The sequence below is a fragment of the Streptomyces sp. NPDC037203 genome, from assembly GCF_055605065.1.
The window spans coordinates 766,509-814,604 of record NZ_JBVJUC010000001.1 but is presented as its reverse complement, the minus strand read 5'-3'; the positions used below and the strand labels follow the sequence as shown (position 1 = coordinate 814,604).

Annotated in this window: 34 protein-coding genes, 1 pseudogene and 1 riboswitch (1 of these 36 cut by a window edge); of the genes and pseudogenes, 16 read left to right on the top strand and 19 right to left on the bottom strand. The window is 73.8% G+C overall.

Going from position 1 to position 48,096, the window contains the following annotated elements; translation table 11 throughout:
• Positions 1–111: 111 nt before the first annotated feature.
• From ACZ7EC_RS03400 to ACZ7EC_RS03380, 5 genes are all read right to left on the bottom strand, one after another.
• Positions 112–2,331 (bottom strand): NADP-dependent isocitrate dehydrogenase, encoded by a 2,220-nt coding sequence (locus tag ACZ7EC_RS03400; RefSeq protein WP_471057169.1) that lies wholly within the window; start codon positions 2,329–2,331, stop codon positions 112–114.
• Positions 2,332–2,451: 120 nt separating this feature from the next.
• The gene (locus ACZ7EC_RS03395) at positions 2,452–2,853 is read right to left on the bottom strand and encodes a DUF4186 domain-containing protein (protein WP_471057168.1); all 402 of its coding nucleotides are present in this window, start codon (positions 2,851–2,853) and stop codon (positions 2,452–2,454) included.
• 19 nt (positions 2,854–2,872) lie between these two features.
• On the bottom strand, positions 2,873–3,958 hold the full coding sequence (locus tag ACZ7EC_RS03390) for a mechanosensitive ion channel family protein (RefSeq protein ID WP_471057165.1): 1,086 nt from the start codon (positions 3,956–3,958) through the stop codon (positions 2,873–2,875).
• Positions 3,959–4,147: 189 nt separating this feature from the next.
• The gene (locus tag ACZ7EC_RS03385; RefSeq protein WP_471057162.1) at positions 4,148–5,659 is read right to left on the bottom strand and encodes an amino acid permease; all 1,512 of its coding nucleotides are present in this window, start codon (positions 5,657–5,659) and stop codon (positions 4,148–4,150) included.
• Between the two features lie 48 nt (positions 5,660–5,707).
• Positions 5,708–6,772: a hypothetical protein gene (locus ACZ7EC_RS03380; RefSeq protein WP_471057159.1), complete on the bottom strand. Its 1,065-nt coding sequence runs from the start codon at positions 6,770–6,772 to the stop codon at positions 5,708–5,710.
• A gap of 365 nt (positions 6,773–7,137) precedes the next feature.
• Between ACZ7EC_RS03380 and ACZ7EC_RS03375 the strand changes: the two genes are divergently transcribed.
• From ACZ7EC_RS03375 to ACZ7EC_RS03360, 4 genes are all read left to right on the top strand, one after another.
• Positions 7,138–8,568, top strand: a complete 1,431-nt coding sequence (locus tag ACZ7EC_RS03375) for an FGGY family carbohydrate kinase (protein ID WP_471057846.1) — start codon at positions 7,138–7,140, stop codon at positions 8,566–8,568.
• A gap of 767 nt (positions 8,569–9,335) precedes the next feature.
• Complete coding sequence (locus ACZ7EC_RS03370) at positions 9,336–10,781, top strand: FAD-dependent oxidoreductase (RefSeq protein ID WP_471057843.1); 1,446 nt, start codon at positions 9,336–9,338, stop codon at positions 10,779–10,781.
• Entirely contained in the window at positions 10,778–12,031 is a 1,254-nt protein-coding gene (locus tag ACZ7EC_RS03365) for an NAD(P)/FAD-dependent oxidoreductase (protein ID WP_471057157.1), read from the top strand. Before ACZ7EC_RS03370 ends, ACZ7EC_RS03365 begins: the two co-directional genes overlap by 4 nt.
• 39 nt (positions 12,032–12,070) lie before the next feature.
• Entirely contained in the window at positions 12,071–13,339 is a 1,269-nt protein-coding gene (locus tag ACZ7EC_RS03360; protein WP_471057155.1) for a hypothetical protein, read from the top strand.
• Positions 13,340–13,432: 93 nt separating this feature from the next.
• Here the strand turns inward: ACZ7EC_RS03360 and ACZ7EC_RS03355 are convergent, their stop codons facing one another.
• A complete protein-coding gene (locus ACZ7EC_RS03355; protein ID WP_471057152.1) occupies positions 13,433–14,191 on the bottom strand; it encodes a crotonase/enoyl-CoA hydratase family protein in 759 nt (252 codons plus the stop codon).
• Between the two features lie 43 nt (positions 14,192–14,234).
• Complete coding sequence (locus ACZ7EC_RS03350) at positions 14,235–15,179, bottom strand: lysylphosphatidylglycerol synthase transmembrane domain-containing protein (protein WP_471057840.1); 945 nt, start codon at positions 15,177–15,179, stop codon at positions 14,235–14,237.
• Positions 15,180–15,463: 284 nt separating this feature from the next.
• Here ACZ7EC_RS03350 and ACZ7EC_RS03345 point away from each other — a divergent pair, with 284 nt between their 5' ends.
• The 5 genes from ACZ7EC_RS03345 to ACZ7EC_RS03325 all read left to right on the top strand — a co-directional run bounded on the left by ACZ7EC_RS03345 (position 15,464) and on the right by ACZ7EC_RS03325 (position 20,550).
• A complete protein-coding gene (locus ACZ7EC_RS03345; RefSeq protein WP_471057149.1) occupies positions 15,464–16,003 on the top strand; it encodes a (2Fe-2S)-binding protein in 540 nt (179 codons plus the stop codon).
• The gene (locus tag ACZ7EC_RS03340) at positions 16,000–16,995 is read left to right on the top strand and encodes an FAD binding domain-containing protein (protein ID WP_471057147.1); all 996 of its coding nucleotides are present in this window, start codon (positions 16,000–16,002) and stop codon (positions 16,993–16,995) included. Before ACZ7EC_RS03345 ends, ACZ7EC_RS03340 begins: the two co-directional genes overlap by 4 nt.
• A gap of 53 nt (positions 16,996–17,048) precedes the next feature.
• On the top strand, positions 17,049–19,154 hold the full coding sequence (locus ACZ7EC_RS03335) for a xanthine dehydrogenase family protein molybdopterin-binding subunit (RefSeq protein WP_471057144.1): 2,106 nt from the start codon (positions 17,049–17,051) through the stop codon (positions 19,152–19,154).
• A 109-nt stretch (positions 19,155–19,263) separates the two neighbouring features.
• Positions 19,264–19,689 (top strand): cold shock domain-containing protein, encoded by a 426-nt coding sequence (locus ACZ7EC_RS03330; protein WP_471057141.1) that lies wholly within the window; start codon positions 19,264–19,266, stop codon positions 19,687–19,689.
• A 99-nt stretch (positions 19,690–19,788) separates the two neighbouring features.
• Positions 19,789–20,550, top strand: a complete 762-nt coding sequence (locus tag ACZ7EC_RS03325; RefSeq protein WP_471057138.1) for a thioesterase II family protein — start codon at positions 19,789–19,791, stop codon at positions 20,548–20,550.
• 48 nt (positions 20,551–20,598) lie between these two features.
• On the opposite strand, the gene ACZ7EC_RS03320 is transcribed toward ACZ7EC_RS03325, so the two are convergent.
• The 3 genes from ACZ7EC_RS03320 to ACZ7EC_RS03310 are packed head-to-tail and all read right to left on the bottom strand — an operon-like array spanning position 20,599 to position 23,381.
• Positions 20,599–21,780: a cytochrome P450 gene (locus ACZ7EC_RS03320; protein WP_471057136.1), complete on the bottom strand. Its 1,182-nt coding sequence runs from the start codon at positions 21,778–21,780 to the stop codon at positions 20,599–20,601.
• A gap of 46 nt (positions 21,781–21,826) precedes the next feature.
• The gene (locus ACZ7EC_RS03315; protein WP_471057133.1) at positions 21,827–23,182 is read right to left on the bottom strand and encodes an NAD(P)/FAD-dependent oxidoreductase; all 1,356 of its coding nucleotides are present in this window, start codon (positions 23,180–23,182) and stop codon (positions 21,827–21,829) included.
• Positions 23,172–23,381, bottom strand: coding sequence for a ferredoxin (locus ACZ7EC_RS03310; RefSeq protein ID WP_046420515.1), 210 nt, complete (start codon positions 23,379–23,381; stop codon positions 23,172–23,174). The genes ACZ7EC_RS03315 and ACZ7EC_RS03310 overlap by 11 nt, the downstream gene beginning before the upstream one ends.
• A gap of 236 nt (positions 23,382–23,617) precedes the next feature.
• On the opposite strand from ACZ7EC_RS03310, the gene ACZ7EC_RS03305 reads away from it, so the two are divergent.
• From ACZ7EC_RS03305 to ACZ7EC_RS03285, 5 genes and pseudogenes are all read left to right on the top strand, one after another.
• On the top strand, positions 23,618–24,340 hold the full coding sequence (locus ACZ7EC_RS03305; RefSeq protein ID WP_471057132.1) for a FadR/GntR family transcriptional regulator: 723 nt from the start codon (positions 23,618–23,620) through the stop codon (positions 24,338–24,340).
• Positions 24,337–25,173 carry a sterol desaturase family protein gene (locus ACZ7EC_RS03300; RefSeq protein WP_471057131.1) on the top strand — a complete coding sequence of 279 codons (837 nt, stop codon included), beginning with the start codon at positions 24,337–24,339 and terminating at the stop codon, positions 25,171–25,173. The genes ACZ7EC_RS03305 and ACZ7EC_RS03300 overlap by 4 nt, the downstream gene beginning before the upstream one ends.
• Entirely contained in the window at positions 25,170–25,565 is a 396-nt protein-coding gene (locus tag ACZ7EC_RS03295) for a hypothetical protein (RefSeq protein WP_471057128.1), read from the top strand. Before ACZ7EC_RS03300 ends, ACZ7EC_RS03295 begins: the two co-directional genes overlap by 4 nt.
• 8 nt (positions 25,566–25,573) lie before the next feature.
• Positions 25,574–25,687, top strand: a pseudogene (locus ACZ7EC_RS03290) (acyl-CoA dehydrogenase family protein); the annotation flags it as partial.
• Positions 25,684–26,745 carry an enoyl-CoA hydratase/isomerase family protein gene (locus tag ACZ7EC_RS03285; RefSeq protein WP_471057126.1) on the top strand — a complete coding sequence of 354 codons (1,062 nt, stop codon included), beginning with the start codon at positions 25,684–25,686 and terminating at the stop codon, positions 26,743–26,745. The pseudogene ACZ7EC_RS03290 and the gene ACZ7EC_RS03285, both read left to right, overlap by 4 nt.
• 4 nt (positions 26,746–26,749) lie before the next feature.
• On the opposite strand, the gene ACZ7EC_RS03280 is transcribed toward ACZ7EC_RS03285, so the two are convergent.
• From ACZ7EC_RS03280 to ACZ7EC_RS03250, 7 genes are all read right to left on the bottom strand, one after another.
• Positions 26,750–27,715: an SDR family NAD(P)-dependent oxidoreductase gene (locus ACZ7EC_RS03280; protein WP_471057123.1), complete on the bottom strand. Its 966-nt coding sequence runs from the start codon at positions 27,713–27,715 to the stop codon at positions 26,750–26,752.
• 196 nt (positions 27,716–27,911) lie between these two features.
• Complete coding sequence (gene metE, locus ACZ7EC_RS03275; protein WP_471057120.1) at positions 27,912–30,230, bottom strand: 5-methyltetrahydropteroyltriglutamate--homocysteine S-methyltransferase; 2,319 nt, start codon at positions 30,228–30,230, stop codon at positions 27,912–27,914.
• 167 nt (positions 30,231–30,397) lie between these two features.
• Positions 30,398–30,595, bottom strand: a riboswitch (cobalamin riboswitch).
• A gap of 518 nt (positions 30,596–31,113) precedes the next feature.
• Positions 31,114–31,809: a formyltransferase family protein gene (locus ACZ7EC_RS03270; protein ID WP_471057117.1), complete on the bottom strand. Its 696-nt coding sequence runs from the start codon at positions 31,807–31,809 to the stop codon at positions 31,114–31,116.
• The gene (locus tag ACZ7EC_RS03265; RefSeq protein WP_471057114.1) at positions 31,806–33,092 is read right to left on the bottom strand and encodes a cytochrome P450; all 1,287 of its coding nucleotides are present in this window, start codon (positions 33,090–33,092) and stop codon (positions 31,806–31,808) included. The genes ACZ7EC_RS03270 and ACZ7EC_RS03265 overlap by 4 nt, the downstream gene beginning before the upstream one ends.
• 2 nt (positions 33,093–33,094) lie before the next feature.
• Entirely contained in the window at positions 33,095–34,882 is a 1,788-nt protein-coding gene (locus ACZ7EC_RS03260) for a beta-ketoacyl synthase N-terminal-like domain-containing protein (RefSeq protein ID WP_471057111.1), read from the bottom strand.
• A gap of 57 nt (positions 34,883–34,939) precedes the next feature.
• Complete coding sequence (locus tag ACZ7EC_RS03255; protein WP_471057108.1) at positions 34,940–36,757, bottom strand: non-ribosomal peptide synthetase; 1,818 nt, start codon at positions 36,755–36,757, stop codon at positions 34,940–34,942.
• Positions 36,754–42,915, bottom strand: coding sequence for an acyltransferase domain-containing protein (locus tag ACZ7EC_RS03250; RefSeq protein ID WP_471057105.1), 6,162 nt, complete (start codon positions 42,913–42,915; stop codon positions 36,754–36,756). The genes ACZ7EC_RS03255 and ACZ7EC_RS03250 overlap by 4 nt, the downstream gene beginning before the upstream one ends.
• A gap of 663 nt (positions 42,916–43,578) precedes the next feature.
• Here ACZ7EC_RS03250 and ACZ7EC_RS03245 point away from each other — a divergent pair.
• The gene (locus ACZ7EC_RS03245; RefSeq protein ID WP_471057102.1) at positions 43,579–44,958 is read left to right on the top strand and encodes an MFS transporter; all 1,380 of its coding nucleotides are present in this window, start codon (positions 43,579–43,581) and stop codon (positions 44,956–44,958) included.
• Between the two features lie 56 nt (positions 44,959–45,014).
• Positions 45,015–45,617, top strand: coding sequence for an ATP-binding protein (locus tag ACZ7EC_RS03240; RefSeq protein ID WP_471057100.1), 603 nt, complete (start codon positions 45,015–45,017; stop codon positions 45,615–45,617).
• Here ACZ7EC_RS03240 and ACZ7EC_RS03235 read toward each other — a convergent pair.
• Together ACZ7EC_RS03235 and ACZ7EC_RS03230 are read right to left on the bottom strand one after the other, a co-directional pair.
• Positions 45,550–46,329: a DUF1206 domain-containing protein gene (locus ACZ7EC_RS03235; RefSeq protein WP_471057837.1), complete on the bottom strand. Its 780-nt coding sequence runs from the start codon at positions 46,327–46,329 to the stop codon at positions 45,550–45,552. The two genes, ACZ7EC_RS03240 and ACZ7EC_RS03235, sit on opposite strands and share 68 nt — an antisense overlap.
• A gap of 447 nt (positions 46,330–46,776) precedes the next feature.
• Positions 46,777–48,096 carry the 3' portion of an ABC transporter ATP-binding protein gene (locus tag ACZ7EC_RS03230; protein WP_471057097.1) on the bottom strand. 651 nt of this gene lie beyond the right edge of the window, so the window shows 1,320 of its 1,971 coding nt (coding positions 652–1,971); its start codon lies beyond the right edge, outside the window; the stop codon is at positions 46,777–46,779.

Genomic DNA, 48,096 nt, shown 5'->3' with positions numbered 1-48,096 from the left:
CACGTCCTGTTAGGAGCCCCCCCCCCCGTCCCCCCCCTCCGTGGAAGGGAAACCCCCCCCCCCCCCCCCCCCGGGGGGGGGGGGTGGCCCCCGGTGCGATGCGGGCCCGGATCAGCTGAGCGAGGCCAGCGCCGCGTTCCAGGTGGCCGACGGGCGCATCACCGCGTCCGCCTTCTCCTGGTCGACGCGGTAGTAGCCGCCCAGGTCGACCGGCTTGCCCTGGACGCCGTTCAGCTCGGCCACGATCTTCTCCTCGTCGGCCGCGAGGGACTCGGCGAGCGGCGCGAACGCCTTGGCCAGGTCGGCGTCGTCGGTCTGCTTGGCCAGCTCCTGCGCCCAGTACAGGGACAGGTAGAAGTGGCTGCCGCGGTTGTCGATGCCGCCGAGGCGACGGGTCGGGGACTTGTCCTCGTCGAGGAAGGTCGCCGTGGCGCGGTCCAGGGCGTCCGCCAGGACCTTGGCGCGGGTGTTGCCGGTGGCCGCCGCGTACTGCTCGAGCGAGGGCACGAGCGCGAAGAACTCGCCGAGCGAGTCCCAGCGCAGGTAGTTCTCCTTGACCAGCTGCTGGACGTGCTTGGGCGCCGAGCCGCCGGCGCCGGTCTCGAACAGGCCGCCGCCCGCCATCAGCGGGACGATGGACAGCATCTTGGCGCTGGTGCCCAGCTCCAGGATCGGGAACAGGTCGGTCAGGTAGTCGCGCAGCACGTTGCCGGTGACCGAGATGGTGTTCTCGCCGCGGCGGATGCGCTCCACCGACAGCTTGGTGGCCTCGATCGGGGACAGGATCCGGATGTCCAGGCCCTCGGTGTCGTGCTCCGGCAGGTACTGCTCGACCTTGGCGATCAGCTGCGCGTCGTGGGCGCGGTTCTCGTCCAGCCAGAACACGGCCGGGTCGCCGGTGGCGCGGGCGCGGGTGACGGCCAGCTTGACCCAGTCGCGGATCGGGGCGTCCTTGGTCTGGCAGGCGCGGAAGATGTCGCCCTGCGCCACGGCCTGCTCCAGGACCACGTTGCCGGCCGGGTCGACCAGGCGGACCGTGCCGTCGGCCGGGATCTCGAAGGTCTTGTCGTGGGAGCCGTACTCCTCGGCCTTCTGCGCCATGAGGCCGACGTTCGGCACCGAGCCCATGGTGGCGGGGTCGAAGGCGCCGTTCGCGCGGCAGTCCTCGATCACGGCCTGGTAGACGCCGGAGTAGCTGTGGTCCGGCAGCACCGCGAGGGTGTCGTGCTCCTGGCCGTCCGGGCCCCACATGTGGCCGGAGGTGCGGATCATCGCCGGCATGGAGGCGTCCACGATGACGTCCGAGGGGACGTGCAGGTTGGTGATGCCCTTGTCGGAGTCGACCATGGCCAGCGCCGGGCCGTCGGCCAGCTCGGCGTCGAAGGACGCCTTGATCTCGGCGCCCTCGGGCAGGTTCTCCAGGCCCTTGTAGATGCCGCCGAGGCCGTCGTTCGGGGAGAGACCGGCCGTCTTGAGCGTCTCGCCGTACTTCGCGAACGTCTTCGGGAAGAAGGCGCGCACCACGTGACCGAAGATGATCGGGTCGGAGACCTTCATCATCGTGGCCTTCAGGTGCACCGAGAACAGCACGCCCTCCTGCTTGGCGCGGGCGACCTGCGCGGCGAGGAACTCGTTGAGGGCGGCGGCGCGCAGCACGGCGGCGTCCACGACCTCACCGGCGACGACCTTCAGCGGCGCGCGCAGCTCGGTGGTGGTGCCGTCGGCGCCGACCAGCTCGAAGCGCAGGGTGGTGTCCTCGGCGATCACCGTGGACTTCTCGGTGCTGGCGAAGTCGTCGTCGCTCATGGTCGCCACGTTGGTCTTGGACTCGGAGGTCCAGGCGCCCATGCGGTGCGGGTGGGTCTTGGCGTAGTTCTTCACCGAGGCCGGGGCACGGCGGTCGGAGTTGCCCTCGCGCAGGACCGGGTTGACCGCCGAGCCCTTGATCTTGTCGTAGCGGGCGCGGATCTCGCGCTCCTCGTCCGACTTCGGGTCGTCCGGGTAGTCCGGCAGCGCGTAGCCCTTGCCCTGCAGCTCGGCGATGGCGGCCTTGAGCTGCGGGATGGACGCCGAGATGTTCGGCAGCTTGATGATGTTGGCCGAGGGGGTCTTGGCAAGCTCGCCCAGCTCGGTCAGCGCGTCCGCGATGCGCTGGTCCTCGGTCAGGTACTCCGGGAAGACGGCGATGATGCGCCCGGCCAGCGAGATGTCGCGGGTCTGCACGGGCACACCGGCCTGCGAGGCGTACGCCTGGACCACTGGCAGGAACGAATGCGTCGCCAGGGCCGGGGCCTCGTCTGTGTACGTGTAGATGATGGTCGAGTCAGTCACCGGGTGCTCCGCTCCACGTCTGCAACATTGCTCGACATCAAGATATCTCGTGCCGGGGGCGGGCTCGACAGGGGTGGTGTTCCGGGGCCGCTGTTTTCCGCCGCCGGCCCGCCCGCCCGGTCAATCACTTCCGCCCGCCTCCCCGGCCCCGCGGGCGAGCTCGCGCTCGATCCAGCGGCAGATCACGTCCACCACGTACACGTGCTCGGCCCTGCTGAGCTGCCGTCCCGCGGGGATGCCGTGCCAGCGCAGCAGACAGCTCCGGCAGCAGGTCGCGGTCGCGTGCTGGGCCACGAAGACGGGATGCCCCCGGTACGGCGTCTGCTTTCCGTCCTTGTACGGCGCGGCCGGCGCGAGCCGTTTCGCGATCAGGTCGTACGCGTGCCACCTGAGGGTGGCCGGCCCCTTCTCCCCGGCGACGGCCCGCTCCCGCCCCCGCAGCCGGAACCGCGCCCGGAACGGCTGCCGGGCGAGGGCGTCGAGACGCTGGTCGAGGGCACGGGGGTCGGGCGAAACGGTCATCTCGTACGAGGATACGGCCCTACTCGGACGCCCGCCGTGCCGCGTCCCCCGCGTTCCGCTGCTGCGGGATCGTGAAGCCGCCCTGCTGGAGGGCGACGGTGCGGACCGGGGAGGGGATGTGGATGTTCTCCCGCTGGTAGCGGCGGTGCAGGCGTTTGATGAACTCGTGCTTGATCCGGTACTGGTCGCTGAACTCGCCGATACCGAGGATCACCGTGAAGCCGATGCGGGAGTCGCCGAAGGTGTGGAAGCGGATCGCGGGCTCGTGGTCCGGCAGCGCGCCCGGCACCTCCCGCATGACCTCCGTGACCACCTCGGCGGTCACCCGCTCCACGTGCTCCAGGTCGGCGTCGTAGCTCACCCCCACCTGCACCGGCACCGTGAGCCGCTGCTCGGGCCGCGTGTAGTTGGTCATGTTGGCCTTGGCGAGCTGGCCGTTGGGGATCACCACCAGGTTGTTGGACAGCTGGCGGACCGTCGTCTGGCGCCAGTTGATGTCGACGACGTAGCCCTCCTCGCTGCTGCTCAGCTGGATGTAGTCGCCCGGCTGGACGGTCTTGGAGGCCAGGATGTGGATGCCGGCGAAGAGGTTGGCGAGGGTGTCCTGGAGCGCGAGGGCCACCGCGAGACCGCCGACGCCCAGCGCGGTGAGCAGCGGCGCTATCGAGATCCCGAGGGTCTGGAGCACCACCAGGAAGCCGATGGCCAGCACCAGCACCCGCGTGATGTTGACGAAGATCGTCGCCGAGCCCGCCACGCCCGAGCGCGACTGCGTGACCGTGCGCACCAGCCCGGCGATCACCCGCGCCGCGGACAGCGTGGCCACGAGGATCAGCCACACCTCCAGCACTTGATCGGTGTGATGCCGCACGGCCTTGGTGAGGGGCAGTACGAGCGCCGCGGCGGCCACCCCGCTGGCGATCAGCGCCCACGGCACGATCGAGCGCAGCGCGTCCACGATGACGTCGTCGCCGCTCCAGCGGGTCCGCTTGGCGTGCTTGGCCAGCCAGCGCAGCAGCGAACGGGAGAGGAAGGCGGCCACCAGGCCCGCCGCGACCGCGATGCCGGCGATCACGGCGTCGTCCAGGGTCAGCGCGCGGTTCACCGGCCACCTCCGGCGGCGGGGGTTCGTACGGAGGGCCGTATACGGGGTCTCGTCACGTTGTCACCTGCTCGATGTGCGGGATGTGCGAACGTGCCGGCCCCGGAACTCCGGTGACCGGCACGAGCGTTCATCCTGCCGTATCCGGAACGCGCCCTACCACCGGGACCGCTGGAGCCCGCGGGCCCCCGATCAGATGATGCCCTCGGCGAGTTCGGCCTGGTCGCGGTCGCTGCCGTAGGCCGCCGTCGGGGTGCCGTACGAGCGGCGGGCCACGTACCACCAGACGCTGGCGAGGAGGAGGACGACGGCCAGGGCGACGGCCGCGTAGTTCATCGTGCCGACGGTGACCGGCGAGGATTGCGGCAGGCAGAACAGGACCGTGACACACGCCACCCACACCACCGCGACCCAGCCGACCGGCCTGCTCCACCGGCCCAGGTGCCAGGGCCCGCGGCGGAACCGGTCGCCCGCCCGCAGCCGCAGCAGCACCGGGATGGCGTACGCGGGGGTGATGCCGATGACGTTGATGGCGGTCACCGCGTTGTACGCCGTGGCCGAGTACAGCGACGGCAGCGCGAGCACCCCGGCGACCCCCACCGACAGCCATACGGCGGCCACCGGGGTCTGGGTGCGGGCGCTGACCGTGCGCCACAGCCGGGAGCCGGGCAGCGCGCCGTCCCGGCTGAACGCGAACACCATCCGGCTGGCGGCGGCGACCTCGGCGTTCCCGCAGAACAGCTGGGCCACGATCACCACCAGCAGCAGCGCCTTCGCGCCGCCGGTGCCGAGACCGTCGAGCAGGATCTGCGCGGGCGGCACCCCGGTGGCCGTGGTGCGCGTGGCGTCGTAGTCCTGGATGGCGAAGGTGAGACCGGCGAGCAGCGCGAAGCCGGCCAGCCAGGACACCCAGATGGCCCGCACGATGCCCTTGGCCGCGGACACCGAGGCGCGCGAGGTCTCCTCGGACAGATGGGCGGAGGCGTCGTAGCCGGAGAAGGTGTACTGGGCGAGCAGCAGGCCGATCGCGGCCACGTAGAGCGGGTTCGACCAGCCGGTCTCGTTGACGAACGTGGTGAACACGAAGGACGGCGACCGGTGGTGGTCGGGCACGATCGCGAGCGCGCCGACGATCAGCCCGACCCCCGCCAGGTGCCACCAGACGCTGACCGAGTTGAGCAGGCTGACGACGCGGACACCGAACAGGTTCAGCACCGCGTGCAGCAGCAGGATGGCGCAGAAGATCAGCATCGTCCTGCCCGGCGTCGGCGCGAACCCCCACTGGAGATTGGCGAACGCGCCGGTGAACAGGGCGGCGCCGTAGTCGATTCCGGCGATCGCGCCGAGCAGTCCCAGCAGGTTCAGCCAGCCCGTGTACCAGCCCCAGCGGCGGCCGCCGAGCCGGTCGGCCATGTAGTACAGGGCGCCCGAGGTCGGATAGGCGCTGGTGACCTCGGCGAGCGCGAGCCCTACGCACAGCACGAACAGGCCGACGCCCGCCCAGCCCCACAGCATCACGGCGGGCCCGCCGGTGTTCAGGCCGAATCCGTACAGGGTCATACAGCCGGACAGGATGGAGATCACCGAGAAACTGATCGCGAAATTGCCGAAACCGCCCATGCGGCGGGCGAGTACGGGACGGTAGCCGAGCTCGCGCAGGCGCCGTTCCTCGTCCTGCTGGGGCAGCTCTGGGGAGGGGGACATGGGGGACCTCCGGGGGTGGGGGGCCTGCGGGGGGCCTGCGGCGCGGTGTCAGGGGCAGGGGTGGCTTCCGGTGCGGGGTACGGCGCAGACGTCGGCGCAGGCCCCGGTCCGGGGGCCGGCGCTGTCGGCCAGGGCGCGGCAGTGGTCGCGGGCCCGTGTGAACACGTCCACCGCACGACCGCCGTCCTGGGCGCGGTACACCCAGGGCAGCGGGCTGAAGTACGGGCCGATCGCCTCGAACACCCGGTCCGCGCAGGCGAATCGGCGGGCTGCCCACAGGGCGTGCGCCAGGTGGTTGAGGTCCGGCTGCGCGCGCCGGACCGGTGGCGCGTGCTCGAACCAGGAGTGCAGCGCGCGGCTCGCCTCGCCAACGGCGGCGTCCGTGGCCCAGTGCGTGTCGGGGCGGCGCGCGCGGCGGTGGCGTTCGACGCGCACGTAGAGCGGGAGGAGGTGCAGGGCCGAGCCGCGCGGGGCCCGCGCCGCGGCCCAGCGGGCGTAACCGGCGGCGTCCGCCCACCGGTCCCGGTCGTCGTCGGCCCGCGCAGGGTCGTCCGCCCCGCCCCGCGCGTACAGGAACTGGAGCATCCGGTGATGGGCCTCGCGGTTGAACGGGTCGCGCTCGGCGGCCTCGGCCAGCAGCCCCCAGGGGCCCGGCCCGAGGTGCGGCTCGGGCGCGTCGGCCCGGTGTTCCGCCCAGCGCTGTCCGGGGTCCAGCTGGGCCAGGGCGAGCAGGCAGATCCAGGGCACCGGATCGTGCGGCGCGAGCCGGGTGGCGGTGTCGGCGGCGTCCCACGCCTCGATCCACAACTCGTGGGCGCGCAGGTGCCGTTCGCGCCGCGCCCGTAACGCCCGCTCCACCCCGACCCGCGCCCGCATCACCGCCGCGTGGGTGCTGTCCGGTTCCTCCGCGAGCCAGGCGCGCACCACGTCGCTGCCCGCGGCCGCCGCCGCGAGGATCTGGGTGCGCTGGGTCCACCGCCACCCTTCGGTGGTCTCCGCGAGCAGGGCGCGCATGGCCACCCAGCGCCCTGTGCGCAGCTCCTGGAGCACTGCGCGCAGGGCGTGGTCGGGTCCCGCGGGGTCGTAGGAGGGTCTCGCTCCGTCGCGTGCCATCAGCCGGAGCCCCGGAGCCGGTGACACGCGGACGCGGCGGCGGAGTGAGGTGGCAACAGCCCTCCCCTGGGCGGTGCGTGGTGGTCGGCGGACACTATAGGGGCGGTGGTTGCGCCCCACCATTATTGCCAACTCAATTAGCCATTCCGGAGAGTTGCAAGATCATCGCCCGCGCGGCGCGGGAAGATCCCCGGTCCCCCTCGGGTCGGCTTGACGCCGGATGCGGGCGGCGGCAGGCTGACGCGGTGATCTCTGGTGCGGGCGCGGGAGGGCGCGGATGACGGGGCCGGTGCGGCGGCAGGGCCCGGTGTGGTGACGGGGCCCGGTGGGGTGGCGGGCTCCGCTGCGGTGGCGGGGCCGGCGTGGTGAACGGGCCGGTGCTCGCCGTCGACCAGGGCACCTCCGGCACCAAGGCCCTCGTGGTCTGCCCGGAGCGGGGCGTCCTCGGTACCGGGTACGCCGAGGTCCGCCCCCGGCACCGGCCCGGCGGGCTGGTCGAGGTGGACCCGGACGCGCTGTACGACTCGGTGCTCACCGCCGGCCGCGGCGCCCTCGCCGAGGCCGGGGAGCGTGTCGTGGCCCTGGGCCTCGCCAACCAGGGCGAGACCGTCCTCGCCTGGGACCCCGCGACCGGCCGCCCGCTCACCGGCGCCCTGGTCTGGCAGGACCGCCGCGCCGAGACCGTCTGCGCCGAACTCGCCGAGCACGCCGATGAGTTGAGGCAGCTCACCGGCCTCCCGCTGGACCCGTACTTCGCGGCGCCCAAGATGGCCTGGATCCGCCGCCATCTCACCCGCGAGGGCGTCGTCACCACGTCGGACGCCTGGCTGGTGCACCGCCTCACCGGCGCCTTCGTCACCGACGCCGCCACCGCGGGCCGCACCCAGCTCCTCGACCTCGACCGGGTCCGGTGGTCCTCCCGTGCCCTCGACCTCTACGGCCTCACCGGCGAGCGCCTCCCGGAGATCACCGACGTCGCCCAACCAATTGGACTCACACGGGAGTTCGGCTACGGCATCCCGCTCACCGGGCTGATCGTGGACCAGCAGGCCGCGCTGCTCGCCCAGCGCGTCACCGCCCCCGGCGCCGCCAAGTGCACCTACGGCACCGGCGCCTTCCTGCTCGCGCACACCGGCGAACGCCCCCGGCGCGGCGGCTCGGGTCTGGTCAGCTGCGTGGCCTGGCGGCTGGGCGGGGCGACCAGTTACTGCCTGGACGGCCAGGTCTACACGGCCGCCTCCGCGGTGCGCTGGCTCGCCGACCTCGGGGTGATCGGCTCCGCCGCCGACCTCGACCCGGTCGGCGGCGCCGTCCCCGACAGCGGTGGCGTCACCTTCGTACCCGCGCTCGCCGGACTCGCCGCCCCCTGGTGGCGCGGTGAGCTGCGCGGCTCCCTCACCGGGCTCGGCCTCGACACCACCGCGGGACATCTGGTGCGCGCCCTGTGCGAGGGCATCGCCGCCCAGGTCGCGGAACTCGCCGAAGCGGCCGCGGGCGACCTCGGCACCCCGCTCGGCACGCTGCGCGTCGACGGCGGCCTCACCCGCTCCGCGCTGCTCATGCAGACCCAGGCCGACCTGCTGCAACGGCCCGTCGAGGTGTCCGCGCTGCCCGACGCCACCGCGCTCGGCGCCGCCACCCTCGCCCGCCTCGGCGCGGACCCCGCTCTCGACGCCGCCGAGGCCCTGCCCGAGCGGCGCCCCGCCGCCGTGTACGAGCCCCGCGTCCCCGCCGACCAGGCGGCCGAACGCCGCGCCCGCTTCCGCGCGGCCGTCGCCGCCCTGCCCGGCTTATGAGGGGCCCCGGCAAGGGTGGGCGGCCGCCGGGGCTAGGGAACACCGGCCAGGTCCCGCCGGACACCGGTCACGTGCCGCAGGTCGCACGCCGGATGGGCTGGGGCGCGGGTCCGACCCCGGCGTTCCTGGCCGTGGCTGTCGAGGCCGCGCGCCCGGCCGTCACGGCCGAGCCTGCGCGCCTGGCCGTGGCGGCCGACGCCGTGCCTCCGGCCGTCGCCGCCGAGCCCGTGCCCTCGGCCGTGGCCGCCGAGGCGGCGCGCCCGGCTGTGACCGCGGAGCTGGCACACCTGGTCGTTACGGCCGCCGCCGTGCCTCCGGCCGTGGCCGCTGAGCCCGTGCCCTCGGCCGTGGCCGCCGAGGCGGCGCGCCCGGCTGTGACCGCGGAGCTGGCACACCTGGTCGTTACGGCCGACGCCGTGCCTCCGGCCGTCGCCGCCGAGGCGGTGCGCCCGGCCGTGGCCGCTGAGCCCGTGCCCCCGGCCGTGGCTGCCGAGGCCGCGCGCCCGGCCGTGGCTGCCGACGCCGTGCCTCCGGCCGTCACCGCTGAGTCCGTGCCCTCGGCCGTGGCTGCCGAGGCCGCGCGCCTGGCCGTCGCCGCCGAGCCCGCGCCCCCGGCCGTCACCGCGGAGCCCGTGCCCCCGGCCGTGCCCGCCGAGGCCGCGCGCCCGGCCGTCGCCGCTGAGGCCGCGCGCCCAGCCGTCACCCCCGAGCCCGCGCCCCCGGCCGTCACAGCCGACGCCGTGCCCCCAGCCGTCACCGTCGAGCCCGTGTCCCCAGCCGTCACCGTCGAGGCCCCGCGCCCGGCCGTCACCGTCGAAGGGCCGCTCCCCGACCGGCCGTACGATGTCGCGATCGTGGGCGCGGGTGTCGTCGGTTGTGCCATCGCCCGCCGGCTCGCCCGCCACCCGCGCCTGCGTGTCGCCCTGGTCGAGGCGCAGGACGACGTGGGCCAGGGCACCTCCAAGGCCAACACCGCGATCCTGCACACGGGGTTCGACGCCGACCCCGGCACCCTGGAGGCCCGGCTGGTGCGTGAGGGATACGCCCGGCTCGCGCGGTACGCGGCCGAGTCCGGCATCCCCGTCGAACCTGTCGGCGCGCTGCTCGTCGCCTGGGACGAGGAACAGCTCGCCGCCCTGCCCCGGCTCGCCGAGAAGGCGGCGGCCAACTCCTGCGCTGACGCACGCCCGTTGAGCCGGGCGGAGCTGTACGCCCGCGAGCCGCACCTCGGCCCCGGCGCGCTCGCCGCCCTGCACATCCCCGGCGAGAGCATCATCTGCCCCTGGTCCACCACCCTGGCCTACGCCACCCAGGCCGTCCGCGCCGGGGTCGACCTGCACCTCGACACCGCGGTCGAGCGGGTTACGTGGGAAGACGGCCACCGCCTGCACACCTCCCGCGGCCCCCTGCGCGCCCGCTACCTCGTCAACGCCGCCGGACTGGGCGCCGACACCCTCGACCACCGCCTCGGATACGACGACTTCGATGTCACCCCGCGCCGCGGCCAGCTCCTGGTGTTCGACAAACTCGCGCGTCCCCTGGTCCGGCACATCCTGCTGCCCGTACCGACCGCGCTCGGCAAGGGAGTTCTGGTCGCGCCCACCGTGTACGGCAACGTCCTGCTCGGCCCCACCGCCGAGGACCTGGACGACAGACGGGCCACCGGCACCACCGCCGAGGGCATCGCCCTGCTGCGGGAGCGGGGCCGCCGGATCCTGCCCGCACTGATCGAGGAGGAAGTCACCGCCGCCTACGCCGGGTTGCGCGCGGCCACCGGTCAGGAGGACTACCGGATCACCGCGCACCCCGAGCGGTCGTACGTCACCGTCGGCGGCATCCGCTCCACCGGCCTGACCGCCTCCCTGGCCATCGCCGGGCACGTCACCGCACTGCTCATCGGGGCGGGCCTCGACCCCGGCCCGGAACGCGACCTCGAACCGGTGCGCATGCCCAACCTCGGCGAGGCGTTCCCGCGTCCCCACCAGGACCCGGAGCTGATCGCCGCCGACCCGGCCTACGGCACCCTCGTCTGCCACTGCGAGCGGGTCTCCCTCGGTGAGATCCGCGACGCCCTCGCCGGTCCGATCCCGCCCCGCGGGCTGGACGGCCTGCGCCGCCGCACACGGGCGCGGGCGGGCCGCTGCCAGGGGTTCTACTGCGGGGCGGCGGTACGGGAGTTGTTCGAGCGGCAGGGAAGGGGCGAGCCCGTATGACGGCCGTACGGCACATCGACGTCCTGGTGGTCGGCGCAGGGCCCGCGGGGCTCGCCGCGGCGGCCCGGCTCGCCGCCGCCGGAGCCGGCCGGGTGGAGGTCCTGGAGCGGGAGGAACGGCCCGGCGGAGTGCCCCGGCACTGCGCCCACGGCGGCTTCGGCACCTGGACCCGCCCGCTGACCGGCCCGCAGTACGCCCGCCTGCTCGCGGCGGCCACCGTGCGGTCCGGCGCACTGATCCGGACCCGAACCACCGTGCTGGACTGGCAGGTTGGAGGCGCACCGGGCACGAACGTGCTGCTGACCGTCGGGCCCGACGGCCCCGAGACGCTCGCGGCGCGGACCGTCGTCCTCGCCACCGGGGCTCGCGAACGCCCCCGCGCGGCCCGCCTGGTGCCCGGCACCCGGCCCGCCGGCGTCTACACCACCGGCGAACTCCAGCAGGCGGTCCACCTGTTCGGGCAGCACATCGGCACCCACGCGGTGGTGGTCGGCGCGCAGGACGTGTCGTACGAGGCGGCCCGGACGCTCCGCACGGCCGGCGCCGAGGTCGTCGCCCTGGTCACCGAACACCCCGGCGCCCGCACCAGCCGCGTCCGCGCGCGATCGGCCCGGCTGGTCCAGGGCATTCCGCTGCTGACCGGCACCACCGTCACCGAACTCCTCGGCCGCGGGCGGCTGTCCGGCGTCCGCGTGCGCCACCGGGACGGCCGTACGACCGTACTTCCCTGCGACACCGTCGTCTTCACCGGCGACTTCGTCCCGGACCACGAACTCGCCCGGCGCGGCGCCCTCGATCTCGATCCGGGCACCCGAGGACCCGCCGTGCACAGCACCCTGCACACCTCGCGCCCCGGCGTCTTCGCCGCCGGGAACCTCCTGCACGCCGTGGAACCTGCCGGCACCGCGGCCCGCGAGGGCGCCAGAGCGGCCGGTGCCGTCCTCGGCCACCTGGCGGGCGCCCCCTGGCCCCGCCGCGGCGTCCCGGTCACCGTCGAACCGCCACTGCGCTGGATCACCCCCAACCGCGTCGACCCGGAACGCACCGGCCCGTCCGCGCCGCCCCACCTCCTGCGCACCGACACCCCCCTGCCGCGTCCCGTCCTGTACGTCCGTCAGGACGGCCGCCTGCTGCACCGCGCCCGCCTCGGCCCCGGCACCGCCCGCCCGCACCGCACCCTCGGACTCGGCGGATCCTGGCACGGGCGGGTGGACCCCGAGGGCGGTGAGGTGCGGGTGAGCGCCGGCTGAACCGGGAGCGTTGTCAGTCCCGCGTGCGACAGTGCCGTCGTGACTGAGATCAACACTCCGGCGCCCGCGCTGTCCGGCCTCGACGCCGTCGACTGGTCCGCGCTGACGCACGCCTACGGCCCCGCCGACGACGTGCCGGGACTGCTGCGCTCCCTGTGCTCCCCGGACGCGGAGCGGCGCCACAAGGCCCTGGACGCGCTCTACGGCAACATCTTCCACCAGGGCAGCCGTTACCCGGCCACGGCCGCCGCGGTGCCGTTCCTGGTCCGGATGGCGACGGACCCCGCGGTGCCCGACCGTGCCGCCTGCCTGGAACTGCTGGCCGCGCTCGCCATCGGCTACGACGAGGCGCATCTGCCCGGCGGCGTCGCGATCGCCGAGTGGCGGTCCGCCGTCGAGGAGGTCCGCGCGCAGGACCGGGAGGCGATACGCGCCGAGTACGACGCCTGGGTCGAGGCGGCGGGCGACGACAAGGAGCGGCGGGTGCGGGAGTTCCGCCGCGACATGTACGACCATGACCAGCACCTGGAGGCCATGGCGGCCGAACTGGACGCGTACGACGCGGTGCGCGCCGGGATACCGGCCCTGCTGCCCCTGCTCGGGGACACCGACGCGGCCGTACGGACGGCCGCCGCGTATGTGCCGGCCTGGTTCCCGGAGGCGGCCGGGCAGAGCCTGCCGCGGCTGCTGGCGGCGCTGGACGGGGAGCGCGAGCCGGTGGTCCTGGCCACCATGCTGGTCACCGCCGGACTGCTCGGCGACGACGAGAGCGGGCCCGGACTGGCGTTCCGGCTGCGGCCGTTCCTCGCCGCCGGTGAGCCGGTGGTGCGCTGGGCGGCGGCCACCGCGCTGGCCCGGCTCGGCGGTCAGGGCGTCGAGGCGGCCGTCACCGCCGGGGTGCCGGACGAACTCGCCGCCGTGATGGAGGAGTCGCGGCCCGGCATGCCGCGCCTGCCGTTCCACGAGGGCGACCTGCGCGGCTACTCCGCCGCCTCCCTCACCCTGCTCGCCGACCGGTACCCGCGGCAGGCCCTGGACGCGGTGACCGACGGGCTCGCGGCCACCTCCGGCCCGGCGAGCTTCCCCGTCGCCACCGCTGCCCTGCGCCTCGCCTTCGGCGAACCCGCCCCGGACGGACCCGGCGCCTTCACGGAGCTGACCGAACCCCAGCGCCGCCTGGTCCGGGTCCTCGCCGGACTCTCCACGGACACCTGGCAGTGGGCGAACTTCTGGGGGATCGTCCGCTCCTGGGGCCTGCCCACCCCCCGCGCCGAACTGCGCGCCTACGCCGGACTGCCCGAGGAGTGACCCCGAGGGGGCTCGCACGGGGTGTGCTGATGCCCCTCTGCCGCATGCGCCCACCCGGTGTGCCCGCACGCGATGGGCGCGCACCCGGCGTGTTCAGCCGAACGAGCCGTGCCGCCCCGCTCCCGAGGCGAACCGGGCGGCGCCCTCGGTGCTCTCGGCCAACACGCCCACCCCGTGGCGGAGTTCGCCGAGCAGCGCTGTCTCCTCCGGGAGTCCCTCCTGGTCGAGGACCGAGGCCCGGTCGCTGCGCAGACACGCCTGCGGGAACCGGGCGATCTCCGCGGCCAGCGCCTGCGCCTCGGCGCGGGCGGTGCCGTTCGGCACCACCCGATTGGCGAGCCCCATCGCGTACGCCTCCCGCGCCGGCACGGGACGGCCGGTCAGGATCAGGTCCATGGCCCGGCTCGTCCCGATCAGCCGGGGCAGCCGTACGGTCCCGCCGTCGATCAGCGGCACCCCCCAGCGGCGGCAGAACACGCCGAACACCGCGTCCTCCTCGGCCACTCGCAGATCGCACCACAGCGCCAGTTCCAGACCGCCCGCCACCGCGTGCCCGGCGACCGCCGCGATCACCGGCTTGGACAACCGCAGCCGGGTCGGACCCATCGGCCCGTCGCCGTCCTCGGCCACCCGGTTGCCCCGCTCGGTGCCGATCGCCTTCAGATCGGCCCCCGCGCAGAACGTGCCGCCCTCACCCCACAACACCGCCACCCGCGCGTTCTCGTCCGCCTCGAACGCCCTGAAGGCGGCGGCGAGTTCGGCGGCCGTCGGCCCGTCCACGGCGTTGCGCGCCGCGGGCCGGGACAGGACGACGGTGGTGACGTACTCCTCGCGCTCCACGCGGACGGGCACGGCGGGCACTCCCTCTCCAGATAGCTGGGAGGGCCACTCTGCCTCAGACGACCTTCAGCCGCACCAGCGCCCCCAGCGTCAGCGCCCCCGGCAGCAGCGGCGCCCACACCGTGATGATCCGGTAGGCCAGCACCACCGCCGTGGCCTGCGCCGCCGGACCGCCCACCGCGACCAGGGCCACGATCAGCGCGGCCTCGACCGAACCGAGCCCGCCCGGCGTGGGCACCAGGGCCACCGCGACCGTCGCCGCGAGATAGGCGAGCGCCAGGTGCGCGGGCGGCACCGGCAGCCGCAGCGCCTGGCCGACCGCGGCCAGCCCGGCCGCCTGGAGGGCCGGGAAGGCCAGCGCACCGCCCCACAGGGCCAGGGCGCGCACCGGCCGGGTGTGCACGGAGCGCGCCTCGCCCGCGGCCGTCCGCACGAACGCGGCGACCCGCGCGCGCAGCGGCCGTACCAGCGCCCCGGCGGCCACCACCGCCACCGGCAGCCCGGCCGCGCCCAGCAGCAGCGGCGTCGAACCGTCCGGCAGCAGCGGGCCGAGCCGCAGCGCGCCGGGGAAGGCGAGCAGCAGGGCGGCCAGCAGACCGAGCCGGCCCGCGCTCTCCGCGAGCAGATACAGGGCGAGCGCGGCCGCGGAGCGGGCCGGCGGCACCCCGCACACGGTCATGAAGCGCAGGTTCACCGCGCCCGCGCCGAGCCCGGCGGGCAGCAGGTGGTTGGCCGAGGCCGCCGCGAACTGGGTGGCCAGCAACCGCCCCTTGGGCAGCGCCTGCACCACCGCGCCCTGCCGGGTGACGGCCGCCGCCACCCAGGTCAGACAGGTGGCACCGGCCGCCACGAGCAGCCAGGGCCAGGACGCGGTGCGCAGCTGCCCGACGCCCGCGGCGAGAGTCGAGCGATTGCGTACGGCGGCCACGGACACCAGCGCGAGCGGCAGCAGGCACAGCACCTGGCGGACGGCAGCGCGCCGGGGGAGGCCGCGGGGCAGACGGGGGAGTCGTACCCGCGAGAGCGGAGGAGTGGGGACGGCAGTCACAACCGCAGAGGGTCCCGGCGCCTCCCCAACGGCGGATGGCGTCGCCGGGGACGGCGGCTTACCGGCAGTGGTCGGCGGGGTCACGGAGCCCCCGGTTCCTCGCGAGCGCCCCGAAACCCGGACGTCGAAGACGACGGTGCTGTGCCGTGCCCCCGCCCCCGCCCCACGTGTGAGCCCGGCGAAGCTGGATACGCGGAGCGCACGGCACCACGGTCCGTCCGGAAGGTCCCTCTGCGATGACCAGCGAAAACGCGTCCGCTCCGGGTTCGGAGATCACTCTGAGGGTGAACGGCAAGCCGCACACCCTGTACGTCGACCACCGCCGCGTCCTCCTGGACCTGCTCCGCGAGGACCTCGGACTCACCGGCGCCAAGAAGGGCTGCGATCACGGCCAGTGCGGGGCCTGCACCGTGCTGGCCGGAGGGCGCCGGCTCAACAGCTGCCTGCTGCTGGCGGTGACCCTCGACGGCGCCGAGGTCACCACCGTCGAGGGCCTGGGCGGCGACGGCGAGGAACCGCATCCGCTCCAGCGCGCCTTCCTCGACCGCGACGCCTTCCAGTGCGGCTACTGCACGCCGGGCCAGCTCTGCTCCGCCGCCGGCATGCTCGCCGAGGCCGCGGCCGGCCACCCGTCCCACGTCACCGACCCCGCCGCCCCCTCCGGCCAGCCCGTCGCGCTGGACCGGACCGAGATCCGCGAGCGGATGAGCGGCAACCTGTGCCGCTGCGGCGCGTATCCGGGCATCGTCGCGGCAGTGGAGGACGTGATCCGGTGAACGGCTTCGGATACCTCAGGCCCACCATGCTCCAGGAAGCCGCGGAGGCGTACGCCGCCCACCCCGGCGCCCGCTATCTGGCCGGCGGCACCAACCTGGTCGACCTGATGAAGCTCGGCGTCGAACACCCCGCCTTCCTCGTCGACGTCGGCGCCCTGCCCCTGGACGGCATCGAGGAACTGCCCGACGGCTCACTGCGGGTCGGCGCCACCGTCCGAAACAGCGACCTCGCCGCCGACCCGCGCGTCCGCGACCGCTACCCGGCGCTCTCCCAAGCCCTCCTCGCCGGCGCCTCCGGCCAGCTCCGCAACGCCGCCACCACCGGCGGCAACCTCCTCCAGCGCACCCGCTGCCCCTACTTCCAGGCCCTGGACAAACCCTGCAACAAGCGCGAGCCGGGCAGCGGCTGCGGCGCCCTGGAAGGCGTCCACCGCGACCACGCGGTCCTCGGCTGGTCCGATCAGTGCGTCGCCACCCACCCCTCCGACATGGCCGTCGCCCTCGCCGCCCTGGACGCACAGGTCGAGCTGTACGGCATCGACGGGACCCGCGGCATCCCGGTGGCCGACTTCCACCGGCTGCCCGGCGAACACCCCGAGCGGGACACGGAGATCCGCCCCGGCGAGATCATCACCGGCGTGCTCCTGCCGGCCGCCACCGCCGGGCTGCCCTCCGCCTACCGCAAGGCCAGGGACCGGGCGTCGTACGCCTTCGCGCTCGCCTCCGTGGCCGTCGTACTGCGGGTCGCGGACGGCGCGATCGAGCAGGTGGGCCTCGCCTTCGGCGGGCTCGCGCACAAACCCTGGCGGGCCCGCCGCGCCGAGGAGGCCCTGCACGGCGCCGCCCCCACCCCGGCCGCCCTGGAACGCGCCGTCGACCTCGAACTGGCCGCCGCCCGGCCCCTGGGCGAGAACGCCTACAAGGTGCCCCTCGCCCGCAACCTCGCCCTCGACGTCCTCGGCCGCCTCACCCCGGCCCCCGCCGTGGCCTGACCGCCCCCCGGACAGGAGGATTCATGGCATCCGACCAGGTGACAGGAGCACCCATGCGCCCCACCGAGAGTGTCCTCGGCGCGCCCGCCGAGCGCCTGGAGGGGCGGCAGAAGGTCACCGGCGCCGCCCGCTACGCCGCCGAGCACCCGCTGTCGGGCCGCGCCCACGCCTGGCCGGTGCCCGCCGCGGTGGTGCGCGGCCGCGTCGCCGAGGTGGACAGCTCGGCCGCCCGCGCCCTGCCCGGCGTCCTCGCCGTCCTCACCCCCGGCGACGCGCCCAGGGTCGCCGCACCCGAGGACGCCACCCTCGCCGTCCTCCAGGACCCGCATGTCCCGCACCGGGGCTGGTGCGTCGCCCTCGTGGTGGCCGAGACCCTGGAGACGGCGCGGGCCGCCGCCCTGCTGGTGCGCGTGCGCTACGACAGCGAGCCGTACGACGTCGGACTGACCGAGGACCACCCGCGGGCCTACGAACCGGACCAGGCCAACGCCGGGCTGCCCGGCCGCGTCGATCACGGCGGTCCCGAGGCCGCCCTCGCGGCGTCGGGGACCACCGTCGACGTCCGCTACCGGGTGCCGCCGCTGCACAACCACCCGATGGAGCCGCACGCGACCACGGCCCACTGGGTCGACGACCGGCTCACGGTGTACACCTCCAGCCAGGGCGGCACGACCGCCCGTGGTGTGCTCGCCCAGATGTTCGAGCTGCCCGAGGATCACGTCACCGTGGTGAGCGAGCACGTCGGCGGCGGCTTCGGCTCCAAAGGCACCCCGCGCCCCGATCTGATCCTCGCGGCGATGGCCGCCCTGCGCACCGCCCGCCCGGTCACCCTCGCCTACCCCCGCCGCTACCTGCCCACCGTCGTCGGCCACCGCGCCCCCACCCTGCACCGGCTGCGCCTCGCCGCCGACCCGGACGGCCGGCTGACCGCGCTGGCGCACGAGGTCACCACGCAGACCTCGCGAGTGAAGGAGTTCGTGGAACAGGCCGCGGTGCCCGCCCGCGTCATGTATGCCACGCCGAACCTGCACACCCTCCACCGCGTCGTCGCCCTCGACGTGCCGACCCCCTCCTGGATGCGGGCCCCCGGCGAGTCGCCCGGTATGTACGCCCTGGAGTCCGCCGTGGACGAACTCGCCGAGGCCCTCGGCATGGACCCGGTCCAGCTGCGCATCCGCAACGAGCCGGAGCGCGAACCCGGCAGCGGCAAGCCGTTCAGCAGCCGGCACCTGGTGCAGTGCCTGCGCGAGGGGGCCCGCAGGTTCGGCTGGGCCGACCGCGATCCGCGCCCTGGCACCCGCCGCGAGGGCCCCTGGCTGCTCGGCACCGGCGTCGCCGCCGCCACCTACCCGGCCTCCGCCGTCCCGGCCACCGCCACCGCCCGCGCCCTGCCCGACGGCACCTTCGTCGTGCGGATCAACGCGACCGACATCGGCACCGGGGCGCGTACCGTCCTCGCCCAGATCGCCGCCGACACCCTCGCCACCACTCTGGAGCGGGTGCGCATCGAGATCGGGCACAGCGACCTGCCCCCGGCCTGGCTGGCCGGCGGTTCCACCGGCACCGCCTCCTGGGGCTGGGCCGTACACGACGCCTGCGCCGACCTCGCCGAACGGCTCGCCGCCCGCGAGGGCCCGCTGCCCGCCGAGGGTCTCGAAACCCATGCCGACACCGCGGGCCGCGCCGACGCCGAGGTCCCCTACGCCCGGCACGCCTTCGGCGCCCATTTCGCCGAGGTCGCCGTCGACAGCGTCACCGGCGAGACGCGGGTGCGCCGGCTCCTCGGCGTCTTCGCCGCCGGGCACATCCTCAACTCCCGTACCGCGTGGTCCCAGTTCACCGGTGCCATGATCATGGGCCTGGGCATGGCCCTCACCGAGGGCAGCACCCTGGATCCCGCGTTCGGCGACTTCCCCGAGTGCGACCTCGCCTCCTACCACGTGCCCGCGAACGCCGACGTGCCCGACGTCGAGGCGCACTGGATCGACGAGGACGACACCCACCTGAACCCCATGGGCAGCAAGGGCGTCGGCGAGATCGGCATCGTCGGCACCGCCGCGGCCATCGGCAACGCCGTCCACCACGCCACCGGCGTCCGCTTCCGTGAACTGCCCCTCACCCCCGACCGGATCCTCGCCGGACTGCTGGCCGCGGGGTGACGCCCGGCGCACGGCCGCCGGAGCGGGGGTCGAATCCGGGGCCGAAGCTGTGTAAGTTCACCTGCGTTGTCGTTGTGCTGGTGTTGCTGGAGGGGTGTGGGCTGTGCTGATGACCGGCAAGGTGCTGCGTTTCGACGAGGTCCGCGGATACGGGTTCATCGCCCCGTCCGAACCGGGCGAGGACGTCTTCATGCACGCGAACGACCTGCTGGACGAGAAGTACCTCTACCACGAGGGCAGCGAGGTCGAGTTCCACCTGGAGATGGGCGAGAAGGGCCCGAAGGCGTCCCAGATCCGGCTGGTCTACCAGCCCTCCTCGCACCGCCTGCCCAACCGCCCGGTCTTCTCCGACGGTTCCGCCGCCGCCCGCCCCGCCGCCGCTCCGTCCGGCGAGAGCACCGGCGCGGCCCGTTTCCGCAGCGAACTGACCGAGATCCTGGTCACCTCGGTCGACTCCCTCACGGCCGCGCAGATCCGCCAGGTCAGGGAGCGTGTCGTCGAACTGGTCCGGGAAAAGGGCTGGTTGACCGCCTGACCGCCTGACCGCCTGACCGCCTGACCGGGCTCGCCGGGGCCCCGTCCCGACCGGCGAGGCACCTGCGCCCCCCTTCGTCCCCGGCCCTTGGAGCACTCCGTGACGACAGCCTGCCCGACCGGCGACCCGTGGGTGCGCCGCTTCCACCCCGCGCCGCAGGACACCGGCCGGCTGGTGTGCTTCCCGCACGCAGGCGGCTCGGCGACCTTCTACTTCCCGCTCTCCGCCGCCCTGCGCGACGCGGCCGACGTGGTCGCGGTCCAGTATCCGGGGCGGCAGGACCGGCACGCGGAGAAGGGCATCGAGACCATCGCGGAACTGGCCGACCGCGCCCACGAGGCGCTCCAGCCGTACGCCGACCGCCCGTTGACGTTCTTCGGGCACAGCATGGGCGCGATCGTCGCCTTCGAGGTCGCCCGCCGCTTCGAACGCGACGGCGAGGGCCCCGTCCACCTCTTCGCCTCCGGGCGCCGCGCCCCGTCCGCCGCCGCGGGCGAGAACGTGCACCGGCAGGACGACGACGGCCTCATCGCCGAACTGCGCCGGCTCAGCGGCACGGACGACCGGCTGCTGGACGACGAGGAGATCCTGCGCATGGTCCTCCCTGCCCTGCGCAGCGACTACACGGCCATCGAGACCTACCGCGCCACGCCCTCCACCGTCGTCACCGCCCCCATCACCGCCCTCACCGGCGACGCGGACCCCCGCGTCAGCCCTCGGGAGGCGCACGCCTGGCGCGGCCACACCACCGGCGCCTTCGACCTGGAGGTCTTTCCGGGCGGCCACTTCTACCTCTCGGACCGGTTCACCGAGATCGCGGCGCTCGTGCGCACCCGGCTGACGGCCCCGGACCCCCGCTGACCACGCCGGAAATCCGGGTCGTGCCGGTCAGAGCCGCAGCCGTGCCGGTCAGAGCCGCAGCGTGAGGTGCCGCGGCCCCCGCAGCATCGCGTTCTGCCGGTACGGCGGCGGGTCCTCGACGAGTTCCGCCGTGGCCAGCCGGGGGAGCAGCGCGGCGAGTGCGGACTGGGCCTCCAGGCGGGCGAGCGGGGCGCCGTAGCAGAGGTGGACACCGGAGCCGAAGCCGAGGTGCTGGTTGTCGGGGCGGGCCGGGTCGAAGCGGTCGGGGTCGGTGAAGCGGCGCGGGTCCCGGTTGCCCGAGGCCAGGGCCAGGAAGACGGAGGAGCCGCGCGGGAGCGTGGTGCCGGCGATGTCGAAGTCGGCGAGGGGGATGCGCTCGCGCATGTGCACCGGGGGTTCGAAGCGCAGCAGTTCCTCCACCGCCCGCGGCAGCAGCTCGGGTTCCCGGCGCAGCCGGTCCAGTTCCGCAGGGTTGCGCAGCAGGGTCAGCACCCCGTTGGTGATGAGGTTGACGGTGGTCTCGTGCCCGGCGATCAGCAACAGCACCGCCGTTTCGGCCAGTTCCTCGCGGGTGAGCCGCAGTTCGGGGTCGGGTTCACTGACGAACGCGGACAGGAGGTCGTCGCCCGGACGGTCGCGCCGCTGCTCGGCCAGGCCCACCAGGTAGCCGCCCATCTCCTGGCGGGCCCGTTCGGCGTCGTCCCGCGGTGCCGAGCTCGCGTCCGGCCGTACGTCGGCGGACGCCACCAGGGTGTCCGACCAGGCCCGGAACAGCGGTTCGTCCTCGTGCGGCACGCCGAGCAGCCGGCAGATCACCGTGACCGGCAGCGGATAGGCGAACTCGTCCACCAGGTCGACCTGGCCGCCGGACTCGAACGGCGCCAGCAGCTCCTTGGTGATGTTGTCGATCTCGGTGCGCATCCCGTCCACGCGGTGCGGCGTGTGCGGCGGGCCGAACGGCCGCATGGCCAGCGTGCGCAGCCGGTGGTGCTCCGGGTCGTCCAGGCGCAGGAACGGCGGCTTGGCGGTCTCCAGGCCGCGGGTGCGGGGGTCGGCGCTCATCCGGGGATCGTGCAGCAGCGCGGCGACCTCGTGGTAGCCGCCGACCAGCAGACTGCCGTCGGACTGCGGCACCACGGCGCCGGCCTCGCGCAGCTCCGCGTACAGGGGGTAGGGGTCGGGGCGGCTGGCGTAGTCGGTGATCCTGGCCAGCAGGGTGCCGGAGTCCATGGCGGCTCCTCGAAGTGGGCGTGGGGGCGGCGGATCGCCGCCGGGGTCATACGACCGTCAGCCGGCGGTCCGGGAGATAGCCGGTCAGCGCGACCGTCGGGCCGTGGGACAGCACCGACGGGTCCGGTACGTCGGACGGCACCGGGACCTCGGCCGCGAGGGCCCGGTCGGCCGCGCCCGCCGGGGGCGGGAACGGCGCACCGGTCTCGATCAGGTGCTGGTAGTAGTCGAGCGACTTGGCCATGTCGACGGTGACCGCGGCGGTGACCCGGCCCCGGTAGCCGTAGACCATGGCGAGCCGGCGCGCCTCCAGCGAGCCCTGCGCGATGACCACGTGGTCGGAGTAGGTGGGCACCCCCACCGACTTGATGTTGAGCCCGAACTGCGTCGACCAGAACGTCGGCAGCGCCAGGTGCGGGCGGCGCAGCGGACCGGGGTTGACCATGTTGTGGGCGGCGACCTCGGCCTGGACGACCGCGTTGCCCCAGTGCTCCAGGGACAGCAGCTGGTAGCCGAACAGGGGGTGCGGGAAGCGGGAGACGTCGCCGGCCACGAAGACGTCGTCGGTGACGATGCCGTACATGGTGAAGGCCCGGCAGCCGGCGTCGCAGGCCAGCCCGCGCGGGCCCGCCGCGAGCCCGGACTCCGCCAGCCACTCCACATTGCGCACCGCGCCGAGCGCCACCACGCACACGTCCGCGTCCACCCGGCTGCCGTCGGACAGCTCCACGCCGGTGAAGGTCTTGTCGCCGAGCAGCCTGGTCACCGTCACCCCGGTGCGCAGGTCCACGCCGTGGTTGCGCTGCATCACGGCCGCGAGCTTGGACAGGGTGCCGCCGAGCGCGCCGACCAGGGGGGCGGGGCCGCGTTCGGTGACCGTGACCTCCAGGCCGCGTTCCCGGCAGGCCGAGGCGATCTCGGAGCCGGTGAAGCCGCCGCCGATGACCAGCACCCGCCGGGGCCCCGCGTCCAGCCGGGCGGCGAGCCCGGCGGCGTCCTCGCGGGTGCGCACGGTGAACACACCGTCCAGTGCGGCTTCCTCCGGCTTCGGCCAGGGCCGGGCGCGGGTGCCGGTGGCGATCAGCACCCGGTCGTACGGCAGTGACTCGCCGCCCTCCAGCAGGACCCGCTTGCCCAGTGTGTCCAGTCCCGTGGCCCTTACACCGAGCAGCCACTCGGCCTTGGGGTCGTGGCGCATCGGCAGCCCGGTGGACTCGGCGGGCGCGACGCCGAGCAGCACCTGCTTGGACAGCGGCGGGCGGTCGTACGGCGGGTGGGGTTCGTCCCCGACCACTGTCAGGGAGCCGGTGAAACCCTGGTCGCGCAGCGCCTCCGCGGCCCGCAGACCGGCCAGCGAGGCGCCCACGACGACGATCCGGCCGTCCGTGAGGTCATCGGGCACCGCCGCTCACCTCCTCCCCGAGGAGAATGGCCTGTACCGGACAGGCCGCGGCGGCCTGGCGCACCCGTTCGACTTGATCGTCGGGGACGGCCGGGGCGTACAGCAGCCCTTCCTCGCCGTGCAGCCGGAACACGTCCGGCGCGAGGAACACGCACTGTGCGTAGCCCTGGCAGCGCGTGAGGTCGACAACGGTCTGCATGGCAACCACTTCCTCCTCCGCCGTACCCACCCCCTCGTGTCCAGCATGGAGCGAGACCGCGGCGCGCGCACGGCCACCCGGCGGCGGTCGGCGGGACGCGCTCCAACTCCCCGGCGCGAACGGCTGCTTGTCGTGTCCGGAGGAAAGCCGGCAGGTCCGCGGCCCCGCGGGAATCGGCGTGGAAAAACTGGTCCAACCAGTTGACCACTGTACGAACCGCGTCCACCCTGATCGCCATGACCGAGGGACACATACGGCGCGAGGCGGTCTCCGACCAGCTTTTCGCTCTGTTACGCGACAGGATTCTCGGCGGGGCGCTGCCGGCCGGCGGCGCGCTCACCGCCGAGCGGGAACTGGCGGCCGAGTTCGGGGTGAACCGGCATGCCGTACGGGAGGCCGTCAAACGCCTCCAGCAGGCCCGGCTGGTCGAGGTCAGCCATGGCGGCCGTACGCGGGTCCTGGACTGGCGGCGCACGGCCGGGCTGGAACTCGCGGTGGGTATCGCGGCGGCCGACAGCGGGCCCAGCGTGCAGGACATCGCCCGTGACGCCCTGGAGATGCGGGCGTGCATCGGCGCCGACGCCGCCCGGCTGTGCGCGCTGCGCTGCTCCGCGCGGACCGCCGCCGAGATCGCCGCGGCCGTCGAGGCGCACGCGCAGGCCGGGCCGGACCTGGCCGAGCTGGACGAGACGTATATCGCCTGGTGGCGGCTGATCGTGGAGGGCTCCGGGAACATCGCCTATCTGCTGGCCTTCAACAGCCTGGTCGGCGGCATGATCCCGGTCGCCGGAGTGCCCGCCGACCTCGGAGCGGGCGAGATCCTCGACATCGAGGCCCACCGGCGCCTGGCCGGGCACATCACGGCCCGCGAGGCCGGCGCGGCCGAGCGGCTGGCCCGCGAGCTGCTCTCGCGCGGCGTGTCCGCCGCGCCGCACACCCGGAAGGGGGCCCGCCGGTGATCCCCGCCGTGGTCTACGCGATCCCGGCGTTCGTGCTGCTGGTGGCCGTGGAGGCGCTGTCGTACCGCTTCCTGCCGGACGACGACGAGCATGGCTACGAGCTGCGCGACACCGTCACCAGCATGTCCATGGGCGCGGGCAGCCAGGTCATCGCGGTGCCCTGGAAGGTCGCGACGATCGTGGTCTACGCCGCCGCGTACACCGCCGCCCCCTGGCATCTGCCGCCGTCGTCCGGCTGGACCTGGCTGCTGCTGTTCTTCGGCGACGACCTGGCCTACTACGCCTACCACCGGGCCCACCACCGGGTACGGGTGCTGTGGGCGAGCCATGTGGTCCACCACTCCAGCCTCCACTACAACCTGTCCACCGCGCTGCGCCAGACCTGGACGCCGATGACCGGGCTGCCGTTCTGGCTGCCGCTGGCGCTGCTCGGCGTGCCGCCGTGGATGATCCTGATCGAACAGGCGGTCAGCCTCGCCTACCAGTTCTTCCTGCACACCGAGCGGGTGGACAGGCTGTGGCGCCCGGTGGAGTGGTTCTTCAACACGCCCTCGCACCACCGCGTCCACCACGGCTCCAACCAGGTGTACCTGGACCGCAATTACGGCGGCATCCTCATCGTCTGGGACCGGATCTTCCGCACGTTCGAGCCGGAGGGGGAGCGGGTGGTGTACGGGCTGACGAAGAACATCGGCACGCACAACCTGGTGCGGGTGGCCTTCCACGAGTACGCGGCCGCCTGGCGCGACGTCCGGGCCGCGGTGCGATGGCGGGACCGGGTCGGGTATGTGTTCGGGCCGCCGGGCTGGTCACCGCGCCAGTCGATGAGATGATCATCATCAAGTCCGAGTCGGGGATCCGGGGGGTAGAGGTGGGCGCAACGGTCCCGTGCCGAGTCGTCGTGTGCCGTGACTGCTGCTGCGGCAGCCCGAAGGTGACCGGCGTCGACCACGCGGCGCAGACCGCCCGGCTGGAGGCGGAGGTGCCCGTGCGGATCTCCGACTGCCTCGACGTGTGCGACCAGGCCAACGTCATCGTCGTCCAGCCCTCCGCCGCCGGCCGCGCCGCCGGCGCCCGGCCGGTGTGGCTGGGGCTCGTCAACGATCCGGACGCGACCGAGGACATCGTCGACTGGGTGCGGGCCGGGGGGCCGGGCGTGGCGCCGCTGCCGGAGATCCTCGGGCTGTACGCGTTCACGCCGCCGGGGCGGGCGGCGGACTCCTGAGGCCCGCCGGGTACGGCATCGAGAGGATCGTCGGTGACCCTCGCGTCCACCGGATCCTGGAAGGAACCAACGAGATCATGCGCGTCATCGTGGCCCGCGGCCTGACGGAGGTCCCCGGATGAGCAACGGCACGGAGGAACCCGTCCTCCTCGGCGTCACCGGCCAGGCCGCCCGCATCACCCTCAACCGGCCCGGGGCCCTCAACGCCCTCACCCATGAAATGGTCCGCCGCATCGGCGCGGCGCTGACCGGCTGGGCGGACGACCCCGCCGTGCGGACCGTCGTCATCACCGGCGCCGGGGAGCGCGGACTGTGCGCGGGCGGCGACATCCGCGCCATCCACGACGACGCCCGGTACGGCGACGGCACCGCCTCGGAGGCGTTCTGGCGCGACGAGTACCACCTCAACGCCCGTATCGCCCGCTACCCCAAGCCGTACGTCGCCCTCATGGACGGCATCGTGATGGGCGGCGGGGTCGGCGTCTCCGCGCACGGCGGCGTCCGGATCGTCACCGAGCGCTCGCGGATCGCCATGCCGGAGACCGCGATCGGCTTCATCCCCGACGTCGGCGGCACCTACCTGCTCTCCCGCGCCCCCGGCGAGCTGGGCACTCACCTCGCTCTGACGGGAGATCAGATCAGGGCCGGAGATGCCCTGTTGTGCGGACTGGCCGACCACTACGTACCGTCCGCGGCCCTGGACGCCCTGCTGGACGACCTCGCCCGGATGCCCGTGCCCGACGCCCTCGCCCGGCACGAACAACCCTTTCCCAGCGGGGAGTTGGCCGAGAAGCGGGAGTGGATCGACGCCTGCTACGGCGCCGGCACCGTCGAGGAGATCGTCGAGCGGCTGTTCGCGCACGGCGGCACGGCGGCGAAGGAGACGGCCGAGACCCTGCTCGCCAGGTCGCCCACCGCCCTCAAGGTCACCCTGGCCGCCGTCCGCCGCGCCCGGCGGCTCGGCTCCCTGGAGGAGGTCCTCGACCAGGAGTACCGCGTCTCCTGCGCCGGGCTGAGGAGCCCCGACCTGGTGGAGGGCGTCCGCGCCCGGATCATCGACAAGGACCGCGAGCCGCACTGGTCACCGGCGACCCTGGCCGAGGTCGCCGACGCCGGCGTGGAGCGCTTCTTCGCCCCGCTCGGCGACCGCGAACTCGGGCTCGTGGCACCTATGACGTGAGTCGTCACCTCCCCCCGCCGAGCAGCGGACCGGACCAGCCGGTGGTGCCGGTCAGCTTCTCGCTGGCGGCCCACAGCCGGGCCGCGACGGCCGGGTCGGCCATGTGGGGCGGGACCGGCTCGCACCGCGGCAGGCCCCGCAGCCCGAAGACCCGCGGCCCCCACAGCTGCCCTCCCTCCACCTCCGGGTCGAGGACGGCACGGACGACGGGCCATGCCCCGGCCTCCTTGCCCTGCACCAGGAGGGCGCAGGGCAGGGCGCGCAGCCGCCGGCCGGGGGTCGTCCCGCAGACCGGTGGGCGGGACGGGGTGAGGGAATCCAGCGCGCCGCCGGGGTGGGCCACCACACTGAGCATCGTGCTGCCGACGGCACGCAGCCGGCGGTCGAGTTCGAAGCCGAAGGACATCTGCGCCAGCTTCGACCGGCCGTAGGTGCGCTTGGGCCGGTAGTCCCGGACCGACTGCAGATCGCCGAGGTCGAGTCGCTCGGACCGCGCCGCGAAGCTTCCCACCGTCACGACACGGGCCGCACGCGCCGCGGACAGCAGTGGAGCGAGCCACCGGGTCAGCGCGAAGTGGCCGAGGTGGTTGGTGCCGAACATCAGCTCGTGGCCGTCCCCGGTCTCCCGGCGCGGCGGGTCGTCGAGCGCGACCCCCGCGTTGTGGACCACCGCGTCGAGACGACCGAGATCCAGCCGGTCCGCGACCGTCCTCAGGGACGACAGATCGGCAAGATCCAGCCGGAGGTGCCGCACCCGCGCGCCGGGAACGCGCGAACGGATCGAGGCCAGGGCGGCCTCCCCTTTCGCGCGGTCCCGGCTGCCGATGACGACGAGGGCGCCGGTGCCGGCGAGCTGCTCCGCGGTGAAGTAGCCGATCCCGGCGTTTCCTCCGGTGACCAGGAAGTTCCTGCCCTCGGCGGACGGCAGCCGGCGGACGTCCCACGGACGGCTCTGAGTTGCGGACGACATGATGACAGGCTCCTTGCGCTCCGAGGTGGCGTGCTCATGGGGAGCAACCTCCGACTCGTCCACGCTCGCAGCCCCCGCCGACATACCGCCGACAGATCACGCTCGCCGCCCACAGATCCCCTACGCGGGCGCGATCGCCGGTGCCGGGCGCGAGGTGCGCCCGGCACCGTGAGATCCGCGGACGGTCCGCGGACGGTCAGGCCCCGGTCAGCTCCGCGCGGACCGTACGCGCGGCGGCGACCAGGTTCTCCAGGGCGGCGCGGGTCTCCGGCCAGCCGCGGGTCTTCAGGCCGCAGTCGGGGTTGACCCACAGCCGCTCCGCCGGGATGGCCCTGAGCCCCGTGCGCAGCAGGGCGGCTGCCTCCCCGGCGCTCGGGACGCGCGGGGAGTGGATGTCGTGGACGCCGGGACCGGCCTCGCGCGGATAGCCGTGGGCGGCCAGCTCGCGGGCGACCTGCATACGGGAGCGGGCCGCCTCCAGGCTGATCACATCGGCGTCGAGATCGTCGATGGCCCCCACGATGTCGCCGAACTCCGCGTAGCACATGTGGGTGTGGATCTGGGTGTCCGGGCGCACCCCGCAGGTGCTCAGCCGGAACGCCTCGGTCGCCCAGTCCAGGTATCCGGGCCGGTCGGCGGCGCGCAGCGGCAGCGTCTCGCGCAGCGCGGGCTCGTCCACCTGGATGACCGAAGTCCCCGCCCGCTCCAGGTCGTTCACCTCGTCCCGCAGGGCGAGTGCCACCTGCCGCGCGGTGTCGGCGAGGGGCTGGTCGTCGCGGACGAAGGACCAGGCGAGCATGGTGACCGGACCGGTGAGCATCCCCTTGACCGGGCGGTCGGTGAGCGACTGGGCGTACGACGTCCAGCGCACCGTCATCGGCTCGGGGCGCGAGATGTCGCCGGCCAGGATCGGCGGCCGGACGTACCTGGTGCCGTACGACTGGACCCAGCCGTGCCGGGTGGCGACGTAGCCGGTGAGCTGTTCGGCGAAGTACTGCACCATGTCGTTGCGCTCGGCCTCGCCGTGCACCAGGACGTCCAGTCCCGCCTTCTCCTGGAAGCCGATCACCTCGCGGATCTCGGCGCGGATGCGCTCCTCGTACCCGGCGGTGTCGATCCGCCCGGCCCTCAAGTCGGCTCGGGCGGCGCGCAGTTCACCGGTCTGCGGGAACGATCCGATCGTCGTCGTGGGCAGCAGGGGCAGCCCGAGCCGGGCCCGCTGGGCGGCGGTGCGCTCGGCGTAGGGCTGCGAGCGGCGGGCGTCGGCCCCGGTGACGGCGGCCGCGCGGGCGCGCACGGCCGGGTCGTGGGTGAGGCGGGAGGAGGCCCGTGCGGCGAGGTCGGCCCGGTTGGCGGACAGCTCGGCGGCGATGGCGCCGGTGCCGAGCGTGAGCCCCTTGGCGAGGGTCGTGAGCTCCGCCGTCTTCTGCTCGGCGAAGGCGAGCCAGCGCCGGATCTGCGGGTCGATGTCGTGCTCGGCGGTCGCGTCGAGGGGGACGTGCAGCAGGGAGCAGGAGGCCGCGACGTCCACCCGGTCGGCGAGCCCGAGCAGGGTGCCGAGGGTGGCCAGGGCTTTCTCCAGGTCGGCGACCCAGATGTTGCGGCCGTCGACGACGCCCGCGACCAGGCGTTTGCCGGGCAGCCCGCCGACGGCGGCCAGCGCGTCCAGGTTCCGCGCGGCGGCCCCGGTGAAGTCCAGGGCCAGGCCCTCCACCGGCGCCTTCGCGAGCACCGGAAGGGCCTCGCCGAGCCGGTCGAAGTAGGACGCGACCAGCAGCTTCGGCCGGTCGGTGAGGGCGCCGAGGTCGCGGTAGGCGCGCTCGGCGGCGTTCAGCTCCGCCGGGGTGCGGTCCTGTACGAGGGCGGGCTCGTCGAGCTGCACCCAGTCGGCGCCGGCCGCGCGCAGGTCGGCGAGGACCTCGGCGTACACCGGCAGCAGCCGGTCCAGCAGGGTCAGCGGCTCGAAGTCCGCGGGGACGCCGGGCGCGGGCTTGGCCAGCAGCAGATAGGTCACCGGGCCCACCAGGACGGGACGGGCCGCCGCCCCGAGGGCGAGGGCCTCGGTCAGCTCGGCGACCTGCTTGCCGGAGTCGGCCGCGAAGACCGTGTCCGGACCCAACTCGGGCACCAGATAGTGGTAGTTGGTGTCGAACCACTTGGTCATCTCCAGCGGCGCCACCTCCTGGGTGCCGCGCGCCATCGCGAAGTATCCGTCCAGCGGGTCGGCGGCGACGGCCGCCCGGTGCCGGTCGGGGATCGCGCCGACCATGACGGTGGTGTCCAGGACGTGGTCGTAGTACGAGAAGTCGCCGGTCGGCACCTCGTGCAGGCCGGCCGCGGCGAGCCGGCGCCAGGCGGTGGCCCGCAACCCGGTTGCGGTGGAGCGCAGTTCGGCGGCGGTGACGCGGCCCTTCCAGTAGCCTTCGATCGCCTTCTTCAGTTCCCGGCCGGCCCCCTGGCGGGGGTAGCCGTACACGGTGGCCCGTGCTGCCGCGGTCGCGGACTCGGTGGTCACGGAGATCTCCTTCGCGAGATGAATCCCTGAGATCCCGACGGCGGGACGAGAGCGCGAAGGGGTGACGGACCGTACGGCACGGCAGCGCGGCCGTCCGCTCGGTCATGTTCGCCGACCCGCCCTCGAGGTCACCGGGATGTCCGCGCACGGGACGTCCCGCGCACGGGCAGATGGCAGGTCTTCGGACTCGCGGGCACGTCCTCAGGACACGAGGACACCTACTGGCCGTCGCTTCCCAGACCCTGTTCACCGGGTCCAGTGCGTATGACGGCGGTCGTTCCCGCTCACCGCTGCGGGGCAGTCCCGGATTCCCACCGGGTTCCCTCTTGCGACGCTCCCGCCTGGCGGACGGGGCGAACCAGCTGCACCGGCCACCCTACGGGGCGCAGAGCGCGCGTGGTGGATCACGTCCGGCATCCGGATGCCGATTCGAGACAGATTCGAGGCCGGGTCGGCTCTCGTCCGCCGGGCTCTGTGCCCCGCGGTGCGGCGGCACACGCCGGGGGATCGCGGCCGAGGTGCCGGTGTACGGCGAGGCGGGAAGCGCCGCACACGCGCTTCCCGCCCTTGACTTCCCGCGGCCGCCCGAACCGTCCGCGTGCGCACCGCGCAGAAACACCGCCGGTCGCCGTACGTGTCGACGGCCAAGGCGAGCGCGCAGTTCCGGGCCCTGGCCGCCGGTTTCGCCGGGTCCTCGGCCGTTGGCTTCGTCCGGTTCCTGGCCGTTGGCTTCGTCCGGTCCTCGGCCCCCGGCCTCGCCCGCTCCCGGCCGACGCTTCGACCCCGGCGCGCGCCTCGTCGCCGCCGTCTCCTCCCCGGCCCCCGCTCGGGCAGCCCGCGACCGGATCGTCACCGGTCGGCAACGCGGGCGGCGGTCCGCCGATCACTGCGCGTGGAGCGCCCACCTGCTGCCGTCGACGGTCTCCGAGCCCGGCAGCGCGATCAGTTCGGGCTTGAACAGCGGCGGCGCGCCCATCGCGGGCTCCCAGGTCGCCAGCTTCTCGTCCTGGGGGACCTCGATGCGGCGGCCCTTGGCGAGATCGGTGACCACTCGCACCAGCAACCGCACGCCGAGCGGGGCGAGATGCTCGCGCCACAGGGACTCCGCGGTCGAGCCCGGCGGCACGAACAGGTGCTCCTGCGCGGCGATCGGGCCCCCGTCGGTGCGCTCGGTGAGGTGGTAGACGCTGCCGCCCGTCACCTTGTCGCCGTCGCGGATCGTCCACCGGATCGCGTCCCGCCCGCGGTGCAGCGGCAGCAGACTGGGGTGGTAGCCGATGGCCGCGACGGCGGCACGGGCACGCGTCTGGCGGCCGATGAAGGCGTGCGAGTGCGCGGCGACGATCAGGTCCACCCCGTCCGGGACATGCCGCGCGCGCAGCTCGGCCGAATCCGTCCAGGGCACGCCCCTCGGATACGCCCACGCCCGCAGCCGGTCCCAGGACAGCGCGCTCGCCTCGTCGCTGTGCCCCTTGCGCAGCCGGGGGGCGGCCACGCCCGCGATCCGGTGCCCTTCCTCCTCCAGGGCGTCCGCGACCTGCACCGCGAACGCCCCCTGTCCCGAAAGGTAGATGTTCACTTCGTTGCCGCCTCCTTCATCGAGCGGGGGTCGGGCCGAAACCGCACCGGCAGCGTGGAGAACCCGGTCAGGAAGTTCGACCGGATGCGCAGCGCCTCGCCGGTCTGCTCGAAGCCGCTGGTGAAGTCCCGTAGTGCCAGAAGCAGTTCGGCAATCTCCACCCTGGCCAGGTAGGAGCCGAGGCAGAAGTGCGGGCCGTAGCCGAAGGCCAGGTGCTTGTTCGGGGTGCGGCCGAGGTCGAACTCGCCGGGACGGTCGAAGACCCGCTCGTCCCGGTTGCCGGAGGCGTGCCAGAGCGTGACGATCTCGCCGGGCCGCAGCCGGACCCCGTGCACCTCGGTCTCGCGGACCACGGTGCGGCCGAAGTGCAGGGTCGGGGACGCCCAGCGCAGCACCTCGTCCACCGCGGTGTCGACGGCGACCTCGCCGTCCTTGAGCCGCCGCCACTGTCCGGGCCGCCGCGCGAGGGTGCGCACGCCGTCGATCATCGTCAGCCGGCTGGTCTCGTCGCCGCCGATGATCAGGCTGTAGCAGTTGAGCACGATGTCCTCGTCGGACAGCGGCACCCCGTCGATCGAGCTTGCCACCAGCATGCTGATCACGTCGTCGCCCGGCGCCGCCCGCCGCTCCTCGACCATGTCCATGAAGTACAGCAGGATCTCGTTCCGGGCCATCTCCGAGTCGACCTCGTCGGCGTCCGCGCTGTCGGCCGACAGCGCCGCCTTGGTCAGGGTGAGCAGATAGTCCCGGTCCTGCTCGGGCACGCCGAGCAGGCTGGAGATCGTGGTCATCGGGATCCGGCCGGCGATGTCCTCGGCGAAGTCGCAGCCGCCCCGCTCGACCGCCTCGCGGATCAGCCGCCGGGTGTTGGCCCGCACCGCCGCCGCGACCTCGCCGAGCACCCGCGGCGAGAGCACCCGCTGGAGGATCTTGCGCAGCTCGTTGTGGCGGTGCCCGTCGGTGACGGCCAGCATCCGCCCGGCTCCCGCGTCACCGCCGCCCAGCAGCGTGACCAGCACGTTGCCGCGCTCGGAGGTGAGATGCAGGTCGTCCCGGTAGGCGGCCATGATGTCGTCGTGGCGGGAGAGCACCCAGAACCCGCGACGGCCGCCCCTCGGGGGGTTCCAGTGCACCGGGGCGGTGTCCCGCAGGGTGCGCCAGAACCCGTCGAGGTCGTGCTCCACGAAGGTGTCCGGGTCGCCCAGATCCACGGTGTCCGGTGCCGGGGAGTCCACGGTGCCGGGTGCCGGAGTGCCCGCGGTGTCCGCTGCCGGGGTGCCCACGGTCACCATTCCGTGCGCCAGAACCGGCGCGGCCGGAACGGGTAGGTGGGCAGCGGCACGCGGTGGCTCGCCTCTCCCTGGTGGAGCGCGCCGAAGTCCACCCGGTGGCCGTTCACCCAGGCGGCGGCGAGCGCGGACAGCGCCCGGTCGTCGTCCGGGGCAGCCGGTACGATCCCGTCCTCGCCCCGCGGCAGGGACTCCGCGTCCACCTGCGGCGCGGCAGCGGTCGCGACGGCCGGACCGCCCGCGGAGCCGGCGGACAGCGCCTCGATCAGCTCCTCGCGGCTGCGCACCACGGCCGCCCACCGGCGGTCCATCGCCCTGCGGCCCAGGTTGAGGCTGAAGCACACGTCGTCGAGGCGCAGACCGGGGTCGGCCAGCAGCCGGTCCCGCAGCCGGGCGCGCTGCCGTGCCAGCGCCTCGTCGTCCAGCGCGGACAGGGTGGCGAGGCGCGGCCTGCCGACGGCCTCGGGAGCACGACCGGCGAGCTCCGGGGCCTCTTCGAGCACCAGGTGCCCGTTGTAGCCGCCGCCACCGATCGCGGTGATCCCGGCCCGGCGGACCCCGGCCCGCGGTGCCCAGTCCGCCGGCTCCAGTTGCGGCACGAACGGAGTGCTGGGGAAGTCGATCTCCGGGTCGGGGTCCGTCAGGTTGATCGTCGGTACCAGCGTCCGGTGGTACAGCGCCATCGCGGCCTTCATGGTGCCGAAGCCGCCCGCCACCACCCCGCCGTGCCCGACGTTGCCCTTGACCCCGCCGATCGAGCAGGTGCCGGTCTGCTTGCCGAACGCCATGTTCACGGCGTGCACTTCGAGCTGGTCGGTGATCGGCAGCCCGAGCCCGTTGGCCTCGTACATCGACACGGTGTCCGGGGTCACGCCGCCGACCTGCATGGCGGCCGCGATGCACGCGCTGAGCCGCTCGGGCTGCGCCAGACCGTAGGCCATCGCGCTGACCCCGTTATTGTTGATGGCCGAGCCCTTGACCACCGCGTAGACGTGGTCCCGGTCGGCGACGGCCTGGCCGAGCGGCTTGAGCAGCATGGTGACGACCCCGCTGGACAGCGCCGCGCCGGTGCCGTTCGCGTCGAAGGGGCGGCAGTGGCCGTCCCGCGACAGGATCCGGCCCTCCTCCCACAGATGCCCGCGCGGGTGCGGCAGCCGGACCATCGCGCCGCCGGCGATCGCCATGTCGGTCTGGCCCAGCAGCAGCGACTGGCAGGCCAGGTGCACCGCGTAGTGGAAGCCGGCGCAGGCGGTGGTGACGGTGACGGCCTCGCCGGTCAGCCCGATGTAGTACAGCGCGTTGGACGTCATGGTGTCCGGCGACCACGCCAGGCCGTGTTCGATCGCCTCGGGCCCGACCGACACCCGGTCCGGTGGAGTGCCGTAAAGCGCCGCGGTCTGGGGGTTGTTGGCGCCGTAGATCCCCACCTCGCCCGGTACCCGGTCCGGGTCGTACCCGCCGTCCTCCAGCGCCTCCCAGGCGCTCTCCACGAACAGCCGGTTCTCCGGGGTCATCGCGGCCGCCATCCGGTCGCTGATGCCGAACACCGACGGGTCGAACGCGTCGTACCCGTCGAGTGTGCCGCAAGCCCGCACGTAGTACGGGTTGTTGATCAGGGTCTCGTCGACCTTGATCTCGTCCTTCTCCAGGAACCGCACGGACTCCCTGCCGTGCAGGAGGTTGTCCCAGAACTGTTCCTTGGTGCGGGCACCGGGCGCCTTGCACGCGATGCCGATGACGGCCACGTCGCCCGGATCGTAGTCCTGCTCGGGATGTTCGGACATGAGGGGCTCCTGCTCAAGTGGGTGGAAAAGAGGCTCGGTTACCGGTGCGCGGACCGCTCAGTTGCCGGTGGCGGAGGCACGGCCGCGCAGTGCGGCGCGGCGGACGGCGGCGCGGCGGCGGGCCGACTCCACCACCTCGGGGACGGCGTCGCCGTCCTCGTCGAGCCACCGGCCCAGCGCGTGGATGTCGCGGAAGCGGAAGAGGTCGGGCACCCGGACGCGGCGGTCGAAGCGCCGGGTCATCAGCCGGGCCAGCCGTACCAGCAGCAGCGAGTCGCCGCCGAGGTCGTAGAAGGCGGCCCGGACGTCGATGCCCGCCGGTTCCAGGCCGAGCAACTGGCCCCAGATCTCCGCCAGCGCCACCTCCGTCGGCGTGCCCGCGGCCGTCACGGGCCCGGCGTCGGCGGCCGGCGGCTCGGGCAGCGCGGCACGGTCGAGTTTCCCGCCCGGCGTCAGCGGCAGCTCGTCCAGGACCACGATCGCCTGCGGCACCATGTACTCGGGCAGCTCGGCCGCGAGCTTGCCGGTGACGGCGGCCTGCAGCCCCGCGTCCAGCCGGGCGCCACCGCCCCCGGCCGCGTCCCCGGTCACGACGTAGCCGACCAGCCTGCGCCCCCGTACGACGGCCGCGGCCTCCCGGACCTCCGGGCAGCCGGTCAGCCGGGCCTCGACCTCCTCCAGCTCGATGCGGTGGCCGCGCACCTTGACCTGGTTGTCTGTTCGACCGACGAACTCCAGTTCGCCGTTGTCGCTCGCCACGACGACATCGCCGGTACGGTACATGCGCCCGTCGCCCGCGAACGGGTCCGGCAGAAACCGTTCGGCGGTGGCCTCGGGCCGGTTGAGATAGCCGTGCGCGACGCCCGCGCCGCCGAGGTACAGCTCACCGGGGACACCCGCCGGCACCGGCTCGCGGTTCTCGTCCAGCACGTAGAGCCGGGCACCTTCCGCCGGCGCGCCGATCGTGGGCTCGCCGGTCCCGTCCCTCGGCACCGGACCCAGTGTGCAGAACACGGTCCCCTCGGTGGGGCCGTAGGCGTTGAAGACCTCGGCGCCGGTCTCCGCGTACACCCGGTCCACCAGCTTGCGGCGCAGGGGCTCGCCGCCGAACACGACCGTGCGCAGGTTCGGCGGCAGCCCGCCCGCGTCCAGGAGGGCGTTCGTCACCGACGGGATGGCGTGCAGCAGGGTGACCTTGTCCGCGTACGGGCTCTCCGGCAGGTGGACGGTGCTCTCCACGAGCACGAGGGCGGCCCCCCGGCTCAGCGCGGGGAAGATCTCCATCACGGACATGTCGAAGCAGATCGAGCTGGCCGCGGAGACACCGCCGAGGTCCCGGTCGCCGAGTACCCGGTCCCAGGCGGACAGCATGGCCGCGCAGCCGCCGTGCCGGACCGCCACACCCTTGGGCCGGCCGGTGGAGCCCGAGGTGTAGATCACGTAGGCGGTGTCCTCGGGCACGACCGGTACGGGCTTGTCACCGGGCTCGGTCGTCACGGCCGCGTCCAGCACGACCACGGTCGGACCCGCCGGGCAGCTCGCGCGGGACGCGGGCGTGGTCAGCAGCAGGTTCGTGCCGCTGTCGCGGACCATGAGGTCCAGCCGCTCGGCCGGGTACCTCGGGTCCAGCGGCACATAGCAGGAGCCGGCGCGCAGGACGGCCAGGATGCCGACCACGAGGTCGGGTGTGCGCTCGACGCAGACCCCGACCGGGACTCCGGGCCCCGCACCCTCGGCGCCGAGCCGTTCCGCCAACTCCCGTGATCTCACGTCCAGTTCGCGGTAGGTCAGCACGCCGGCCTCGGAGTAGACCGCGGTGGCGTCCGGGGTCCGCTCGGCCTGGGCGACGAACCTGGTGTGCAGGGTCTGGGTCACTGGTCCGTCTCCTTGGGGCGGTCGGCCGGCGCGATGGCGTCGAGTGGCAGTCCGGGATGGGCGATCGAGTCGAAAAGCACGGTGCGGTAGAGCGCGAGCAGTGCCGTCACGGTCCGCTTCTCCAGATAGCTCGGTTTGTACTGGACGTGGCCGACCACCTCGCCGCCGATCTCGGCCATCGAGATCTCCAGGTCGAACTTGGCGAGGTGCCTGCGTACCGGCAGCGGCTCCAGCGGCAGCGCGCCCTGCGGCGCGATGGTGTCGCCGATGCCGTGAAAGAGCTTCACGGACCGCGGAAAGGCGTCCGAGGAGAGCCAGTTGAGGACCACGTCGAACCACGGTGAGCGACCCTCGGCACGCGGGGGCTTCAGCTCGGCCGCCAGCAGGTCGAGCGGGTAGTTCATGTGCTCCAGCAGGCCGAGCGAGAACGCGTGCACCTCGCGCAGCAGCTCCCGGAAGCCGCGGTCACCGGCCGGTTTCGCCCGCACCAGCACCGTGTTCAGGTAGTAGCCGATCGCGGACTCCCAGCCGGGCTCGCCGCGTTGGGCGATGGCGGTGGCGAGCACGGAGTCCTCGACGCCGGCCGCGCGGTTGAGCGTCGCGAAGAATCCGGCCAGCACCACGGTGCTCACCGACACCCCCTCGCGGACCGCGAACTCCCGCAGCGTCCGGCTCTCTTCGGCGCTCCAGCGGAAGGTGAGGTCGCGGCCCTCGTAGGTGACGCCGGGCGGGCGCTCCACAGGGGACAGGTCGAGATGGGCGGGCGGGTCGGCGAGCCGCCGCGACCACCAGTCCAGCGCCGCGTCGGCCGCCGGACCGGCCAGCCACTGCCGCTCCCACTCCACGAACTCCGTGTACGGGGCGACCGGTTCGCAGCTCGCTGGGTCGACCCCCTCGTAGAACTGCTGGAGTTCGCGGATCATCACGTCGGCCGAGGCCGCGTCCGAGGCGATGTGGTGGACGAGGACCAGGAGATAGTGGTCGGCGGGGCCGCGCCTCATCAGGACGACACGCACCAGCGGCCCGTTGTCCAGGTCCAGCGGCATGTGGCCGTACACGGCGAGTTCCTCGCGGGCCTGCTCGTCGTCCAGGTGGGTGCTGTCCGCGACGAGGAACTCGTACTCCGGCTCGTCGAGGATCACCTGGTACGGGCTGCCGCCCGCCTCCGCGAAGATCGTGCGCAGCGCGGGATGCCGCCGCATCACCGCCTGTACGGCGCGCTCCAGCGCGGGCGCGTCGACCTCGGCGCGGACACGGGCGGCCACCATGAAGTTGTACGGCACGGCGTCCGGCGCGATCTGCTGCATGAACCACAGCGAGGCCTGCCCGTGCGACGCCGGAGCCAGCCGGAACCCCAGCCCCTCGGCGTGGAGTTGATCGAGGGCGGGGGCGTCGGTGGGGTCGAGGAGACCGCGCCCGGCGAGTTCGTCCAGGAGTTCCTCGGCGTCCAGTTCGGAGAGGGTGTCGAGAGGGATGCGGGGTGGGGCGGGGGCGGGCTGGGCGGGCCGGACCGGAGTGGGCGGCGCCGGAGCGGGCGGGGCCTGTACGGGGGGTGCCGTCACGTGCGGGACCTGTGCGGGCGCAGCCGGTGCGACCGCCGAAGTCCCGGCCGCCGCCGCCCCCGCACCCGCCCCGCCGACCACCTCGCCGAGATGGCCCACGATCTCGGAGATGGTGCGCCCGTCGAGGAACACCACCGGCGACACCCGCTGTCCGAACAGCGACTGCACCCGGTTGACCAGCCGGATGGCCAGCATCGAGTCGAGGCCGAAGTCGCGCAGGCTCGCCCCCGCGTCGAACCGGTCCTCCGGCACGCCCAGCACCTCGGCGATCTCGGCGAGGACCAGCTCCTCCACCGACCTGCCCGGCACGCTCGTACCGTCCTGCCCGGCCGCCACAGGCGCCATGGCGGCAGCCGGGCGGGCCGGCTCACTGGCCGCAGCCGGTACGCCCGATACGGCCGGTGCGGGCACGGCGGCATCGACGCGCGGCGCGGTGTCCAGCCAGTAGCTCTCCTTCTGCCACTGCACCAGCGGGGTCTGAACGACCTCGGCATCCTCGGGGAACAGCGCGTCGAAACTCATCGGCACGCCCCGGACGTACAGCGAGGCGGCCGCCTCCAGCAGACAGCGCGCATCGCTCTCGCCGCGCCGCAGGGAGTTGACCGCGTGCACCCGTGCGCCGCGGGTCAGCGCGATCTCCTCGACCGCGCCGCGCAGCGTCTCGTGCGGGCCGATCTCCACGAAGACGCCGACGCCGTCCTCGACCAGTGCGCCGATCGTCTCGGCGAACCGGACCTGGTCGCGGAGATTGTGCACCCAGTAATCGGCGTCCGGGACCGGGTTGACCGCACCGGCGAGTGCCGTGGAGTGGAAGTCGATGGTGCCGCCGGCCGACGGGGTGATGCCGTCGAGGAGTTCACGCAGCGGCCCGGTCAGCGGGTCCATGCCGGGGCTGTGCACCGGCCGTTCGACCCTGATGTTCCTGGTCGAGACGCCGGCCGCCCGCAGGTCCGCCTCCAGGGCGCGGACCGCCTCGACAGAGCCCGAAACCGCCGCGCTGGTCGGGCTGTTGACCACGGCGACGGCCGCGTGCCCGGTGTACGGCGCGAGCCACGGCAGCAGCTCCCGCTCCGGCAGGTCGACCGAGATCATGGCACCGGGGGCCGCCTTGTGTTCGAGCAGATGCGACCGCGCCACGACGACCCGTGCGGCGTCGTCCAGCGACAGCGCTCCCGCGACACACGCGGCCGCGACCTCGCCCAGGCTGTGCCCGACGACGGCGGCCGGTCGGATGCCGAGCCCCAGCCAGACCTGCGCCAGCGACACCTGGAGGGCGAACAGCACCGGCTGCTGGTAGTCCATCTCCGCGAACCGGGCCTCGTCTTCCGGGGCGTCGAGCTGTTCGAGCACCGAGCAGCCGCCGGCCGCGCGCACGGCGGTGTCGCAGGCGTGCATCCAGGTGCGGAACCCGGCGTGCGTGCGCAGCAACTCCCGTCCCATGCCCACCCATTGGGTCCCGCCGCCGGAGAACACCAGCGCCACCCGGCGGTCGGCGTTGCCGGACACCGTGCCGGTGAGGACTCCGGGGTGCGGGCGGCCGGCGGCGACGTGCGCGAGCCCGTCCAGCACGTCCTGACGGCCGGTGGCGAGCAGCGCCACCCGGTGGTTGAGGTGGGTGCGCCGGGTCGCGAGCGTGTAGGCGAGGTCGGTCACCCGCAGGTCCGCGTCGCGTTCGACATGGTTGGACAGCGCCCGGCAGGTGTCGGCGAGCGCGGCCGGCGAGTGCGCGGAGACCGGTACGAGACGCGGGGCGCCGTCGCCGGCGGGGGCGCCGTGGACCGGTGCGAAGGTCGGCGCGGGGGCGCCCTGGACCGGTGCGGCGTGCCGTCCCCGGTCTCCCGCGAGGAACGGACTCGGCGTGACGGGGTGCCCGGCGGCGTACAGCGCGCCGAGGGAACCCAGCAGGGTCTGGGCCTCGTCGGCGCCGCGCCGCAGCGAGGGCAGGGTGAGCGCGTCGAGGAGCTGCGAGGCGGACTTGAGCAGGAGCGGGTGCGGGGAGAGTTCGACCACTGCGTCGATGTCGTACTCGCGCAACGTCGTCAGGGCGCCCACCACCTGGATCTCGCGGCGCAGGTTGTCCGCCCAGTAGTCGGGCCCGAGTTCGGCGCCGTCGACGCGCTCGCCGGTGACCGTCGAGATCATCGGGACGCGGGTGGTCCGGGGCCGCAGGCCGTCGAGTTCGGCACGCAGCGGGGCGAGGACGTGGTCGACCAGGGGGGAGTGGGGCGCGTGGCCCATCCGCACCCGATGGGTCGTGACGCCCTCCCCGGTCAGCCGCTGGACGAGCGCGTCGATCTCCTGCGGGGTGCCGGTGACCAGCGTGGCGTCCGGTCCGTTGTGCCCGGAGACGGTGAGCCGCCCGGTCAGGTACGGCTGGACGGATGCCGCGTCGGTCGTGACGACGATGCCCTCGCCGCGGCCGACGGCCAGCTGCTGGAGCAGTCGGCCGTGGCAGGCGGCGAGGCGCGAGGCGTCCTCGAAGTCGAGCGCCCCGGCGATGTGCGAGGCGGCGAACTCGCCGACGCTCTGGCCCACGACGACATCCGGCTCCACACCCAGGGAGCGCCAGGCGTCGGCCAGCGCGAGCTGCATGCAGAACAGCAGCGGCTGGAAGACGTCCATGTCGTCCAAGCGTCCGTCGGCGGCGAGGAGGTGGTCCACCGGGGAGAAGCCCAGCAGCTCCCGCATGCGCCGGTCGGAGCGCATCATGGACCGCCGGAACACGGGCATCCCGGCGAGCAGCTGCCGCCCCATGCCCACCCACTGGGAGCCGTTGCCGGAGAAGAGGAACGCCACCCGCGGCCTGCGCGCGCCCGCCTGACCGGCGCTGAGTCCGGCGGCCGTCGTACCGTCGGCGAACGCGTCCAACTGCGACCGGAGTTCAGCCATGTCGCGGGCGGCGGCGGCGAGCCGGAACCTGCCCTCGCCGGGCGCCCGGCCGCAGACCGCCCGCAGATCCTGCTCGTCCCGCAGCGCACGGGCCCGTTCGGCCAGCGCCTCCGGAGAGTCCCCGGCCAGCAGCAGCAGCCTGCCCTCGGGGCGCGGCAGCTCCTCGACGGCGACATGGCAGATCGCGCCGCCGAACCCGAACGAGCTGACGCCCCCGCGGCGCGCGTCGGACCGGCGCGGCCACGCCGTCAGCCGGTCCTGCACGGTGAGCCCGTACTCCTCGAAGAGGATCTGCGGGTTCGGGGCGGCGTAGTGCAGGCTCGCCGGGAGCACCCCGTTGCGGATCGAGAGCGCCAGTTTGACCAGCCCGACGATGCCGGCCGCCGCCTCCAGATGCCCGACGTTGGACTTGACGGAGCCCAGCCGCAGCGGCACCGGCCGGTCGCCGCCCAGGACCGCGCCGATGGCGTTCGCCTCGATCGGATCGCCCAGCGGCGTCGCGGAGCCGTGGCACTCGATGTAGTCCACGAGGGCCGGCGCGATCCCGGCCCGCCGGTACGCGGTGCGCAGCATCAGCTCCTGCGCCTGGGGACTCGGCGCGGTCATGCCGTTGCTCAGGCCGTCGTTGTTGGCCGAACTCCCCTTGATCACGCAGTAGACGGGAAGTTCGCGTTCGAGGGCCACGCTGAGCGGGGCGAGTACGACGACCCCGGCGCCCTCGCCGCGGACGTAGCCGTCGGCGCGCGCGTCGAACGGCTTGCAGCGGCCGTCCGGGGCGAGCGCGCCCATCGCGTCCATGGCGGTGTAGTAGTCGGAGACGAAGCTCAGGTTCACGCCACCGGCCAGCACCAGCTCGCTCTCACCCATCCAGATGGACTGGCAGCCGAGGTGGACCGAGACCAGGGATCCGGCGCAGGCGGCGTCGATGGCCATGCTCGGGCCCTGGAGCCCGAGGATGTAGGAGACCCGGTTGGCGATGATGCCGTCGTGCATGCCGGTCGCGGTGTGCGGGGTGATCTGGCTGCCGGGTCCCCGGTAGTGCGCGAGCGCCGCGTAGTCGCCCCAGCAGGAGGCCATGAACACGCCGGTGTCGCTGCCGACCAGGCCGAGCGGCGGGACACCCGCGTCCTCCAGCGCCTCCCAGGCCAGCTCCAGGATCAGCCGCTGCTGCGGGTCCATCTGCACGGCTTCCGTGGGCGAGATGCCGAAGAACAGCGGGTCGAACCGGTCGATACCGTCGATGAACCCGCCGTAGCGCACCGAGTCGCCCAGCAGCCCGCGCCGCGCGGCCGGCACCGGCCCGACCGCGTCCCGCCCATCGGTCAGCAGTCGCCAGAACGAGGTGGGATCAGGGCCACCGGGGAACCGGCAGCCGATGCCTACGATCGCGACCGGCTCGTACGAGGGGCCACGGCGGTCCCGGCCGGGGGCGGCGGCCTCCGGTGCGGCGGGCGGGCCCTCGACCAGCGCCCGGCTCAGCTCGTCGACGGTCGGATACTGCCACATCCAGGTGACCGGAACCGGCCGCCCGAGAAACGTCGACAAGGAGGCGGCGAGCGTCGCCGCCTTGGCCGAATCCAGGCCGTACTGGTGCATCGGCGCCCAGCGGTCCACCGCGTCCCTGGAGACGTCCAGCAGCTCCACGAAGCGGGATAGCAGGAAGTCTGTGACGGCGCGCACATCGCGCGCCCCGCGTTCTTGGGGCATGTCGCCTCCTCGGCAAGGCGGATGGAACGGGCCGGACGGCCCGGAAGCGGGAGATGGTTCACGGACACAGAGGTTCGTTCAGCCGCGCCGCGCGCCCGACGCGTCACCACACACGCGAAATCAGCCAACAGGCTTTGAAGGGAAAGGGGTTGGAGGAAGGTCCGAGCGATCGTGCGTCCGTGGTCGGCGGACGGCTAGCGGCTCACGCTCGACGGATCGTGCGGCCCCGTACACACCGGCGGAACCGACGAGAACCCAATGACTGCACTGAACCGCCCTCGTTGAGTCATCCCGACAGAATCAGCTCACGGTCAGTTGCGTTGACTATGGCGACATGCACGCGGAACCCCCCGCCCGCACGGCCACTGCCGACGGGAGTCACGGTCCGCTTCACCCCGGACGGACCGCCTGACGAGGAGCTCACCCGATCGGCGAACGTCAGCCTGCCATCCGGTGACGGGTGGGGCAAGAGTGCCTGCTGGCCGGAACTCGCACTGGCAAGAATTGGCTCCCGTGTGGCCGATTCGCCGGCTTGCGCGCTGGCGAACCGTATGAACTGCGCCGTGTTTCAAGCCACTTGGAATACGCGCGATTGACCTGAGTGGGACGTGGTGATCGTCTTAGGGAGTTCGTGTCCCGCGGGGGAGAGGGAGCAGCACCGCCATGCTCAACACATCGGCACAGGACCGGGCCTTGTCGTACCGGCCGGGCCTCGCCCTCGGGGTGCTGGCCGGGGCGCTCGCCCTGGACCTCAGCGGCATGGCCGTACTGAACGCGGCCCTGCCGTCCGTCGGGGCACGCTTCGACCTGCGCGACACCACGCTCCAGTGGGTCATGACGGCCTACTCCGTCACCTTCGCCGGATTCCTGCTGGTGGGCGGCCGGCTGGCCGATGTGTTCGGCCGGCGCCGGGTCTTCGAGGCCGGGGTCGCGCTGTTCACGGTGGCCGCGCTGGCCGGGGCGCTGGCGCCGGACGGCGCGGTGCTGCTCGGCGCTCGGGCGGTCCAGGGCATCGGCGCGGCCCTGTCGGGCCCGGCGGCGCTCGCCCTGCTGACCGAGGTGTTCCCGGAGGGGCCGAGCCGGGGCCGGGCGCTGGGCGTGTACGCGGCGGTCGGCGCGGCCAGCTTCAGCGGCGGCATGCTGCTGGGCGGCGTACTGACCGAATTCCTCGGCTGGCGCTCGGTGCTGTGGTTCTCGGTGCTGCTCGGCGCGCTGGTGCTCGCGGTCACCCGGTCCGGACTGCCCGGCGGGGCGGGCACCAGGGTCCCGCTGGACATGGCAGGCGCGATATCCGGCACCCTCGGGCTCGCGCTCCTCGTCGTGGGCGTGAGCCTGGGCGGCGTGTGGGCCTGGGCGCTCATCGCCGCGGCCGCGGTCTTCCTGGTGATCTTCGCCGTCCACGAACACCGCACGCCGGACCCGCTGTTGCCCCTCGCTCTCTTCCGCATCCCCTCGGTACGGCTCGCCACGGCGGCGGCGTTCCTCCAGTACACGGCGTCGGTCGCGATCGTGTTCTTCGCGCCGCTGTATCTCCAGGGCATGCTGGGATACTCCCCGGTCGAATCCGGCCTCTCCCTGGTCCCGATGTCCCTGACGGTCTTCCTCACCGCCAACTTCGCCACCGGACGCCTGCTCGCCAGGTACGGCCCGCGCGCCCTGATGGCAACCGGACTCCTGCTGATCGGCGCGGGGACGGCCCTGTGGATCACCACACCGGCGCACGGGAACTACCTGCTGCACGTGCTGCCCGGCCTGGTGATCAGCGGCTTCGGCCAGGGCCTGAACTTCCCCGCCATGACCACCTCCGGCCTCACCGACGTCCCCCCGAACCAGCACGCCGTCGCCGGCGCGGTCAATGTCGTGGCCCAGCAGATCGGCTCCAGCGCGGGTGTCGCCGCCCTGGTCCTGCTCGCGGCGACCACCGGCAGCCGGCTCGGCGGCTACCACCTGGCGTACTTGGTGGCGGGCATCGCCTGTGCGATCGGCGCCGGGGGCATCGCGCTCGCTCGCCAGCGGACCGGAGCGCGGGCCGCCGCGAGGTGAGAAACGCCGCGTGGATCCGGGGCATGGAGTCCGGCGCGCGGGGTAGGGACCGCCAGGTGAACGCAGCGCCCACGATCCGCACGGCGCCCGGCTCCCGTATCTGCGGCGGCCGGCCCGCCGCCGCCCGAGCGCGGTCCGCGACCGCCGAGTTCGACTCGAACCCCGGTTGCATCGCCGCGGCACGGCAGGAGGCGGTACGGTTCCTGAGCCGCGTCCGGACCGAACACGGCATCGCGGTCTCCGCGCGGGCCCTCGACCTCACCCGGCTCGTCGTCAGCGAAATGGTCACCAACGCCTGCAAGTACGCTCCGGGGCCGATCGCGATGGACCTGCGGATCACGGGTGGTCGGACCGTGGATGGCCGTTTCTCGGGTGGCCGGATCGAGATTTCGGTGCGGGACTCCGTTCCCGTCCCCCCGGTGGTCCGGGCCGCCGAACCCCGGCGGGTGGGTCAGCACGGGCTGGAGATCGTCCTGGCCGTCGCCGAGTCGTACGAGATACGGCCCGAGCCGCCGGGCAAGCGGATCACCGTCCGGATCGCCCTCGCGGACACCGGGGGCGCCGGACCCCGCGCGGCTCCGGCGCCCGCTGTCACAGCCGCTGCCACCGCGCGGCGCACCACGAGAAGACACCGAACGCCATCAAGCCCAGCGCGATGAGGGCCAGCAGCCAGGGGCCGGCCGGCAGATCACGGAAGGAGCGCAGGGTGTCGTCCACGCCCTTCGCCTCGCCGGGGCGGTGCCGGGCGGCCGCGACGACGGCGAACCCGCCCGCCACGGCGAAGACGACGCCCTGCGCGGTGCCGCCGACCACGCCGAAGAAGTCAGTGAACCGCCTGGTCCGCGGGGACATGGCGTCGGTCCGCAGCTGCCGGCGGAACTTCCTGCGCAGCGCCCGTACCGACATCCACAGTCCGATGATCACCACGGCCACGCCTCCGAGGCCCACGAGCCACTGCCCGGCCGGCCACCGCAGGGCCATGGCCGTGACATCCCGTGTGCTGCGGTCCGAGGACCCGCTGCCGCTGCCCCGGCTGCCGACCGCGTAGGCCAGCACCGAGAAGGACAGGAAGGCGTAGAAGACACACCGGCCCAGCGACGCCAGGCGCTTCGACGGCTTGCCCGCCTCTGGCCCGGCCCCGCCGAACACCGCCTCCGACAGCCGCCACAGCCCCATACCGGCAAGCGCCGCGCCGACGATCCAGAGCAGCGCCACCCCGAAGGGCCGATGGGCCAGCTCCTCCAGGGCGCCGCCCCGGTCGGCCTGCTGCCGTCCTCCGTCGCCGCCGAAGGCGATCCGCAGCGCGATGACGCCCACCAGGACGTGGATCAGCCCACGGGCGGCGAAGCCGGAGCGGGCCGCCACCGCCATCGCCTTGCCGTCCGCGGCCCGGCGCACCTGGCCGCGACCGCGCGGTGCCCATGTCCGGGCCCATGACCGTGCATCCATATTCCGCCGGTGCCCCGAAGTCCCCGGCCGACACCTCGGCACCCGGTCAACGGCGACTGGCGGCCAGGGCGTGGAGACCTGACGGACCTCCGCGGCGGCCTGCGCGCACGACGTCGTGGAGCCCTCGTCGAAGGTGAAGCAGCGGGCGACCAGGAGGTCCTCGGCGCCGGCGATCCCGGCGTGCGCGAGCTGCCGGTTCCGCTCATCGAGGGCGGACGAGGCGTCCAGGGCGAGCGAGCCTCTGGGAACGTGGGGACGGCTCTCCGCTTCCCCGTCCGACGCGGCTGCTTCACGCCGTGCGGATATCTCCTGAAACGAGGTCACCGACTGGCCTCCTTGTCTGCCCTCACCTGTGAGCGGCGGTCGCCGTCAGAGCGGCTTCCCGTGGTCGGCGACGGCGGGGGAGCCGGGGCGGGGAATGGCGGCGGTGGGAGCGTACTGGGCGGCCTGCGCGTCGAACATCGCGGCGTAGCGCCCCTGGGCGGCCATGAGTTCGTGGTGGCTGCCGTGCTCGACGAGCCGTCCGTGGTGCAGGACGTGGATGCGGTCGGCGTGGCGGACCCCGGACATGCGGTGGGTGACCAGGACGACGGCCCGGTTCGGCGCGGCGAGCCGGCGGATGCGCTCGAACGCGGCGATCTCGGCCTCCGGGTCGAGGGCGGAGGTGGGCTCGTCCACGATGAGCACGCCGTCGGCGTCCGAGGTGGAACTGCGCCAGTGGGTCCGGGCGAGGCCGATCTTCTGCCACTCGCCGCCGGACAGTTCGCTCGCGCCGCGGAACATCCGGGCCAGCAGGCTGCGCAGCCCGTCGGGGAGCTTCGCGACGACCGGTCCCGCGCCCGCGTAGTCGACGGACGGCTGAAGGTCCTCAGGATCGGCCGCCCGGCCCGGCCGGCCGATCCGGATGTTCAACGCCGCCGTCACGGGCCAGCGCTGGAAGTCCTGGGTGAGCAGCGCGACGCGCTCGAAGACCTCGAAGCGGTCCAGGGCGGCGATGTCGGCCTCACCCCACCGCACGGTCCCGCTCTGCGGCAGCAGCAGGCCCGACAGCACCTTCATCAGCGTGCTCTTGCCGGAGCCGTTCTCGCCGACCACGGCGGTCACCGAGCCCATGGGCAGCGTGAGGGTCACCCCGTCCAGGGCGGGGGCCTCACGGTCGGGATAGCGGTAGCTCACCTTCTCCAGGACGACCTGCCGCACCCGTGCCGGGACGGGATCGCCCCCGCTGGGGATGGTGCGCCGGGCCGCCTCGGCCAGGAACCGGGAGTGGTCGCGGACGTAGAGGGACTCCTCGTGCAACTGGTTGACGTTCATCACCAGCGTGCCCAGGCTCGCCGAGCCGGACCGGACGGCGATGACGGCGGTCCCCGCCACGGCCAGACTCATGTGCCCGCTCATGATCAGCCAGAACATGGCCGCGTACGTCGCCGCCATGGCGAGACCGGACAGCGCGGCGGCCACCCACTCGGTGACGGCCTTGCCGGTGGCCAGCCGCTCCTGCTCGGCCTCGGCGCTCTCGGCCATCCGCTCGTAGCGGCTGAGCAGGAACGGACCGACGGCGTGGATGCGCACCTCCTGCGCCGCGCTGCGCTCGGTGAGCAGGTTGCCGATCAGGCGGCTGGCCCGCACGTGCTCGACCCAGCTCATCACCGACACGTACCGCTCCTGCGCCACCCGCATCGCGCCCCA

Coding starts and splice junctions, on each gene's coding strand:
- ACZ7EC_RS03395 (WP_471057168.1), bottom strand. CDS start 2,853: ATGACCGTTTCGCCCGACCCCCGTGCCCTCGACCAGCGTCTCGACGCC.
- ACZ7EC_RS03385 (WP_471057162.1), bottom strand. CDS start 5,659: ATGTCCCCCTCCCCAGAGCTGCCCCAGCAGGACGAGGAACGGCGCCTG.
- ACZ7EC_RS03380 (WP_471057159.1), bottom strand. CDS start 6,772: ATGGCACGCGACGGAGCGAGACCCTCCTACGACCCCGCGGGACCCGAC.
- ACZ7EC_RS03365 (WP_471057157.1), top strand. CDS start 10,778: ATGACGGCCGTACGGCACATCGACGTCCTGGTGGTCGGCGCAGGGCCC.
- ACZ7EC_RS03345 (WP_471057149.1), top strand. CDS start 15,464: ATGACCAGCGAAAACGCGTCCGCTCCGGGTTCGGAGATCACTCTGAGG.
- ACZ7EC_RS03335 (WP_471057144.1), top strand. CDS start 17,049: ATGCGCCCCACCGAGAGTGTCCTCGGCGCGCCCGCCGAGCGCCTGGAG.
- ACZ7EC_RS03330 (WP_471057141.1), top strand. CDS start 19,264: ATGACCGGCAAGGTGCTGCGTTTCGACGAGGTCCGCGGATACGGGTTC.
- ACZ7EC_RS03320 (WP_471057136.1), bottom strand. CDS start 21,780: ATGGACTCCGGCACCCTGCTGGCCAGGATCACCGACTACGCCAGCCGC.
- ACZ7EC_RS03310 (WP_046420515.1), bottom strand. CDS start 23,381: ATGCAGACCGTTGTCGACCTCACGCGCTGCCAGGGCTACGCACAGTGC.
- ACZ7EC_RS03305 (WP_471057132.1), top strand. CDS start 23,618: ATGACCGAGGGACACATACGGCGCGAGGCGGTCTCCGACCAGCTTTTC.
- ACZ7EC_RS03295 (WP_471057128.1), top strand. CDS start 25,170: ATGATCATCATCAAGTCCGAGTCGGGGATCCGGGGGGTAGAGGTGGGC.
- ACZ7EC_RS03285 (WP_471057126.1), top strand. CDS start 25,684: ATGAGCAACGGCACGGAGGAACCCGTCCTCCTCGGCGTCACCGGCCAG.
- ACZ7EC_RS03280 (WP_471057123.1), bottom strand. CDS start 27,715: ATGTCGTCCGCAACTCAGAGCCGTCCGTGGGACGTCCGCCGGCTGCCG.
- ACZ7EC_RS03260 (WP_471057111.1), bottom strand. CDS start 34,882: ATGTCCGAACATCCCGAGCAGGACTACGATCCGGGCGACGTGGCCGTC.
- ACZ7EC_RS03250 (WP_471057105.1), bottom strand. CDS start 42,915: ATGCCCCAAGAACGCGGGGCGCGCGATGTGCGCGCCGTCACAGACTTC.
- ACZ7EC_RS03245 (WP_471057102.1), top strand. CDS start 43,579: ATGCTCAACACATCGGCACAGGACCGGGCCTTGTCGTACCGGCCGGGC.
- ACZ7EC_RS03235 (WP_471057837.1), bottom strand. CDS start 46,329: ATGGCGGTGGCGGCCCGCTCCGGCTTCGCCGCCCGTGGGCTGATCCAC.